Here is a 57671-nt window from a genome sequence, read left to right as displayed (position 1 = left end):
ATAAGCTGGGGAAACCCGTTATCGTGGTGTATATTAACGGCCGCCCCATCGCTGAACCTTGGATTGATGAGAATGTTCATGCCATTGTGGAAGCGTGGTACCCCGGGCAGGAAGGTGGTAACGCAATCGCAGATATTCTGTTTGGCGATGTGAATCCATCTGGCCGCCTTACCGTCTCCATTCCCAAGCATGTTGGGCAACTTCCGGTCTACTATCATGCCAAGCGCACGCGTGGCAAGCGGTATCTGGAGATGGATCTGGCGCCGCAGTATCCGTTTGGACATGGACTGAGCTATACCAAATTCAAATACGAGAATGTAAGAGTAATGCCAGAAATCATCGGCCCGGACGATGAAGCACAGGTGATGGTTGAAGTCACGAATACCGGAGCGGTTGCGGGAAGTGAGGTTGTACAGTTGTATATCACCGATGTATCAGCTTCGGTCACGCGGGCTGAAATGTCACTGAAAGGGTTCCGTAAAATCCATCTGGAGCCAGGACAGACCCAGACCGTTACATTCCCTGTGCAAAAAGAACATCTCGCACTGGTCGACTCTCGTCTCCAGTCTGTTGTGGAACCAGGTGAATTCAGACTCATGGTTGGCCGTAATTCGGCTGACTGGACCGCTTGCAGTCTGCACATCCAGAAGGTGGGGGTGGAGGTATGATTCGAATTCAACGATTTATTGAGGATATGAACCGGTCGCAGTGGCTGGATACGATCGAGCTTCCAGCGTGGGAGATGCAGAAGGCCAGATACATTCGGCCAGGGGAATACGAGTACGAGCAGGCGGACAAGGCAGTGCAAAGCTTGAATCCGCTGAACAGTGTACACGGAACGACGTATTTTCTGAGTAAATGTGTGGAGATTCCGGACAGTTGGCAGGATCAAGCCAGTGGGTTGATTTTTGAGGCCGGAGGAGAAGGGCTGCTGAAGGTGAATGGCTTGCCTTATCATGGACTGGATCGGAATCACGGATTCGTACCCCTGCCGAGAAGTCGAGTAGGGAATAAGCCGCAGTTGGAGATTGAACTCTACGATCCGATCCCGGAGCCACATGATCCACTCAATCGACAAGCTGTGATTCAGCCGCCTATTCAGGGCATCCGTACAGCATTGGTTCATATCAATCAGCCCTTGCAGAGCCTGATGTATAGCGTGACGGTACTCGCCGAGTCGCTCCGGGCATATAACGAGAAGGAGCCCAAGCGGATGGCGCTTGTTCAGGCCATTCACCAGGTGATGGATGAGATGTACAATAATCCGGACCGCTGGACTGATGCAGCATGGATACAGAATTTTGAACATGGACTGGTACAGTCGGTACAGCAGGAAGACCCGGAGGAATATCGAAGTGGCTTCATGCATCTGGTTGGACAATCCCACATTGATATTGCCTGGCTGTGGCCTGTGCGAGAGACGGTTCGCAAGTCCAGTCGCACATTCTCGACCATGTGTACCTTGATGGACACGTACCCGGATTTTGTGTATTCCCAGAGCCAGCCGCAACTGTATGCCTTCGTGAAAGAACATTACCCGGAGCTGTACGAGCGAATTAAAACACGCATTGCTGAAGGCCGCTGGGAGTTGGTCGGAGGCATGTGGGTGGAGCCGGATCTGAACATTCCGAGTGGCGAGTCGTTGGTCCGGCAGATTCTGTACGGACAGAACTTCTACCAGGCGGAGTTTGGCAAACGCTCCAACATCGAGTGGCTGCCAGATACCTTTGGCTACTGTGCTTCCTTGCCGCAGATGCTGAAGCTTGCGAATATTCCTTATTTTATGACCACCAAGCTGAATTGGAATGACACCAACGCGTTTCCTTATGACCTCTTCGACTGGGTAGGCATTGACGGTACTTCAGTGCTGGCCTATCTGAATCATGGGGTGAATGAGCATACGCGGCCCAAAGATGTGGATGAACATTGGCAATCGTACAAACAGAAGGATGTGCATCCCGAGCAGATGTTGCTCTACGGACATGGCGATGGTGGCGGCGGTGTGACGAATGAGATGGTGGAGTTTGCAGAGCGATCCCACTTGATGGTCGGGCAGCCAATCAGCAAATTCAGCACGGCAGCTGCTTTTTTTGAAGACATATCGTCCAATAATCCAACGTTGCCAAAGTGGCACGGGGACTTGTATTTGGAACTGCATCGCGGAACGTACACAACTCATGCGAGGAATAAACGTAGTAACCGAAAGGCAGAGGTATTGTACCGGGAAGCGGAGATCTGGGGGCAATTTGCCGGAGCTTGCGCTGCACACACGAAGAATGACCTGGATGAAGGCTGGAAGCTGATCATGCTCAACCAATTCCATGACATTATTCCGGGGACGTCGATTCCTGAAGTATATGTAACGTCCACCGAGGAGTACACGAAGGTATTTACATTAGGTACATCCGCCTTGCAGCAAACGCTGGATATCCTTGCGGAGAACATTGCAACCGATGAAGTTGATGGTCTTCCCTACATTATATTTAACAGCCTCGGCTGGGAACGTGGAGAAAATATCACCATTACAGGGGATGCAAATCTCACCACGGTGGGTGCATTCGATCGTCAAGGGAACCCTCTGGCCTGTGATCTCGAACAAAAGGGAGACAAGTATACGTTGCTTGTGCATGTTCCATCGATTCCTGCTTTTGGGTATACAACCATATGGCTGCGCGAGGCATCGGATGTTATCCTTCCAGTAAGGGAAGAAGAAACTTTCCCTTCCACATGGGAAACCGAATTTTACACGCTTGAGTTCAATGACTTGGGAGAGATCACCCGATGGTATGACAAAACGGTAGGACGCGACTGGCTGAAGCCCGGTGATCGGGCTAATGAGTGGCAGTTTTTCCATGACAAACCGACGTACTGGGATGCCTGGGATATCGATCCACGGTTTGAATCTCAGCGGGCAGGTGCGGTGCAGTTGATCTCCAGAGAGGTTGTACAGCGCGGAGCTACGCGAGATGTGCTGCGTTATGTGTGGAAGCTGAATCAATCGGAGATCAGCCAGGATATCATTTTGCATCACCACCAGCGGCGTGTTGATTTCCATACGAAAGTGAACTGGAATGAGAGTCATAAGCTGCTCAAGGTGGCATTTCCGGTGGATCTGGTGGCAGCCAAAGCAGCCTATGAAATCCCGTTTGGAGCGTTGGAGCGTCCAACCCATAACAACACCAGTTGGGAGAAGGCACAGTTCGAGGTCTGCGGTCATCGCTGGGCGAATATCTCAGAGGGTAACAGTGGTGTGAGTTTGCTGAATGATTGCAAGTACGGATACGACATCAAGGATCGGACGATCCGCCTGTCCCTGCTTCGTGCACCCAAATGGCCAGATGAACATGCCGATCAGGGCGACCATGAATTCACATATTCGTTCCTGCCACATCAGGGAGATTGGCGACAAGCTGCTGTCGTTCGCCGCGCGATGGAGCTTAATCATCCGGTAGAGCTTGTGACAGCAAGTCCGTCTTCGGGGCACTTGCCATCTGAACATGCTTGGGTTCAGTTCCATAGTGAGCATGTCATTCTGGATGCAATCAAACCCGCAGAAGATGGATCGGGAACGGTGCTGCGTTTCTATGAGTCATCAGGAGGTAGAGAAACGGTACAGGTCGAATGGGTTAAAGGGGGAATTGAGGCGTCTGTCATTAATCTGCTGGAGGATGAGATCCATCCGTTGGCTTGTCCGAACGGCACATTCGAACTGACATTCAAACCGTATGAAATTAAGTCAGTGAAACTTGTTCCAGTGAATCCAAATACGTAATCTTCAGGAGGTATGACATGAAATTAACGAATAAGATCGGTGTCATCGTGGATAGCTTTGGCGTAGGTGTACGGGAAGGGTTAAACAAGGCGAAGGATGTTGGTGCAGAAGGTGTGCAGATATACGCCGTCAAGGGAGAGATGGACCCTGAAAATTTGTCACCTGCGGCACGCAAGGAACTGAAGAGTTACATCGATTCGCTGGGTCTCGAAATTTCAGCACTGGTTGGTGACCTTGGCGGACATGGTTTTCAGGTCAAGGAAGATAATCCGTGGAAAGTGGAGAAATCGAAGCGGATCGTGGATCTGGCCCTCGATCTGGGTACCAACATCGTCACAACACATATCGGCATTGTTCCACATGACCCTTCATCGGAGGTTTATGCCACGCTGCATGCTTCTTGTGAGGAACTGGGCCAATACGCCAAAAGTGTTGGCGCATACTTTGCCATTGAGACAGGGCCGGAAACGGCTGCTGACTTAAAAGGATTCCTGGATACACTGTCGACCAACGGGGTATCGGTGAATTTTGACCCGGCAAATATGGTGATGGTGACTGGAGATGATCCGGCGCAGGGCGTTCGTCTGCTTAAGGATTACATCGTACATACCCATGTGAAGGATGGTGTGCGGTTGAAGGAAGTCGACCCACGAGACGTATACGGAGCGGTCGGTTATGCGCCTATGGATCATGAAAAAATTGCCGAGATGGTCTCATCCGGGACTTTCTTCCGTGAGGTTCCTCTGGGTGAGGGTGGCGTTGATTTTGATGGATACTTTGCAGCGCTTCAGGAGATTGGCTACACCGGTTATCTGACGATTGAGCGCGAGGTAGGCAATCAGCCGGAGCAGGACATTCGTAAGGCGGTTCGATTCATCCAACAATATCGATAGGGAGCTGAGCAGATGAAAGTGGGCCTGAGCACGTACAGTTTGTTGAACAATTTGAATTCCGGTGAGATGACGGTGCTGGATGTGATCGACTGGGTTGCGGCGAACGGTGGAGAGCATATGGAGATGGTACCTTACGGTTATACCGTGGAGGATAATCACGATCTGGCGGATGCGATTCGGGAACGGGCAGCGTCTGCAGGTATTGAACTGTCCAACTATTCGATGCCAGCCAATTTCGTGCAGGAGACGGAAGAGGCGTTTGAAGAAGAGATGGCCCGGGTCAAAAGGCATGTGGATGTGGTACACCGGATGGGTGTAAAACATATGCGTCATGACGTCACGGCGTTTACCCTGCCAAAGGAGAAGATGACCATCGCCTGGTTCGAGGACCATCTGCCGCTGATGGTGCGGGGAAGCCAGATCATTGCGGACTATGCTGCGCAGTTTGGTATCACCACAACCATTGAGAATCACGGCTTCAGCGTGCAGGCGAGTGACCGGGTGCAGCGTGTGCTGCATGCTGTGGACCGTCCGAACTTCAAAACAACACTCGATATTGGCAACTTCATGTGTGTGGATGAGAATCCGATCATCGGTGTCATGAAAAATCTGCCGTACGCTTCTCTGGTCCACTTCAAAGATTTTTACTTCCGTCCTTATGATGAGCATCCGGGTGAGGGTGAATGGTTCACGACAGCCTACGGCAACTTCCTGCGTGGGGCCATCGTTGGACAAGGGGACATTCCGATTCGTAAAATTGTTAAGTTGATCAAAGACTCCGGCTATGATGGCAACATTACGGTGGAGTTCGAAGGTATGGAGGAATGCAAATCCGCATCCAAAATCGCCATGGACAACCTGCGACGCTTCTGGGAAGAGGCGTAACGAAGCATAAAGAGGGAATGGATCAAGGGCCACTTTTCGAAGTGGCTCTTATTGTTGATCATCAGGATTCTGGACTGCCCATCGATCCAGGATCATTTCGATGTAACGCATGGTTTCCGTTGTCATACCATATACACGAGCTGACTGATCATCCTCTGGGGTGATATAATCCCAATATTTTTCTGCCAATTCTGCATTCCCTTGAAAAGTCCTTTCAGCATAATCAGAGATTCGGATGGCCAGTAGTCGTGAGGCTTCGGAATCCGGAGGTTCCATCTTGCATGTATGAATATCTTTAAGAATATCGGCCCATTCCATGGATAGTGAATTGTTCTGATTATTCAGAGGTAACGATTCCATTTCTTCAGGTGTAAAAACATCTTGACGGAACCTGCCCGGAGGCTGATCCAGTTCACGGATGAAACCCAACATCTCATCGAGACTGATTGTACCGGAGGCTCTGATGGCATATATGGTTGAAAAAAGAAGATGCTCGACCTTGCTTAATCTCTCCTGCTGTTCCTTGACGACGGCCAGTTGTTGTTCCAACGTATTATTCCATAAAGTGAGGGTACTCTCTGGTTCGGAGCGAGCAGCATCCTGATCGAGGAATTCTCCAATCTCATTCAATTTAAAATGCATTTTCTTCAGAATGGTAATCTGCTGAAGCCGTAAAATATCCTTTTCACCATATAAACGATACTGATTGATCTCGTTACGGGCCGGTCGCAGTAAACCCAGCTTCTCATAATAATGCAGTGTTCGGATGGATACTCCAGTATGTTTGGATAGTTGTCCAACGGTATACAACAGGCAGAGCCCTCCCTCATGATTTATGTATTCTCCACCAGCGCCATGCATTGAGCACCGCCAGAATGATTCCACCGACGAAGATTATCATCATATACAAAATAAATATTTCGGCCAACCCATTATCTTGCGCAGTATAACTTAACAATGCCGGTCTATCACCTGGCACAACAACGAATCGGGCTACTTCCAGGTAAGCGATATGAAATCCGATGGAGGCCCATAAAGATCCGGTCAAACTGCGCAGAAGCTGTAACGTAATACCATAGGTCAAGAGCAGGATCATATAATCCAGGGTTATCCGGTTTCCGGCATCCATACCGACGAGCTCTTGCAATAGGCTGACACTCATCGGAACCAGCAGAAAGAGTATGATTTGAGTTACATAAGCGAAAAACACAGGAAGTCGCAGTCTGAAGCGTAATCCATCATAGACCATGCCTCGCATGGATAGTTCCTCTGGCAAAGCTTCATACAAGAAAGCAATACAACTATTAAGTACGACTGCAAGCAAGAACTCGGCTGAAAAGTGCCACGCCGTAATCGTAATCCAGTTGTTCATACTAGCTATCGCTAACCCAATGAAGGCCAGAGAAGTGGCAAATAATGCGCCAGAGAGCAAGTGAATTATGCTTTTTCCTGTCAGAGGAAGAAGAACGGACTTCATATGGAAGTGTCTTCGAATGACGAATAGTAAGGGCAAGACGATACTAATAATGACAACAGCTTGGGTGAGATGAACCATCCAATCAGCAGCACCAATAGTGCTGACAAACTCCCCTGCGAGTGTAGCAAAAAACAGACCCAATGTCATCGTCAACCAACTCAATCCGATAATGGCTATTCCACTGCTGCGTCGTTTCTTGGTTACATGTTCAGGTGACATGCTCATGCTAATCCCCTCCTGAAGCCAGTATAAACCCTCGAGTTAGCGTCAGGGTCAAGCAGGAAATATGCCTATCAGAATATGGTTCTGCGCAAGGATTAAGTTACGAGCAGCACAAGTGTGGTATACTGGATATATTCAGCCTGATAATAACTGGCTATGGATAGGAGATGTCACTGATCTATGCAGGTATTCGAGGACTGGAATCAGAAAGTAAAGAGGACGTTTAATGCTACGAACCCCGAGGTAGTGTTGACGGTATCGGAAGCTGGAAGTTTGCTTGGTTTGACCAAAGACCAGATGAAACTGTACGTGGACAAGAACAAACTAACGAAGGTCCCGATCATGAGAAGTGTTCACCGATACCTCTTATTGAAAAGTGAAATAGATAACATCGTTCAAGCTCGATAACTTCATAGGATTGAACACAACCATTTTACCGACAGGATTCGGGAGAGTGGTCTTTTTTTTTATCGGAAAGGGGACGGAACATGCTGAATAAAGTGTCAAATTGGTTCTATCAGCGGGTAAATTGGAAATGGGTTGTAGCTGCGGTTGTTGTATTTGCCTGTTTTATTGCATTTATTCTGCCCTGGCAGGCGGCAAAGTCGGAGAAAGCGACAGGTGGCGGGCAGTCCCCGGACACCTCTTTTTTGTACACCGCGGATGAACTTTATCAGATGGCTGAGCAGTATGGTGAAGCAGGGCGGAGCGCCTATATCTATGCACGGTTCACATTTGACCTCATATGGCCGTTGGCCTATCTGTTGTTATTGGTCGTTCTGTTATCAGTACTCTATCGCGTGCTTCCGGTGAAGAGTCGCTGGCGCTGGGTGAATCTTATTCCAGTCTTAGGTTGGGTTATGGATATGCTTGAAAATATAGGTGCGTCTCTGATCATGTATCGTTATCCTGAACGTACGCCTGTGCTTGCTGAACTCACTCCGATATTTACCTTGTTGAAATGGTGTCTGATCTATGCCAGTTTTGCAGCACTGGTTCCGGGTGTTCTGATCAGTATTCTCTACTATATACGCAAGCGAAAGAACTAGTGGAGAGAGGGATGGATTAAGAATATGTTGGTAACCCTAATCGTGTAAAAGTCCGCAGAGATGAGTGCAGAAATATATGCTTGTCAAAGGACAACCTGTTCATATATACTCATGTCGCAAGTGGCGTGAATCGTATAATTACATGAGCCCAAGGAGATGAAGAACGCATGTCGATCAGCTTGAATGTGTATCTGATAACAGACGGTAATGGACGTGAAGCGGTAGATTTTTATCAAAAGGCATTTGGAGCGAAAGTGCTCGCGCTTCAAACATTTGGTGACGGTCCATCTGACCCGAATCATCCCATCCCGCCAGAAGCGAAAGACCGTATTATGCATGCTTCTTTGCAGATTGGCAGCTCGGTATTAATGTTGTCCGACACATTTCCAGGCATGCCGTACACCATAGGTAATCATGTTAGTATTACTGTGAACACGGATACTGTGGATGAAGCCAAAGCTATTTTCAGCCAACTGGAAGATGGCGGCGTAGTGGAAATGGCGATACAAGAGACGTTCTGGAGTCCAGCCTACGGCACGGTTGTCGACAAATTCGGCGTACATTTTCAGATCAGTGCTAAACCGGGACAAGCTTAAGAGCGTACTCTTCGCTAATATAGCCTACAAACGGCAAAACCTCCGCGATCTGCTTTGAGCAGTTCTGGAGGTTTTTTGTTTTTCCCTATACGGCGTGGGATTACCCTTCCTTCTGAATTTTGGAGGGGTTGTTGATTTTATAAGGAACCGGGTTACGTGTCAGCTTCTTCTTGATGATTTTGGCTTCAAACGTGATAACGTCTCCCACCTCCAGTTCTTGTTTCTTAACAGTAGCACTGTGGCTCGACCAGGCTTCCCCAACGTCGATGACATCTGGCTCCGTGATGGTAACTGCTTCATAGATGATGACTTCATCGTCATTGTCAGAGAAGTGATTCGGTACGGTGGTGAATTCTTTGACAACGGCACTCATCTTCACTTTACCTTCGGGCAGATCAATCTTAACGCTCTTGGCTTTGCTCGCTGTTTTGGCTTTAGGTTTGGCTTCACTGGCTGCCCCGGACTGAGGTCCAACATACGCTTCTACTAGCCCATCCGGATCACCCTTCAGCCCAGAGGAGAATTCATCTGTGTCCGTATCGTCCGAATCATCCAGATCCGCCGGAATTTCATCCGGATTAACCAGGGCATCTGGAGTTGACGTAACATCAACAGAGACTGGTGCGACTGTATCCGAAGTTGTCGATTCTATGCTTCGATCTGACCCGGCATTACTTATGCTTCTGGCGCTGTAACTGGACGCTTGCATTTCCTTCAGATACGACGGGTGAATGCAATGTTTTTGTCCATTATCCAGTTGAATAACGGCCGCCATGTGATCGACATATCCAATGATGGTGCACGGCATGTTTAATCCGTTTCCTTTATAATAGAACGTTTTGAGTTTGGTCGCTTTACCAGAAAGCAGGCCCCACTCCTGACATTTCTCAATCAGCTCATCTTCGTTATCCAGCGCAATAAAATCCTGTGGTTCAATCATAAACGCGTATGTCATATGGAATTTCCGCCCTTCCAATCCATTCTTCATGTTCATCGTTTCCAAATTACAACCAGTGTATCACAAATGAGCATTTTGCATAAATCGAAACGCTGAAATCTGTACTCGGAGATGAAGATTATCAACGCCTGCTCACAGAGGCCTATGCTATAATTTGATCAGAATGTAAGGTGAGAAGTTGTAGCCCTGATATACATATTTCAGGAAGGGAAGATCTGCATGAAGAAAAAAGTAAATCATCAAGCCGTATGGCTTGCCATAGGAACGGCTATGGGAGTCAGCATTGGTACGGCTACACAGCAGCTTGGACTCGGGATTGCTTTTGGCTTGGCACTTGGCATTGTGATTGGTTCGGTGGTTAGCAAACGTGCAGGGTCAGACTCGGAACATATGCTCAGCGAACATGTCCGTGAATTGCATAAACCAGATGACTGGGAAGACGCGCTGCATCGCTCGCAGGATCATCCGGTGCTTATCCTGAAACACAGCACAACTTGTCCGACCAGTGCGAGAGCGTACAGAGAGTTTATGGCGTTTGTAGGCACCAATGCATCAGATCCCAAACAACCTATGGACTACCGCATCGTTAAAGTAATTGAAAATCGCTCATTGTCCCGCCATATTGCGGAAGAGACAGAGGTTCACCATGAGTCACCCCAGGTACTTCTGCTCGATCAGGGACAAGTCGTCAAACATACCTCGCATGGTAAAATTACAAAAAAGAGATTATTGCAGTGGGCACAGAATCCATTTGGATAAATGGTAAACCTTATAAACCCGTTCTTTTTTTCAGCCTATTGCTGAGGAGAGCGGGTCTTTTTTACGCTTTTTTTACACCTGTGGAGGCATTTCTTTACCCCTTTTTTACAGCGTTTCGTATTACGATTTTACATGTAGCAGGTGCAGAGAACGGTAGTGAGAGGGAGGAAGGGCGCATGGTGAATGATGCCATGATGATTGGATTGGTTGTGCTGCTGTTTGCGGTGTTTTGGGGATTTATGAAATTTTGCGAAAAGGCTTGAGGGTAGAGAGGGGGAGCGGAATGATTGTCATCGGCATGATTGTACTCGCACTGGTGATTTATCTCGGTTATGTGCTGGTGAAGCCAGAGAAATTCTGATGCTGACGATGTGCGTAATGCGGAACAAGGGAACGTTGAATAGGGAGGAAATGCGGATATGGGTATCGGTGTAGTGCAAGTAGCAGTGACGCTGCTGATCATCCTGCTGCTGGTGAAACCGGTGGGAAAATATGTAGTGAACGTGTTCGACGGACAGCGAACGGGGCTGGATCGGGTTTTTGGCGGGCCGGAGCGACTGCTCTATCGAGTGATGGGGGTACGGGAGAACGAGTCCATGGGGTGGAAAAAGTACCTCATGGCCCTTCTCCTCTCCAACTTTGTAATGTTGATATTGATGTTTCTGGTGCTGCGACTGCAAAAATATTTACCCCTCAATCCGGATGGGATCGGCAATATGCCAGCGGCGCAAGCATTTAATACGGCCGTTTCGTTCATGACCAACACGAACTGGCAGTCGTATACGGGCGAGAATGCCCTGTCGTACCTGTCACAGATGCTGGCCGTGACGTTCCCGATGTTTACGTCGGCAGCGACGGGTTTCGCGGTAGCCATTGCGTTCATTCGTGGGCTGGTAGGCCGCCGGGATGAACTGGGGAACTTTTACGTCGACCTTGTACGTTCGATTACGAGGATTTTTTTACCGCTGAGCTTCATCGTGGCCTTGTTCCTGGTGTTCCAGGGTGTGCCTCAGACGCTCGCGGGAGCGGTGAACGCAACGACGCTCGAAGGCGCGCAGCAGACCATTACACGTGGATTGGTCGCCTCACTGGAGTCGATCAAACACATTGGCACCAACGGTGGTGGCTGGTTTGGAACCAATGCTGCACATCCATTCGAGAATCCGACGGCCCTGAGCAATCTGGTGCATATCGTCTGCATGATGCTACCTACTGCACTGGTATACGCCTTCGGCTTGATGGTCAATAACCGGAAGCAGGGTTGGGCATTGTTCGCAGCGATGAGTTTTCTTTTCCTTGTGATGTTGACCACCGTATTTGTCTCCGAATATCGGGGTGTACCCGCGTTGGATGCAGCAGGTCTGCAGGGCAATATGGAGGGGAAAGAGGTCAGGTTCGGCATACCCGAATCGGCTTTATTCACGGCAGTCACGACAGCGGCTACTACAGGTTCGGTCAACAATATGCACGAGTCGCTCACTCCACTTGGAGGCATGGTATCACTGGCTCAGATGATGCTCAATAACGTGTTTGGCGGCAAAGGGGTAGGGCTGATCAATGGACTGCTATATGTGATTCTGGCTGTGTTTATCTGTGGATTGATGGTAGGACGCACACCTGAGTTTCTGGGCAAAAAAATCGAGGGCAGAGAAGTGAAGCTCGCATCCATCGCCTTGCTCATTCATCCTTTGATTATTCTTGTGCCAACGGCAATCGCGCTTATGCGGCCTGAAGCTATTGCGTCCATCTCGAACGGGGGCATGCATGGCCTGACCGAAGTTCTCTATGCTTTTGCCTCGGGTGCAGCCAATAATGGATCGGCCTTTGCCGGACTGAATGCCAATACAGACTTTTACAATATCGCCATTGGTATCGTTATGCTGCTCGGAAGGTACGTTTCGATGATCGCCATGCTGGCTATCGCGGGTTCACTTGCTACGAAACGGGTTGTACCTGTAACCACAGGCACATTGCGGACACACACACCTCTCTTTGCTGGCATTCTGGTCATGATGATTGTTGTTGTCGGCGCACTCACATTCTTCCCTTCACTTGCCCTTGGACCGATCGCAGAACACTTGGCAATGATTCAATGAGGGATACGACAGGGGCTCTACAGAGAAATTGGTGTATCGACGTAACGTATGGAGGTGGCAGTGCACGATGAATGCAGTCGAACGAAAGAAGGAGCAGACGATGCAATCAGAAATGTTTAGAACGAAGGGTAATGAGCCGGATAACAACCGCGGTCATATTCAACGTGATCCCGGATCGAAACGGTCGTTAAGCAAGGATATGATAATTCAGGCTTCACTGGATGCGTTCAAGAAGTTTAATCCAGTGGTCATGATCAAAAATCCGGTCATGTTTATTGTCGAGGTGGGTACATTCATTACGCTCTTGTTATGCATCAATCCCGATCTGTTCACCGCATCCGAAGCCGGGCGCGGGTACAATATCGCCGTATTTTTCATTTTGCTGTTCACGCTGCTGTTCGCCAACTTCGCGGAGGCACTAGCTGAAGGTAGAGGTAAAGCCCAGGCGGATACGTTACGCAAGACGAAGTCGGACACCATGGCCAATCTGGTACAGAAGGATGGAACAATCCGACACGTGTCTTCGACCCAATTGAAAAAAGGCGATATGGTACGTGTGGAATCTGGTGAACTAATCTCGACGGACGGTGAGATTATAGAAGGCTTGGCCTCTATTGATGAATCGGCCATTACGGGAGAATCTGCCCCGGTCATCAAGGAAGCGGGAGGCGATTTTTCATCGGTTACCGGAGGTACCCGCGTCGTGTCTGATTACATCGTCATGCGTGTTCAAACCGATCCGGGGGAGTCATTCCTTGACCGGATGATCTCTCTGGTTGAGGGTGCACAGCGCCAGAAAACACCCAATGAAATAGCACTGACAACCCTGCTCGCCGTATTAACGCTGATCTTTCTGATCGTCATACTCACGATGGTTCCGATGGCGAATTACCTGGGTATTCGACTGGATCTGGCGACCCTGATCGCACTGCTCGTCTGCCTGATCCCAACCACCATTGGTGGATTACTGTCTGCCATTGGTATTGCCGGTATGGACCGTGTTACGCAGTTCAATGTGCTCGCCATGTCGGGTAAAGCGGTGGAAGCGGCAGGGGATATTGATACATTGATTCTGGATAAAACAGGAACGATCACATACGGAAACCGCATGGCATCTGAGTTTATTCCCGTTCAGGGCATTACTTCGTCAGAGATGACGCAAGCTGCTTTACAGGCTTCTGTGCGAGATGAGACCCCGGAAGGGCGTTCTGTTGTAGAACTGGCAGGCAAACAAGGCCAGAGCTGGCCTGAGACGGAGTATGCACATGCAGAAAATGTGGAATTCACGGCAGAGACCCGGATGTCCGGTCTCAATCTGAGTAGCGGAATGAAGATCCGCAAAGGTGCGGTGGATGCGATCAAAAGATATATCGCTTCCGAAGGAGGCCGTATACCGGAAGATCTGGATGAGATCGCAAATCGAATTGCAAAGGCCGGAGGTACACCGCTTGCTGTAGCCATCGATGAACGCATTTACGGTGTGATCTATCTGAAAGACACTGTGAAGCCAGGGCTGAAAGAGAAGTTTGCTGAGATGCGCGCTATGGGCATCAAGACCATTATGTGTACAGGCGACAATCCGTTAACCGCAGCGACTATCGCGCTGGAAGCGGGCGTGGATGATTTTATTGCCGAAGCGAAGCCCGAGGATAAGATTGCGGCGATCAAAAAAGAGCAGCAGGAGGGCAAACTCGTCGCCATGACGGGCGACGGTACCAACGATGCTCCTGCTCTGGCCCAGGCTGATGTGGGCCTGGCAATGAATTCGGGCACCATGGCGGCCAAGGAAGCGGCCAATATGATTGACTTGGATTCCGATCCGACCAAGCTATTGTCGGTCGTCTCCATTGGCAAGCAGCTGCTGATTACACGCGGTGCGCTTACAACCTTTTCGATATCCAATGATATCGCGAAATATTTTGCCATCATCCCAGCCATGTTTATTCTCGCCATGCCGCAGCTTCAGGCGCTAAATATTATGAATCTGGCTTCACCGCAGTCTGCGATCCTGTCGGCGCTCATCTTCAACGCCATTATTATTCCGCTACTCATTCCTATCGCAATGAAAGGGGTCAAGTATCGGGCGATGTCAGCCGAACGACTGCTTGGTCGCAATGTGTTCATCTATGGCGTAGGTGGTGTGATTGTACCTTTTATCGGCATTAAGCTCATTGATATGGTTCTGTCAGGGATTCTATGAGAAAACGATGTGATCTCGAAATCTTGAACTAAAGCGTGATAGACTGCAACGTTTATCAAAATTGTCCTTTTATCCTAATGAATTCAGGAAGTGATCTGTATGAACATGTTCTTACCCGCTGTACGGCTATCCGTCGTGCTTATGCTGATCTGCGGTCTAATCTACCCGCTTGTAACGACTGGCGTAGCCCAACTTCTGTTTCCTGCGCAGGCGAATGGCAGTCTGATTACGCAAGATGAGAAAATCATCGGCTCGTCACTGCTGGCGCAGGAAATTCAATCGCCAGGGCTGTTCCAGCCCCGGGCATCAAGTGCTGGTTATGACCCAACGGCTTCAGCCGGTTCGAATCGTGCCGTAGCTTCGGATGAGTATATCAGTGAGATGAAGGAAAAGATTACTCAGTTTAGGCAGGAAAACCCGGGATTGCAGCAGATCCCTGCTGATCTCGTGACGGGTTCAGGTTCGGGACTTGACCCGGATCTCTCTCCTGAAGCCGCTGAGGCACAGATCCCACGCATTAGCGAAGCTACTGGGCTTAGTGAACAGCAGCTTGTGCAACTTGTAAATGAGCATACGGAAGGCCGTCAGATGGGTATATTCGGGGAACCGCGTGTGAATGTAACGGCTCTGAATCTGGAGCTGACAACAGAACTGAACTAACGAGTTAACATATTTGCCTACTCACGACATATCGTGAGGGGCTTTCTCCATTTTTTATTTTATTTTTTAAAGGAAAGGGGGAGAGGACGGATGGAAGACAGCTTCAAACGCAAGTCACCGGAAGAGATGCTGAAGATGATTACGAAGCTGCAGCAGGGTACGCTCAAAATCTACATCGGCTCAGTCAGCGGATCGGGCAAAACGTATCACATGCTGCGGGAAGGGAACACGTTACGCCAGCAGGGCATTGATGTGGTCATCTGTGCCGTGTCCACGATGCGCAGACCGGAAACGGTGGAGCAACTTGGCGCACTCGAAAGGATTCCAAGCATTCACTGGGTGCGCCAGAGTGATGATGTAGAGATGAAGGATCTGAACTTGGATGCACTAATGGCGCGTAATCCGGAAGTTGTGCTGGTGGATGGTTTGGCACATCGCAACAGAGAAGGCGCTCGCTATGCTACCCGACTGGAGGACATTCAGTTTTTGCTCCGAAACAACATCAGTGTCATGACAACGGTGAATGTGTATGAGCTGGAAGGCTATACCGAGCTGGCACGACAACTTACAGGGATTGCAGCAGAACATACGGTACCCGCGGATACACTGGAACTTGCGGATGAAGTCAAGCTGATTGACGTCACGCCGGAAACGATACTGAGCCGTCTGGCAGAAGGTCATCTGAAGGGGCATGAGGGAGAAGCTGTATTTCGTCAAGGTAATCTGGGTATTCTGCGCGAACTGGCCCTGAGATTGGTGGCAGAAGGGGTGAATGAATCCTTGCGTGAGCATCGGGAGGAGATGGGAATTACCGTCACAACAGGCATCATGGAGCGGATTCTGGTGTCCACGCAATATCATTGGAACGGCTCCATCTATATCCGGCGTGGGCAACAGATTGCCAAACGGCTGAATGGTGATTTGTGCGCCGTGGTTTTCCGGAATATGAAGCAGTCATTAACAAAGGAGGCAATCGTATTTCGGCGCAATATGATCAAGCTGGTGGAGAAGTTTGGCGGCCATATGGAGGAGTTATCTATATTACACCGTCGCAACATCCCGTCTACGCTGGCGCGTTACGCAATGGAGCACCAGATTACCCGGATTGTGATGGGACACTCCCGGCGTACGCGCTGGCAGGAACTGTGGCAGGGGTCCGTTGTTAACTCACTGCTGCGCAGATTACATGGTGTTGATCTGTTTCTGGTTGCTGATCGAGCGGCCCGGGAGGGTGAACGTGTGGTTCCGGCTAAAGTTAACGATGTGGAGTCGCTGACATACCGCAGACTAAGCGAGCAGGAAATGAAGGAACAGATTGGCCAGATTCAGCGCGGCACATTCAAAATATATATCGGAGCCGCGCCCGGTGTAGGTAAAACCTACATGATGCTTCGGGAAGGCAATGATTTGCTCCGCAAGGGCATCGATGTGCAGATCGGCTTGCTGGAGACACATGGACGGGCAGAAACCGTGGAGCAGATGGGCAACCTGTCTGTGATCCCTCGCACGAAGCGCGTTTATCAGGAAACTCGTCTGGAAGAGATGGATACGGAGGCCATACTGCGTCTCTGTCCAGAAGTGGTGCTTGTGGATGAACTGGCACATACGAATGTACCCGGGAGTGTCCGGCAAAAGCGTTATGAAGATGTCCTGCTCCTGCTGAATGCAGGCATCTCGGTGATTACCACAATGAACGTACAGCATCTCGAAAGTCTGAATGATGCCGTTGAACATATTACAGGTGTTCGTGTCCGCGAGACCGTACCCGATCGGATCATTCAGATGGCCGATGAGGTGCAGCTGATTGATGTGGCACCCCAGGCCTTGCGGCAGCGCATGAGGGAGGGTAAAATCTATGCAACTGCCAAGGTCGAGCAAGCCCTTGTGAATTTCTTCAAAATCGGTAATTTGATTGCCTTGCGAGAACTTGCCCTGCGCGAACTGGCGGACGATGTCGATGAACGGCTTGAAACACAGCAGGCTAAAATTACACTTCGAGGACCTTGGCGCAGACAGGAAGCGGTCTTTGTATGTGTAAGCAGTGATCGTCATGCCGAGCGGCTGATCCGGCGCGGATTCCGCATGGCTTATCGTCTAAAAGCCATCTGGCATGTACATCATATCCACATCGGCGAGTCCATGAGTGACGAAGTGAAGTGCCATCTGGAAGCGTTGGAGCAGCTGACGATTCGGCTGGGTGGTCAATTTCATATTCATCACAGTCTAAGGCTGCGCAATGTACCTGAGATTTTGGCAATAAAGGCATCGGAGGCGAGAGCAACCCAGTTGGTGGTCGGGCAGGCAAGACGGGTGTGGTGGTTGAATGGCTACCGCGGCTCAGGTTCGGTGGTCAACCGACTTGTGCGTTTGACGCGGCATCTGGATGTATTAATCGTTGCAGATTACGATTATGAACTGAGCGGGATGTGAATGGATATTGTCTGAACGAATAAAAAAAGAAACGCAGGCATCCCATGGGAAACGGGTTCCTGCATATGTATGGGTGACCCTCGCGGTGACGCTGCTAACTTTGCTGCTTCATGCCATCGGTATGAGTGGTGATCTGGTGAATGTAGCGCTTATATACCTGTTTCCCGTACTTGTGAGTGCTGTGTATTGGGGAATGGGGCCAGCTGTATATGCCGCGAGTTTTAGCGTCATTATGTTTGACTTCTTTTTTGTACCGCCATATTTGAGCTTTACGGTTGAAGACTTGAGATATCTCATCTCCTTTGTTGTATATCTTGCGGTGGCGATTCTGACGGCGAGTCTTGCCGGTCGATTGAGACAACAACTGGAGATGGTAAAAGCACGTGAGGCCACGACTAACTCCCTGTACGCATTGAGTCGTCAGATGACAGCTATTACGGATCTGAATACGTTGCTGGTTAACATTGCAACCCAAGTATCGCTTACCCTGGGTAAGCCCGCGGCTGTGTATCTTCCGGATGGGCAGGGGGATCTGCTGGTTACAAGCTCTTCTGCACCCGAATCAGAAGGGGAAAAGGGTGGCTGGGGAGATGGAGAGTCGGAGATTGCCATTGCCAAATGGGTATATCATCACGGACAGCTCGCTGGTAAAGGATCATCTACTCTGCGGGAATCTCCCGGACTTTACGTGCCGCTACGCACAGAGGAGCAGATTCATGGCGTGCTCGCTGTGAGCATGGACGCTGGTGAGGTTCATGAGCAGCAAGAACAGCTTCATTTGTTAGAAGCATGCGGAGGACTGGCCGCAGGTGCCATTGCCCGAGTGAAGCTGGCTGAAGAGGCCCGATTGGCGCAGATCACTGCCGAATCGGAGCGCATACGCACAGCGCTGCTGGACTCTGTCTCCCATGAATTGCGTACGCCCCTAACCGCCATTATCGGCTCGGCTACGGGATTGTTGGAGAATGATATTCTTTTTACACCTGAGGATCGGAGAGAATTAACAGGCAACATTCGGGATGGAGCCTTGCGCATGAATCGTCTCGTCACGAATCTGCTGGGTATGGTTCGGCTGGAGAGCGGCATGTTGCAACTGAATCGGAAATGGTGTGACGTGGGGGACATGATCAGCGTTGTATTGACACAGGTTCGGGAATTCAGTCCGCATCGCAACATTCAAGTTGAACTGTCTGATGATCCGGCCTTCATCTACGGAGATGAAGTATTGCTGGAGCAGGTACTGGTCAATATCGTCAGCAACGCCATCAAATATTCGCCTGATGAGAGCCAAATTGTCATCACTGTGACCAGTAATAAGAGTCCAAGTCAATTGACAATCTGGGTAGCCGATCAAGGTGTCGGTATACCGGAAGCGGAAAGAATACGTATATTTGATAAATTCTATCGCTCAGCTTCTACTCAGCATGTCACAGGAACGGGGCTTGGTTTGGCGATCTGTAAAGGCGTTGTAGAAGTCCACGGAGGTACCATTGTGGCAGAGCCGAATCCGGGCGGGGGAACGAGAATGCGCATAGATATCCCCATGGAGGCCCACGGATCGCGGTTTCCCTATTCAGAACAAGGAGAGGTTGAAGGATAACATGAACGCACCACTAGGGGCTCGTATATTGGTGATCGATGATGAGCCGCAGATTCGCAAATTGCTCAAGGTCACTCTTCAGGCGCACCAATTCGAACTCCACGAGTGTGGGGAGGGCGAAGAGGGTGTTATTCAGGCGAGTATTGTACATCCGGATCTGATCATTCTTGATCTTGGTTTGCCAGGCATGTCCGGCATGGAGGTACTTCACCGGATTCGAGAGTGGTCACAAGTGCCGATTATTGTGCTGACAGCGAAGGATCAGGAGGGAGACAAAATTGCCGCGTTGGATGGTGGTGCAGATGATTATGTGACCAAACCATTCGGAATGGGTGAGTTGGTCGCCCGTATTCGGGTGGCGCTACGTCATGTAGCCAAAACGACGGATGAACCGATACTACGCTTCGGACCACTGACGGTTGATCTGGCCCAAAGGCAGGTTGAACTGGAGGGGACTTTGGTGAAATTAACCCCAACGGAATATGAGATGCTGAAGGTGCTCGCCTCGAATGCGGGGAAGATCATCACCCAGCGTCAGCTTTTGCAGCAAGTATGGGGAGGGCATCATCATGAGTCCGACAGCCATTATCTGCGGGTATATGTGGGACACCTGCGCAAGAAATTAAATGAAGATCCAACCAATCCGCGATATATTCAGACGGAGCCTGGCATTGGTTATCGCTTTTTGCTCCCTGCCGAATGAAGTTTATGGGAGCGAGATATTTATTAACAATGATGTGATGCACTATTATGCAGATGAGTGCTATGGAACGAACAAACACCGTCCCCTTCAGCTGCAAAGGAAACGGTGCTTTTTATTATGACGTGTATTTTGGCAACCAATCGCCGTGAGCCTCAATCAACTCATCACACATCGCTACGATGTCATCGATAGACAGCTCGGCAGCCGTGTGTGGATCAAGCATGGCGGCATGATAGATATGTTCTTTTTTGCCAGTGATTGCCGCTTCAATGGTCAGCAGTTGCGTGTTGATGTTTGTCCGGTTCAATGCCGCGAGTTGTGGAGGCAGATCCCCAATGTACGTAGGGCTGATCCCTGATCCATCGACCAGACAAGGTACCTCGACACATGCCTCACGCGGCAGGTTTGTAATCAGTCCGTTGTTCATGACGTTGCCGCCAATCTTGTAAGGGGTATTCGTCTCCATCGCTTCAATAATATGCGATGCGTATTCACGGCTGCGGGTATGTTCAATATTTTCGCTGGCAAACAGCTTGGTACGCATTTCTTTCCAGCCTTCAATCTGGTTCACACAGCGGCGTGGATACTCATCCAGTGGAATATTGAAGCGTTCAATCAGCTCCGGGTAATTCCGTTTGATGAAGTAAGGATGGTACTCGGCATTGTGCTCGGAGGATTCCGTTACATAATAGCCAAATCGCTGCATCAACTCAAAACGCACCATGTCGTCATGCTGTTCCTGCTGTTTTTCCTTCGCCAGACGTTTAATCTCGGGGTACAGATCCTGCCCGTCTTTTGTAACTTCGAGCAGCCAAGCCATGTGGTTGATCCCTGCAATCTTAGCCACAACACCTGTCTGATCGATCCCCAGTGCATCAAACAGATGTGGTACACATACCTGCACACTATGACACAAACCTACGGTTTTGATCCCACCATGCACATTCATGATGTTGGTAAGCACGGCCATCGGGTTGGTATAGTTCAGGAACCATGCATCCGGACATACTTCCTGCATATCCCGGGCAAAATCCAGCATGACCGGAATCGTACGCAGATTACGGAAAATTCCGCCGATGCCGAGTGTATCTGCAATCGTTTGACGCAATCCGTATTTCTTCGGAATCTCGAAGTCTGTAATGGTACATGGATCATATCCACCGACCTGGATAGCGTTGATGACATATTTGGCCCCGCGCAGCGCTTCTTTGCGGTCATGATATACGTTCACAACGCAACGGCTTCCGAGTGAACGGCCCAGACTGGTCAGCAAACGCTCTGAATCACTCAAACGTTCAGCATCAATATCAAACAATGCCAGCTCAAAATCCTGCAGTGCTTCGGTCATCATGACATCACCCAATACATTTTTGACAAAGACGGTGCTTCCCGCACCGAGAAACGTAATTTTGTTCATCTTAAGTTCAGCCTCCCTGAAAAATGTTGTACCCCAACTATAGGCCGATTCGGCATATATAACTATGGCTCAACCCCTCTCAAACATGGCATAATCCCATTTTTGTTTCCGTTTTCAACTAATAATGTTGTGCTTTAGCTGTTATAATTTAATTAGACATACAGATGGTGAACCTCGGAAGGAAACAAGGAGGGAGGGCATAAAATGAGAAAAATAGAGATGAATGTGGTTCCCGCAGGCTGGACACAGATGGAGCTGATGTTGTTGTTTTTTGGGTGGGAGGCATGTGACCCTGCGCATTATTGGGGACCGGGTGTACGTGATTCTTACATTGTGCACTACATCCATGAAGGACGGGGCGCCGTGTACATGGGGGATCAGGAGTACAAGCTTAGCGAGGGACAGGGTTTTGTCATTCTCCCTGACACGCTTATTCATTATGAGGCAGATCCGCAGGAGCCCTGGACGTATTCGTGGTTTGGTTTTAAAGGCGTACAAGCCAAAGCATTCATGCAACGTGCCCAATTGAGCCCGGAGCGACCGGTGTATGATGCCCAGGATACAAATACGATGGGACAATTGTATACGGAGTTGGTCCAGGCTTCTACGCGTCCGGGAGGCGATGTGATGAATCAGAGTCTCTTGTACCGCTTGATGGCAGAATTAATCTCTTCTTCATCTGTGGAGGAAGAGATAGGGCAGCTCCTTTCGAACAAAGAAACGTACATCCGGCAGGCGGTGCAGTTTATGGAGAACAGGTACAGTCAGCGAACTTCCATTCTGGATATTGCCCAAGCTGTGGGGCTGGATCGCACGTATCTATCAGGATTGTTCAAAGAGCGATATGGCATGTCGCTACAGTCCTTTTTTCTGGAGTACCGTATGAATAGGGCTGCCGAACTTCTTCAGAATCCAGGGCTGTCGGTCAGTGAAGTGGCCCATTCTGTTGGTTATACGGACCCATTATTGTTTTCCAAGATGTTTAAGCGTGTGACGGGCGTATCTCCGAAGGGGTCGAGAATTCGCGATTAGACGCACTTAGTGTTTCAAATTTGAAAGAAAATTTTTGATCATTAAACGTTGTCCCGCTATTCTGATACAGAAGTGTAATTGAATATGTGGAACTTGGTGCTTTGCCCGTCAGGGTGGAAGCTTAATAGGGAAGTCCGGTGTAATACCGGCGCGGTCCCGCCACTGTAACAGAGGAGTCAGGTAGCGATAATCCACTGGTTTAAGCCGGGAAGGAGCTGCAAGTGACGATGAGTCTGGAGCCAGGAGACCTGCCAGGTTTAACAAACACAGTAGTACCCTACGGGAGATAGGAAGGTGTTTAGAGAGCATGATTTTTTCTGAAAATCTGTTTATTTAAGGCATCCTCATCCAGAAACACGGAGAGGGACGCCTTTTTTGATAGAATTTATAAGTTTTCAGCGGAGCTGTGGACGAAGAACATCATGGCACATACATAAAGTTGTGGGGAAGGACGTTAGAGCACTTGAGCAGATATATCGTTAAACGATTAATACAACTGGTATCGTATTGTTCGGTATCACGTTCCTGACGTTCCTGCTAACCTACCTGTCTCCTGGAGAAAGTCTGTCAGGATAATACTGATGTGCGGGTTTTCTTTATAGTCTAAGTAAGGTTATAAAAAGAGAATGATGCAAGAAGGGTTACCCCAGAAGTCCATAGATGACTTTCAGGATAACCCTTTTGTTGTATAACAGGTATGTTGTGTGTAAGTTGGAACGTGATACAGCAATAGCTTGTGAAAGCTTTATTGTATGTGGTTCAGTGCACCTATGTCATTCAGTACACCATAGTTTTGCGCAGGCTGTATAGTACTTAGTCTGGCACTTCATGGCTATTCATCATACAATTATTGATTGCTTCATTGGGTGATTATCACTATAAGGACAGTCAGTCTTATTTTGGAGAGGTACTCCGCATATAGACTCTTCTGCCCATATGTGGTTGGCTACATCTGCTTAGCCAGTCGTACTGACATGAGAGATTCAAACTATTGTGGTACTTGGGATTGGAAGTCGTTCCGGTTGGACTGATCAGCATGGTAAAAGACAATATCGCCATCCTTCAGAGGCCAGGTTCTGCCGTGACTGTCTGTTGGCGTTTTGTTGGAACCTTCCATCTGCCATTGATTCATCAGCGGTGCATGAATGTATTGCAAATGGGGTGATTCTGTATTTCCATTTCGCAGGCTCTCCATGTTGAAGTTGACCACGATATAACCATTTTTCAGAAAAACATTCGATTTCTCATCCAGCTGATTTTGTCGGGCGAGGGGCTCAAGATCCGTACCTTTTGGTACGGCATATACATCGGCCGGCAAGCTGTACTCCCCGTACCAACGCTGGATTGCTGCATTGGCCCGGTCCACGTTGACCCCGGAAGGAATGTCCGTTTTAGGTCCAATGAGTGTCCGAATTGGAGCGGACAGGATCATCCAGTCATAACGACCTACCCATGTTTTTTGATGAGATGTCTGATCGACCATGCGAACCATATGTTCTGCCAACGTACGCTGGCTGCGTTCTTCCGCTGTCAGTTCATAAGTATACTGATAACGCGCTGTATCGCTTAACTCTGTACCGGGTACATTTCGAAGACGTGAGTTAAGGACAACAAAGCGTTTCTCCAGATCCTGAGCCGATCCGATACGGATTAGGCGTTCCTGGCCTCGATGGTAGTACAGATCGACTTCTTGTCGCGAGGACCCGTCTTTACTCACAAAAGCAAAAGTGGGTGTAATTCGAATACCATCCTGATTGCCAAACATATTGCCCTTGGTCTTCAGATCAAACTTGAAATGGTACCCTGTCTTCACAGTTGCGTTAGCAAATCCCTGTACCGGGTGGCTTCCCGGTCGAATGGGCAATACAAATGGAGCCAGGTTACCTCGCGGATCACCATCAATGCTATTCATCCCGGTCCAGTAGCTATAGCCCGTTGGTTCGGGACTACCCAATCGCTTGCGAAATACATTTTCCCAGTTGTAATCAGAGATATCAGTGACGTGAAAATCATATAACCTTCCGATGACATCTACCGGTACGGTGTCTGCTGCAACATGATGTGCCAGATTGGTATTGGCATCCTTTTGCTCGGTAAAGTTTGCAGGTGCATTCTCTGCAATATTGCGGAATGTAATATGGTATTTTCCCTCGTCTACCCATACAGGGAGGTAGAATGTGGTATCCAGTTGATTGACCGGAATATCGACCCATGTCTTGGCAGAGATAAACTGACTCCGGTCTGCGTTGTAGACATCAAACGGGAATTGCACCTGTTTGGTTCGAAAGTATTTGGCATAGTCCCGATTCCCATATCCAGGATAACTTGCTGCGTCCAAGTGCTGTCCCGATGTGGGAATTCTCACAATGAACGGACATTCCAGAATGAGTGCAGCGCTTGTTGGGTCCGGCACGGTTTTCTGATTATGCGGCTGATCATCCGATACCCAGGCGTAATTGACGACAGGGGTATGTACCGTGATGGTGTTGATACCGTTAATCGGTAATATTTTATTGGCGCCGCCGTTCACGTTGCCTGGTAGCAAATCATAATAGATCTCACCAGAGCTTGTGGTGTTTGCTTTATTCAGCAGGGAATTGCTGATCATATTACCCGGTTTGTATAGCACATTGCGACCGATCGTCGTTGGGTTAGGAAAGTTGGATGGCGTTGGGCCATCCTTGGTTGCTTCCACATCATTCATAATGGTTGTGTTGTTGAATTTTACTAGATCATTATTCACTTTACTTTGAGGTGTGTTGGATTCAGCCATCCCTTTTAACCGTGATGTATCATCAGGCACACTGGGAGGTTGGTTCAAACCACCTGTTAATTTGGGTGGAGTATATGAGATTGAAGTGGTTTGCCCTGGTCGTACATGGCTTTCTACGGATTCATCATTTTTAGACTCCAGTGTTGGTGGTGTGTATCCTGATGGATTCATCGTAACGGTCTCTCCGGGCAAAGCGTAATTGTTCATGGTTGCTTTAGCGATCTTATATACTTCCAGGTTATTAATTTTCCAGTAGGAGTAGTCTCTTGTGATTTGGAAGTTGTATGGTTTGGGTACCGTGTCGTTCGCAGGTACAGGTGTCCCTGATGTACAACCATCATCATCACATACCTCCGGTCCAGGTACTGTCCACTCTCTGTCGTACGAGATTGTGACATTACAGTTGTATGTAATTTTACCGCTCATTTTCGCCCAAGCTTGTTTAAACAGGTAATTGTCAGCAAAGGCATTTGTGTAGAGTGACTCGGAAGTAGGGATTCCTTTTAACACATTGAATGTCTCATTATCTCTGTTATCTGACTTAATAACACCGTTGGCATTTGGATCGAGATCACTCATGCTCATGATGGTTCCAGCAGAAGGTGGTCCAACCGTTGGCGTGCAACCTCCACCGCCTCCGTTACCGTCCTCACCACCAGGACCCGGATTTTCTTCAACGCCAATGTTTGTTGTGGTAGTTAGCTCAAAATCATCCTTTTCCCACAGTACTTTGATGGTTGTGGTTCCTCTGCTGACGGCTTGGACCACTCCGGAGTTACTCACGGTAGCGACACCAGGATTGGATGATTCCCAAGTCGTTGTACCCCCGCTGCCAGTGTTTACGTTGGTCTCCGCTCCAAAGTTCCCATCACCATTTTTCGTTTTGACCGTTGCATTCAATTGTTTAGACTGGTTCAGGCTAAGTTGCCCGCCAGCGGTTAGGTTAATCTCTTTGGTTATTTCGGCAACGGCCCGCCAATATAAATCGGTATTAAATATATAGTCGGCAGAGTATTTAGGTGGGTTATAGGGTCTGTGTCCTATTGGTTCAATAGCACCTCCGATTTGAGTTGTAAATTTTACCGTATCGCCATCAAATGATTCCACACTAACCAAAATTGGTTTCCCTGGTAAGTAATATTGTGTGTTATCCATATACATGGGCTTTAACGAGATTGAAGTTAATTCACTTCTAGTATATCTCTGACCTGAACGATCAAAGTATTCAGAGGGTTTGTAGCTTGGTGCATCTAGTGTAAGATTTACGCAAACTAATGATGAGTTTGGTTTGTTGGTATCGGGATTATTGCTTAATGTTTGGCCGTTGCATTCTCCATCTACACTCCATCTTAAATTATCGAGTTGGTAAACATAAACACCGATATTAGACATTCCACTACCCTCAACGGGTACTACTTTTTTCTGAGACTTTGAAGGGGATGAAGGTACTATATGAGAGGCTTCTAAAACTGGCTTTGTTCCAGGTCCCCCTCCAGCAAAAATTACTGAAGGGGTTTGGAATAATATGCATAGTATTATATATGCTATTAATAACCTCTTTAACAATTTATAGAAGTGCAAATTGGAACACCCTTTTCATAGTTTAATTTGGAACTACAGTAAAGTTTGTTCCATCTTTGAGCGTCAGACGTACTCCAGGATTTAGTGACTTGTCAAAATGTAAGAGACCATGTGCCCAGTAAACAGGTTTTTTTTCAATAAAAACGCCTTTGGGTCCGAGTAAATCATTTATATGTTTAAGTCCATACTCGTTAAAGGCTTTAGTGCTTGGAGAAGTTAAAGCATTAATAGTTGGGGAATTGATAAGACTACCGGCTTGCAGTTGGTTCATAGAGTTTTTAATACTAATATCAAACTCTGTAAAGGAATAATAAGCGCCTCTCAGTAATCTATCTTTTTCATCAACGAAAACGGGATAATAGATACTTCTCTCAGTTTCTTTCACATATGGATTGACGATGATCCAGTTCTTGACCCTCAGATCTGCATAATTCGTTACTGTAACTAATTCTTGATTACGAATTTTCGCAAAATCGCCAGTTACTTTGCTGTAATCATACGATTCAGAAAATTTTTCTGGTCCTGCTTTCTGATACTTAGGCGCAATAATACTCAAATTCGTTCCCGTCAAACCCACTGCCCGCAGCTCATTCAGCCCCTGAAAATCAGCAGGTTTTGTCTTGGCAACTGCTGCATAACGGGCGATCAATACAGCTACTTCAGCTCGTGTTGTAGTACGTTCAACGCCAAATGTTTTATCGTTTGCTACACTCATCAGTCCCGTTCCCAGGGCAACAGCGACTGCATTTTTTTGAGCGCTTGCGAGTTTACCTGTGAAATATTCCTTTGCAGGCACAACGGTGTTGGTCACATCAGAGAGTGCTTGTTTGTATTCAGGATCAACCACGGTTAACCCTTGAGTCAGCCAAGTAGCCATTTCTCCTCGTTGAAGAGCGCCTTGTGCATCCAATTTCCCCTTATAATTAGAAGGGCTGATAAAACCTTTTGCTATAGCAATAGAGACACCACTTTTTGCCCACTCGGGTATGTCCGTGAAATTGTTTTGTTCTTGTGTTGATGCATTAGGCTGGTCGGATAAACGTCCCAGAATACTTGCCATTTCAGCTTTGGTGACCGGTGAGCTTGGTTTAAATGTCCCGTCGGCATACCCCTTGAAATAACCTTGTTCCACGGCCGAATTAATTGCTGAAGATGCCCAGTGTGTAGAAGGAACGTCCTTGAATTTAGTTGTAGCTTGTGCGGCTTCTACAGAACTCCCAACGCCTCCAAAACCTACGATACCCCCTGTTAATAAAGCCAATGCCGTTACGCCGGAAATCATCATTTTTCTCATGAATTTTGCTCCTCTCAATTGTGAATTTCTCTCCTTGATATGTACTTTTCAGGCTACTAGATACTAAATTTGTAATAATAATCAATATTCTACCATGCATAACTAGGCTGTTGGTATGATTTATCAACAAAACTCCTCCTCTTCGCTCAACCCTTACTACTTCTCCAGACCTATATTTCCTCCAAAAAACACAAAAAAAGGCCACAAATCCGCAGATTCATAGCCTTATGCTTTAAGGTCTCCAACATATGTAGTTCCATCAATAGTCAATTCAATAATCAATAAATCAAGAATACTCGATTTCCAAACATTTAAAAAGCCCATATTCTTTTTACTCAAAATAAAGTCAGGCTATCGGTGTTCCATTAGGTAATGGGCTATCCGGTGAGAGCAAGACAACATCGCCTTCACCAGGCACGCCGCCAAGCACAAGTACTTCAGAGACAAAACCGGCAATCCGCCGAGGTGGGAAATTAACTACAGCAACGACCTGTTTGCCAATGATCATGTCAGGCGTGTATCGCTGAGTAATCTGAGCACTGGAGCGCTTAAGACCAAGTGGTCCGAAGTCGATCGTCATTTTAATAGCGGGTATGCGAGCCTTGGGGAAGGGTTCGGCTTCCACCACGGTACCAACCCGGATGTCATGCTGCATGAACTCTTCAAAAGTAGCCATAGGGGTAGATCTCCTTTCAACTATTGGGGACTATTATAAATGAAAAATCAACAAAAAATCCAGATTACGCTGTATCGTAATCTGGATTTCTGTTGTGTTGCATTGCAGCAAATTAAGCGCCGTTCCAATTTTCCCCGGTGAGGTATTTCTCAGTGAGGATGGATAACATCTGAATACCTACTTCATTATGTCCGCCTTCTGGAATAATGATATCAGCATACTTTTTGGATGGCTCGATAAAAGCATCGTGCATTGGTTTTACCGTTTCGAGGTATTGTTTGTACACGGATTGGATCGTGCGTCCGCGCTCTTCAATATCCCGCAGGACTCTCCGTAGAATCCGAACATCGGAATCAGTATCAACAAATACTTTGATGTCCATCAGACTGCGAAGATGTTCATCAATCAGCACATGCAATCCTTCTACAATGACAATATGGTTCGGTGCCAGTTCAACCGTCTCATTGGCAGCACGGTTATCTATGGTGAAGTCATATACGGGAGCATACGCCGCTTGGCCTTTTTTCAACAGGGTGAGATGCTCAATCAACAGATCATTATCGAATGCAAACGGGTGATCGTAATTGGTGAGTCGGCGTTGCTCAGGTGTGAGCTGCGACTGGTCTTTGTAATAATTGTCTTGGGATATAAACGTAACTTTAGCTGATCCCAGACGGTCTATGACGGAGCGAGCTACCGTCGTTTTACCGGAGCCGGTTCCTCCGGCGATACCAATAATGAGCATGGTTGTTCCATAAGCCTCCCTAAAATGGCAGCATGATGAATGGATAAAAGCGCATCAGAAATCCTTCGTTCATGGCCTTTATCCACATGTCTGTCTCTGAATACACAATTCTTTCATTGTACCATAGCAGGCGACTTTTTTCATCTTGGTGTATGGACCATGTTTTGCCTTCAAGGGGCGTTTATGCATGCTCATATTCATTTTACTGTATATTTTTGGATGATACTCCCTGTGGTGACTCCCACAGCGTCATGAGGCGCTGTCCGATGGAGCTTTTTGTAAACAGATTCAGGATGACAAAACCAAGTACACTTCCCGTTGTATTGGCTATTATATCGTTCAGATCGGTACTGCGACCGTTGCCCAAGGTTACTCGGAGCAGCAACTGTGTTATTTCAATAAGGATACTTAAAGCCAATCCCGCTAATGCTGCTGTTTGCATCGAATGAATCCAAGGCTTTATGAAAGGAAGCATGAACCCCAGTGGCATAAACAGCACAATGTTTAGGAGAAAGCTTGGTGCATCCGCGGTCAGGAGCGGAATCCATTGAATGCTTTGATACCATGGAGTTTGATTGGCATAGATTCCGATGTTCACGTCGATAGGGAAGAATACAAAATGCATAACGCCCAACATATATATGGCAAATGCGAGCATCAACACATACTGTCTGACCGTATACCTGGTTTTACTCACCCTGGCGTGGATCATCAGGGCGAGCAGGACCAGAACGAATAATGGGCCAAGTACGATGGGAGATGAGATTGAATATTGGATGGACATGGAATGGCTCCTTCATAAGGAAATGAGATCAGGCTATTGAAGCTGAATCTTCATTTCCATTCCCTTGATGAATTGTGTGTCTTTAACCTCTTCAGCGAAGTCATCCTTGATCTCGAAAGGTTTCACTATCAGGTATTTCACATCTTTGGAAGTCGTAGCATACATGCGTTCGGATGTTATTTGGTTTCCCTCATAGATGCCCTCGCCGCTAAGTGAGGTCAGTTGCCGCCCTTGATCATCATAGACGGCAAATCCGATGTGACTCAGCTGTTCCTGCTCTTTTGCCGTAAGAGTACTCTTATCGTTCAAACTGATAACAGTAGTTAGACGAGTAGTGACAGGGGTAACCACAGCTTCCGTAACAGCGGCAGTATACAGATCATTGGTCATGGCTGTGTTGGGCAGAACCTGATGAATGTTTTCTGTTGATTTGGCAAATGGAACCGTCAGCTCGAACTCATGATCGATGCCCTGCAACGTCAATTGAACCTTGGCCTCGAACTGATCCGGCAATTGTGCCGTTCCCTGATCGGAGGAAATGACCTGCTCAAAGAGCAGTGTATTTGGCTGCGTTTCTCCTACCGAACTATAGAACAGTCCGCTATCCGCAAGGGACCCGTCGACTTTGAAAAAGACATTCTCAATACCGCTGCTCAGTTTCACGATGTCCTTGCCATTGTCATATTCACCCTGATTCAGATTCGACGCAGTGAAATGAACCAGAAATGCAGCACGGGTACCATCATAAACTGTTTCAAGGACTTCCAGCTTCACATCCTGGTAAGCGACCTTGCTGTTAACAGGGGTAGTCAAGCCGTCGTTGCCCGCCGTTCGCAGACCCATATCGGCTTCGATTGAGCTGAAAAGGCTACCTACGAGTGGGATATTGCGCAAGGAGGCGGCCATGGCCGGTGATACAAAGCCGGATGCAAATACGGTCACGCCCAATACTCCGGCAGCAATTGTCGCAGCTGTAGCCTTGTGCCATCGCTTGTTCCGGCGACTGGAGCGCAAAGTTTGTTCGGTTTTCAATGTGTTTGGGGACGCCGGCAGAGAATCCAGTGTGGCATCAATCCGGTTACGCACAAGTTCAGACATCAGAGGACGCTCCTTCGCTTGGTTCTTTAATTCCTGATCGATATTAAACGGGTTTGACATGTAAGTTTACCTCCCGAAAATTTTTGAATTTCTGATATAACTCCTGCCTTGCCCGAGTAAGTCTCATTTTCACTGCACTTTCGGAAATATTCAGCGTATCGGCGACTTGGCGTAGGGACAGGTCCTCAAAATAATGCAAAACGACTACAATTCGTTTCGATTCCTCCAGACGGTCTACCGCTTCTCGCATATCGACCTCATCGTAGGGACTGGAATGCTCCCGCTTTTCTGAAGGTACCTCCGCATAAGCAGTGGATAGAGAGCGGCGGGACAGCATCGTGTTACATTCATTGATGAGGATGCGAAACAGCCAGGTTTTGAAATACCGGGGTTCCCGGAGTGTATGCACCGATTTGTATGCGTTCAGGATTGTCTCCTGAATGGCATCGGCCACGTCCTCCTCTTTTCTCAGCATAGATTTTGCCGTATTGTACAAAGAGTTTTCAATGTCTCGAATAAGCCGGATAAAGGCTTCACGATCTCCTTGGATGGCCTGGTTAACGAGATCGGTTGAACCCATGGATAACAGCTCCTTTCGTATTGGAGGGATGAAGCCAGCACTTGGCTGGTTTTTATATGAATTAGACTGGCGAGTAGGGCATATGGTCACATTTTCTTTTTGTAGTTTTAAAAAAGGGCGTTATTATATATGACGTATCGGGTCTCTGCGTTCCCTTCAATGATAAGAGAGGCTGATTTTTCCCTAAGATTGGATGATTGACTTTTTCTAAAACAGCACTATAATAAACTTATATTCATAACACGGACTGTTACTGGGGAAACCAGGCATGACCGAATTCGATTGCTTTACTGTAATCGCTTTCGGTCTTTTTTTATTTTCGTCGGGGGGTGAGGACATTGAAGGTTATTAAGAAAGTGAATAATAATGTGGCGATTGCCATTAATGATAACAACGAAGAAGTATTCGTCGTAGGTAAAGGGGTCGGATTTCTGAAAACGCCTTACGAGCTGACAGAGACGGACTTGGTGGAGAAAATTTTCGTAGCACCGAAGAATATCCGTATGTATGACCTGCTGAACAGCATTCCAATTGAGGATATTTATCTCGCTGAGGAAGTCATTAAGCTGGGAAGTCAGATTCTGAATAAACAATTTAACCCGAACCTGCTTCTCACCCTGTCTGACCATATCAGTTTTGCATTAACCCGAACCAGAGAAGGCATCAGTATCAAAAATCCGCTGGAATGGGAAGTGCGGACACTCTATCCGGACGAGACCCGGGTGGGGGAGGCTGCGCTGAAGCTGATTCAGGAAAAAATGGATATTGCTCTGCCGACAGCCGAAACAACACTGATTGCTCTGCATTTTGTTAATGCGCAGGTTGGCTCGGGAGAGATGACGGATACCACTAAGGTAACCACAGTTACGGGCGAGATCCTATCCGTGATCAAATATGCTCTCAAAATTGATTTTCAGGAAGACTCCATTCACTTTATGCGATTTGCGACACATATCAGATATTTCATCATGCGACAGATGAGCGGTACATCGCTCAAGGATGAGAATGAATCGCTTTTCCTGATGGTCAAAGAGAAGTTTCCAAAGGAACTGGCTTGTGTGGAGAAGATTGCTGATTTTCTGAAAAATAATTACGGCTGGACCTGTTCTGATGATGAAAAGTTATATCTGATTCTGCATATCCAACGATTAATCTCGAACTAACCAATTGCATAACCATTATGGACTGTTACTGATTCGATCAGGCATGACCAAGCGTAGGGAATGACGATTCCCCGGCTTGGTCATTTTTTATATAACCATTTCAGTTGATGTAGAGGAGAAGAGTCATGAACAACAAAGACTTGGCTAAAAACGTACTTGAGCTTGTTGGCGGCGAGCAAAATATATCGGGTCTGACACACTGTGCAACCCGTTTGAGATTCGTATTGAAGGATGATAACAAAGCAGACCTCAAGGCACTGGATCAGCTCGAAGGCGTGCTTAAGGCACAAAATTCCGGAGGACAGATTCAAGTTGTTATCGGTGCCAAAGTGGACGCGGTATACAGTGAAGTGAAGAATCTAACTTCTGACAAGATTGGCGAACTTGCGGAGTCCACAGATCGTGGACCGAAAAAGAGACGCAACCCTGTCAATGTAGTACTTGAAACCATTGCAGGTATATTTACGCCTGTTCTGCCAGCACTTGTTGGTTGCGGGATGATCAAATGTTTGGCTACCGTTATAGCTGCCATGGGCTATCTGGAGGGTTCAGGCTTTCTGACGATCATTAACATGATCGGGGACTGTATTTTCTACTTCATGCCATTCTTCCTGGCTGTTAGTGCAGCAAACCGTTTCAAAACCAATCCCTATTTGGCGGTAGCTCTTGCTGCGGGGCTGATGCACCCCATCATTCTGAACGCTGCGTCACAGATTGCCGAGACGGGTGTGAACAGCATTGATTTCCTTGGCATGCCGATCCTGTTGATGAAATATTCATCTTCCGTCATTCCCATCATTCTGGCGGTATGGATCATGAGTTATGTGTATCCAATCGTCAATCGAGTGATTCCCAAGTTTCTGCAGGTTCTGCTTACCCCAATGATTGTTTTGTTTATTATGATTCCAGTGGAACTAATCGTGCTTGGCCCAGTGGGATCATATATTGGTGACTGGTTGACCAATGGTATTAACTCATTGTTCTCCACCGCAGGTGTTCTTGCTGGTGCAATTCTTGGATTTTTCAAACCGATCATGGTTATGTTCGGTATGCACTATGCCATCATGCCTATTCAGGTTCAACAAGTGGCTACACTGGGCGCAACCGTGTTGTTACCAACGGCACTGGCGGCGAATTTGGCTCAGGCTGGAGCAGCCTTCGGTGTGTTTGTCCTGACGAAGAGTAAAACGATGAAATCGGCGGCTGCTTCGAGTGGATTCACCGCGTTGTTCGGGATTACCGAGCCGGCGATCTATGGTGTAACGCTCAAATATAAACGTCCCTTTTTCGCAGGTTGTCTTGCAGGGGGATTAGTCGGTGGATTCTACAGCTTGGTGCACACAACAGCGAACGCAATTTCACTTCCAGGTGTATTGGCAATTGGTACATATACATCTGATCGTTACATGTATGTCGTTATTGGTTGTATTGCTGCCGTTGTACTTGGCTTTGTGTTTACGTTGATGGCAGGCATCAAGGAAGGTACAGAAGGAGCCAAACAGCAACAAGCTACGGATAAGGTAAATGACAATTCAACAGCCGTTGTCACAGAGGCATCTCCAGAGTCAGTATCATCACTGACATCCACTTCTTCGGACATGCTTATCGTTAGTCCAATGACAGGGGAGATCAAACCGATCTCTGAAGTGGAAGATCAAGCATTTGCCCAAGAGTTAATGGGTAAAGGTATTGCGATTGTTCCGACAGATGGCAAGGTATACGCTCCATTTGACGGAGTAGTCGAAGCACTTTATCGCACCAAACACGCCATTGGACTAAAGGCAGCGAATGGTGTCGAGATCCTGATCCATATCGGGGTGGATACCGTTAGTCTGAAAGGAAAATATTTTAACGCTCATATCGAACAGGGACAGATAATCAAGGCTGGCGATTTATTGGTGGAATTTGATCCAGAAGGCATTACGTCAGCAGGCTATAACACGATTACATCCATTGTGGTAACCAACATGCAACAGTATGGAGACGTACTGACTACAGCGACCAGCGGACCGATCCGGGAGAGTGAAGCGCTAATGAAGCTGATCCCATAAAACCTGAAATAAGACCATAACACGTAATAACAGGAGGAAACTAAAATGACGAATTCCAATTTTCCAAAAGATTTTTTGTGGGGCGGTGCATTGTCTGCCTGTCAGGCAGAGGGAGCTTATAATGTGGACGGCAAGAGTCTGACCATCCCAGAAGTGATGAAGTTCAACGAGAAGAACGACCGCAAAGTGACCAAGCAGATCAGGGTTAATTGGGAGATGATTGAAGAGGCCAGGAATGACCCGGATACGGTTAAATATCCAAAGCGCCGGGGGATCGACTTCTATCATAACTTCCGTGAGGATATTGCATTATTCGCCGAGATGGGCTTCAAAGTATTCCGTTATTCCATTTCATGGGCCAGAGTATTTCCGGGTGGCGACGATGTCGCTCCGAATGAAAAGGCACTAGAGTTCTATGATCAGGTTATTGATGAATGTCTAAAACATGGTATGGAGCCTCTGATTACCATCAGCCACTTTGATACGCCTATCGTATTAATGGACAAGTTCGGAGGATGGTATAACCGCAAGCTGATCGATCTGTATGTGAACTATTGTGATGTGCTGTTTAATCGCTACAAGGGCAAAGTGAAATATTGGGTGACGTTCAACGAGATCAACATGAGCGTGAAAGCATCGGCCAAGACGCTGGGAATCATTGATTATGATGCTCCGAATTATGAGGAAATGCTGTTCCAAGGGCTGCATCATCAATTTGTAGCTGCGTCCAGAGCAACCAAGATGGCACATGAGATCGATGCAAATAACCAGATCGGAAGTATGGTCGCATATTTCACAACGTATCCTTACACTTGCAAGCCGGAGGATGCACTTCAGATGCAGCAGGATGATCAGATGAAAAATCAGTTCTATCTGGATGTGCTTAATAAAGGCGAATACCCTTACTATAGTAAAACGTATTTCAAAAACAAGGAGATCCAGCTGAATATCGAGGATGGTGATCTGGATAGCATTCGCGCACACACGGCTGATTTCGTGGGTATGTCGTATTACAACTCGATGATTTCCAGCAGTGATACGGAGCAGCTCGAACTAACGGCAGGCAATGTACACAGTGTATATAAAAACCCGCATCTGCCCGCTAACGAGTGGGGTTGGCAGATTGATCCGATTGGCCTGCGTTATACGCTTAATCTTGTCTATGATCGGTATCAAAAACCAGTCTTCATTCTGGAGAACAGCTCAGGCTTCTACGATAAGCTGAATGAAGATGGAACGATCAACGATCCATACCGGATTGATTTCTTGAGCAAACATATCGAACAGATGGGACTCGCCATTGCCGATGGGGTCGAAGTGTTGGGATATACGATGTGGGGACCAATCGACATGATCAGTTCAGGGACTTCCGAGATGAGCAAACGGTACGGATTTATCTATGTGGATCAGGATGACTATGGCAATGGTACGCTCGAAAGATATCGTAAGGATTCGTTCTTCTGGTATCAGAATGTGATCCGTACCAACGGAGCAGAACTGTAACAGAGCATGAATATTTTGGGTCGTATCAAAAAAATACCCGGCGGCTTGCTGATTGTTCCTATGCTGGCTGCCGCGGTCATCAACACGGTGTTTCCATCGTTCTTTCAGATCGGGGATCCAACGACAGCACTCTTCACTTCCAAGGGTACCATGGTGTTGATTGGCATGATTTTGCTGGTGTCAGGCACACAACTTAACTTGTCACAGCTTCTGGTGACATTGAAGAGAGCAGGAGTGCTCTGTATCTCCCGTATCCTCATCAGCTGCCTGTTCGGTTGGGCATTTGTGCACTTTTTTGGCATAAGTGGGGTGGGGGGAGTTTCCGCGGTAGCTTTCATTGCCGTTCTGACCAGTTGTAATCCTGGATTATACCTGGCCTTGATGAACACGTACGGAGATGATGTGGACCGTGCTGCGTTTGGCATTCTGAATCTGATCGCCGTACCGGTTATTCCGGTCATGATATTGAATTCGGCAAGCGGCGTCGGTATCGATTATCTCAGTGTAATTGCTACGCTGGTGCCTTTCTTCATCGGTATACTGCTTGGTAATCTGGACAGTAATATACAGAAGATGTTCGCTCCGGGAACACTGATTCTGCTGCCTTTTCTGGGCACAAGCTTTGGGTCCAATATTGATCTGCGTATAGCATTTCAGTCCAGTCTGTCCGGCTTGCTGGTCACGGTATTATTTTTGCTGATCTGCATGCTGCCGCTCATTGGAATCGATCGCACGATACTAAGACGTCCCGGTTACGCGGCGGCTGCGACATGCTCGGTTGCTGGATTGTCCATGGTGGTGCCATCGATGGCTGCCGAATTCAATCCGGCGTATGCGCCATATGTGGATACAGCTATCGCTCAGATTGCATTTGCTGTGATCTTGACGTCGGTGACCGTACCTTATATCGTGAAGCGTTTGGCTGGAACAACGGCGACGGAAGCTCTTATACGGGAAAATCACTAGCAAAAACAGCACGTGCTCTGTCAGGTCATGACGGATCACGTGCTGTTTTGATATGTTCATCTATATGATCTCCTGGGGGAGGAGAGGGATCAATCGGTTTATTTTACAGACCAAGCAATTGTTTAACACTTTCCGCTACAGCTTTACTGGATTGCGGATTCTGTCCTGTGACCACTCGGCCATCTGTTGTGACATAGGAGCTGAATGCAGCAGCTTTATCATATTGTGCAGCGCGTTCTCTCAATGCATCTTCCAGCAGGAAAGGAACATACTCTGTTTGTTGAACCAATGCTTCTTCTTCATTCGTGAAGCCGGAAACGGTTTTGTCTTTGATCAAGAGCAGGCCATTGGACAGCTTCACATTCAGCAGTGCTGTAACACCGTGGCACACACCGGATACAACGCCACCTTTTTCATAGATATCACGAGAAAGCTCTTGAAGTTCGGCATTGTCCGGGAAATCCCACATCGTACCGTGACCCCCTGTGAAGTAGATTGCATCGTAGTCACTCGCGTTTACTTCGCTAGGTTTCAACGTATTTTTCAATTGGTTCATGAACGTTTCATTCTCGAAATAAGCTTTGGTGCTCTCATCGAGGGAGTCGCCCAGACTTTTCGGATCAAGAGGTACGTTACCACCTTTAGGGCTAACCAGATCGATCTGAACATTATCATTATGGTCAAACTCTTCAATAAAGTGAGTTGCTTCGCTCAACCACAAGCCAGTAGGCTCGTCCTTCGTTGCGTACTTATCTACATTTGTGAGAACAACCAGTATTTTTTTCATATAAAAACCTCCCGTAAAATAAATAACATCAATTTATATTAAATATGACAAAATTAAATTGTGTAAAATATATTAGTGAATATAACATAATCATTTTCTAAAGTAAAATCATGAACGTATCGTCGATCTCCAATGCGACTTTCAAGCGTAGGAGTAAAGAACAATCCAGTAGTAGTAAATATGCCCGTAAGAATGCACTTTTACTTATTATGACCTGCTTATTTTACTCAAATTGTAAGCGGAGGTAGGCGTGTGTAAGGGATATCAAAATTATTTCAAATTTGATGTTAATTTGATTGAACAACTAGTTCTTTTGATTTAGAATGGCGGAAGATGCCAACAAAAAACTGGTACATATTACATAGGGACTCGGAGGAACACAAATGAAACGTTCAGGTAAATTTTTCGCTTCAACAGCAGTGGCTGCTGTCGCTGCAGTATCCATCGTCTCTTCAGCCTCAGCAAGCCCAATCTCCAACATCTCTAGCGTAACACCTATCGACATTAGCAGTATGGATATCGAAACGGCTTTGATGATGGTTCAGAGCGAACGTACCAAATTGTTGGATGCTCAACTGCAAACGCAAATTCAAGAGGTACAGAACCGCAATCAGCAGATCGCGGATCTGAACTCTCAATTGCAGGTAGCCCAGCAAAACGGAGATGAAGCAGCTGTTCAGAAGCTGAAAAGCCAAATTGATGCTGCAAGCAATTCCCAACAGATGGACATGCTTCGTCTGCAATCCATGTCCAACAAGCGCAATGAAGCGTTTGATGTCATGACGAACTTTATCAAAAAAATGCAGGATTCAAGATCATCCATCATCGGTAACATGCGTTAAGAACGGATGATTAACTGCAACAATACAAAAAGAGCGAAGCCGGAACTCAAATTCCGATACTTCGCTCTTTTTGTATTTCTCATTTCAATTCAAGTCACCCAGACCAGTCACGACGCCGAGTGAACAGATCCTTCAACTCGTCTGTCGACAATTCGGTAATCCAGTTCTCGGAGCTTGTGATGATGTTATCACTAAGCTGCTGTTTGCTCTCCAACATCTCGTCGATCCGCTCCTCCAATGTGCCAAGAGAGATGAATTTATGCACCTGAACATCTTTGGTTTGGCCCATTCGGTAAGCCCGGTCGGTGGCTTGATTCTCAACAGCAGGGTTCCACCAGCGGTCAAAATGGAAGACATGATTGGCTGCGGTCAGATTCAATCCCACACCGCCTGCCTTGATGGACAGAATGAAGACGGACGGTTGCTTGTCCTCAGGCAGTGTACGGGATTGGAATTCCTCAATCATGCGATCCCTTGCCGTCTTGGATGTGCCCCCGTGCAGGTATAGCACAGGCTCTTGCAACTCCTGACGCAGTACCTGTTGCAGCATCTGTCCCATACCGATGTACTGGGTGAAAATCAGGCATCGCTCGCCCTCGTCCCTTAATTCCCGGACAAGCTCCATCAGTCGTTCCAGCTTCGCAGAGCGGCTGATCAACATCGCCATATCCTGCGGGCTATACACGTCATAAGAGGATGTCAGTGCGCCGTCTTCGGGTAGTTCCTCCGGCAAAGCCTCTTTCGTCAGCAGAAGTGGGTGATCACACAACTGTTTAAGCTGGGTTAACGCCGATAGAATAGCACCTTTGCGCTTGATGCCTTCCAGCTCTTTCATTTTATCCATCAGGGCCTGCACGGACTGGTCATACAATGCACTTTGTTCGCCCGTAAGGTGAATATAGGTCTTCATCTCGTTTTTGTCCGGCAGATCGAGTTGGATATTGGGATCTTTTTTCTTGCGGCGCAGCATGAACGGCTTCACTAATTGCTGCAGATCCTGCATCCGCTGCTCATCTTTGTCTTTTTCGATAGCACTGATGAAGCGAGTCTGGAATGCCCGGGCGTTGCCCAGATATCCTGGATTGATAAAATCATAGATTGACCACAGCTCGGACAGCCGATTTTCAATCGGCGTACCCGTCATGGCGATGCGGTGTTTCGCCGGGAAACTGCGGACGGCCAGCGACTGTTTGGTCTGGGCGTTTTTGATATTCTGAGCCTCATCGAGACAGATGCATGCCCAGGTATAGGTTTGTAACATCTCCTGATCCAGTGTAGCCGTAGCAAAGGACGTGATAATAATATCCACCTGCTCGGTCTGCTCCCGGAATTCTTCTCCACCTAATCGGCGTGCGCCATAATGAAGACTGACATTAATGGAGGGTGCAAAGCGGCTAATTTCCTTTTGCCAGTTGCCCAGTACGGAGGTTGGGCAGATCAGAAGTACCGGGGCTTGTCCCGGCTTACGTGGTTCATGATCCTTGATGTGTAACAGATATGTGATGAACTGAATGGTTTTCCCGAGACCCATATCATCGGCAAGACATGCCCCAAGTCCGAATCTGCGCAGGAAACCAAGCCATGCAAAACCTTCCTTCTGATACGATCGCAGCTCGGCATGAAGTCCTGTAGGAATGGGCAGAGAAGGCGCGCCACCTTGTCCACCCCCCAGTTGTGCGATAACCCGATTCAGGTGCTCATTCAGTTCTACTTCCAGCCGAATGTTCTGATCATCCTGTGGTTGCTGCTCTTCCTCGGTTTGTTGTCCTTCCTTCCATTTCTGATTGCGATATTCCCGTTGCTCATTATGCAGCAGATGCAGGTGCAGAATATCCTGAAATGAGAGTCCCTGTTCCCGATCTACACCGCCCATGGCACGACGTATCTGTTCCAGCAGGTCAGGGTCAAGAGGAACCCATTCTCCACGGAAGCGAACCAATCGTTCATTACGGGCCACAAGATCGGCGAACTCATCTTCGCTGAGATCCGTGTCACCAATCGCAATGCGCCAGTCAAAATGAATAATCGAGTCCAGTCCAAAGAATGACTGTCCCCGCTCACTGCCTTCCTCCGGTTGCACCTTAGCACGCAGCTTTGGTTTCTTCTTACGGGCTGCTTCCCACCAACCAGGCAGCAGAACTTGCCAGCCCGCTGCGAGCAACCGCCCGCTATCCTGCGTCAGGAACTGCCAGGCTTCCTGATCTCCCAAAGGGTCACTCAGCACATCCCGCCTGCCGCTAATGGAGCTTCCGAGACGCGGCAGATGTGCACGCAGTTGATCCAGCCATCCGGGGGAGCGGTCCAGAATGAACGGTGTCCATACCTCTGGCCATTCGCCTTCAAGCCGGCCCCGTGAATCCAGCATGACGGGCACCAATACAGCGGCATCCAGCTTGTTCTGCAATACCAGTCGCAGCCGCCAAGATGGCTCATCCTCGTCCGGTTCCTGCAACTGCAGCATGGGTCTGAATGGTGCGGCATCCGCTTTCCAGCCAATGGATACGAGCCAGGACTGAGCATCCATCCCGGCTGTCTTGGGTAGAATCCCACGTTCTGGGAATAACTGCGGGAATTCACGTCGCAGATCGGTTGCCGCTTCCTCCGAACTGTACCAGCGCTGGAACACAAAGGCGGAGTAGGCCGCCCCAAGTCCTTCGGCATAACTCTCGTCGGTCTGTTGAATCGCCTTGGTAAGCGATGCCCGCTCCTGCTTTTTCAAGCTATCCGGGTCCCAGGTCCACTGAAGCTGTCCTGCACGGTAGGCCTCGAAGCTAGGTACGTATTTGCGTTTTTCGATAGATGCTGCGAGCGCGGGAGCTAGTCGAATCAGATATTCCGCTTGCTCGTCCCACTTCCATTCAATATGAAGCAGGGTATGCATTTCGGCAAAGAAGGGAATCACTTCTTCCGCAGGCAGAACAACCAGCTCAATCTCCTCAATCTGCCGAACTTCCAGTTCGGTACCGTAGAAGGAAGGCGCATGCCAAGCGAACAATCGCTGCTTAAGCGACTGTCCCGGTACAAAGTGGTGTGTGTTGAGTGCTCCGTAAAACAAAGCATCGCCATATCCGGTTAAAGCGACGTGAACCTCAATCGTTTCAGTGTAAGGATGAATTAAGGTCATGAGATCAGTTTACCTTTCCGAAGCTCTTCCTGTAGGGCGCGCAGCCGACTGTTACGAACGGCAAGTGTGGTGATGAATTGCTCCCAGTGCGCTTCTTGCTTCATTTTTTTATAGATTTTGGACAGACGTTTTAGCAGCTTCACCGCTGCTTTGTATCCGTCCCTGTTTTTGTGTCCGATATAACGCTCCACTGCCTGATGATAGAAGGGAAGCAGCAGCTCAGGTGCATCTTTTTCGATTGGTTGCAGCATCGCTACGCGGAATTCGAGAGGTTCCGTTCCCGTACTCAGCTGAAAATCAATCCATCTGCGCCACTGTCCACGCGAATGCATGGCATCCTCGTAGGCGGGGCGGGAGTGGGGAAGCATACTGACAAGCGTGTCCCACATACGGTTCTCTGCATCGGGCAGATGTTGAATGGCCGTATCCCACAGATGCATGTAATCATTCAAAGGTGTATTACGCCGATTCGCCAGAAGGGGGCCAAGTTGTACCAACCAATCCCCAAGCCTTTTCCATTCAGCCGAATCTGCGAGTACATGGAGAAAATGCAACAGATGTTCTGGCGGGAAACCGTAGGCCGAGCTTCCATGGATGAGTCGCTGCCATGCCTGATCATCTTGCCCTACATGGAAGTACATCCAGCTCTGCGCGAGTACCAGTGGTAAAGGCAGTGTCACTGCTTTGCTTGGTCTATCAATACTACTTCCATTACTTTGAACGCTACCCAAGACACTTCCACCTGACTGGGAAGGTGGCGAAGCGGCGGTTATATTGCGTTCTATATCATCTAAGATGGCCTGTTCCGACACTAACATGTCCCGCGACCCTTGCAGCTCAGGTACGATCCAGTTCAACCACAGTTGTCGATAGATCGGAGTGAAGAACATCATGCTGGCTGTCTCAGGCATCATCTGTTTGCGTAAATAAGCTGAGGTTTCGGCCAGTCTGTTCCAAAGTTGTTCAAGCTTGTTTCCCGCTAGACCTGACAGGTCTAGCGGATGGTTAAAGATCCGTTCAATGTCTTTCTGAAGTGCATCCACCGCGAGCTGGGCAGGGTAGCTCAAGTACACGGGGGTATGCGTGATGGAGTTACGAGCCGGAGGCACGCAGAATCGGATGAGGTGCAGCTGCACATGTAGTTCAAAAAGCTGGTCCATTGCAGCGGTCAGCCTTGGTTTAATGGCATATAACTCGTCCGTTGCTTCCTGCACGTAGGATGTGCTTGGTGTGCCTGTACCCAGCCGTCTCAAACAGGAGTGGAATAGCTCATGCCATTCCGAGATTTCGAGATCAGCAAGCTCTGTTGCACGTTCCTTGATCTGGCTGTATTGGTTGTCCGGAATGTCTGTATCCTGCTGTTCATCGGCATCTGTATAGCTGGATCGTCCTGCGGACATGGCACCGACGGGTTTCGTCGTTTGTTTGAGCGCAGTACTGGAGTGTGCATTAACAATGGCATGCACAGGTCGCTCCAGTTGCTCGGCATAACTCATCAAGACAGCCGTCATATGTTTGCATACGGAGTTCACCGGGCAGGTACAATGACTTGTAGACAAGGATTGCATGCTCAGGGTGACCTCATATTCTTCCGATCCCTGTACAACGGCCGAAATCCCTTGTTGTTCTGAATAGGTTAATGGTCCGACACGTTTCTGTTTATAATATTGGAATCCGCGCATGATCGTCAGGTTGTTAAAATGCTCTGCAACTTCCCGAATTAATTGTTGCCACTGCGCATCATCCATCCTCATGTTAATTGGTATGTTCATCATTCCATCTCCTGGGGTAAACATAGGTTCAGTAATCACCACGTCTGTGATGTGATGTTGTAAATTTGTTGTATCCATCATATCAGTTATGAGCCAATCCGTGCATGGGTTATGAAGAATTTGAAGTTATTTTATACCAACTGGAATCAGGATGAACACGTCGGTTCTGCTGGCGGCCGACATGCAAGAATGCACCATATTGTGTATGCTTATGGTATGTATTCCTATCAGGAACGATGCAGGCCGGGGAAACGGCCATACTACACACAACAGGAGAGAGCATATGAAAATACTTACGTTAAACACACACGCTTGGGCGGAAGAGGATCAACTGAACAAGATCAGTCAACTGGCTGATTTTATTAATACACATCAATTTGATGTGATCTCCATGCAGGAGGTCAACCAATCCATGCAGGAAGCGGCGCTTTCTGAAGAAGAATTGAAGATGTATTATGATACTGAATCCGACGCTGTGATTAAAAAAGACAACTATGCCTACGTCCTGCTTCAGCAGCTGACAGAGCAATATTACTGGACGTGGATTCCCGCTCATGTCGGGTTTCAAAAATACGACGAAGGACTGGCGATCCTTAGCCGGACGCCGATCACACAGGCTTTTGGAGAATATGTGTCCCACATGCGGGATTATAACAACTATCGTACACGCAAGATTGTGGGAATCCAGACGGTCGTTCAAGGTGAAGCAATCTGGTTTGTGAACGGACACTATAACTGGTGGGATGATGCGCAGGAACCGTTCAAGGGACAGTGGGATTTGACGGAGAGCAAGCTTGCCCCTTACATGGATCAGCCGTTATATATAATGGGTGATTTCAACAATGTCGCGGAAGTGCGTGGAGAAGGCTATGATTATATGATGAGCAAAGGCTGGAATGACCTGTACACCACCGCATTGCAAAAGGATGAAGGAGCAACCGTGGTGAAGGCCATTGCTGGCTGGGCAGATAACAAACGCGATCTTCGGATCGACTATATTTTCTCCAATCGTCCGATTCAGGCCAAGTCTTCCACTGTGGTCTTGAACGGTAAAAATGGACCGGTCGTGTCCGACCATTTTGGCGTAGCTGTAGAGATATAACAGCCATTTGACCATAAACCATAAAGGTGATATCACCGCAAACACGAAACAAAGCCTCCGCTGACTTCCTGCAAAGGGAAGTCAGCGGAGGCTTTTCACATTCTAAATCATTTTCTATGTACATTTCATATCATTCTTTATTTCTGCTGTGGAACTGGCCTACTATTCGAGCGCCAGCATCTGATGTACGAACTTTTTCAGATTCGCGCTTGTCTCGCTAAGCTGTTCGATACTTTCCATGAACTCGGATACAAGCTTGGCCTGATCCACCGTTGCGGTTGTAATCTGACCGATCTCCTGCTCCATATGTTTCATGGAATCCTGTACACTACCGAGGGAGGTTTCGATATCAGCCGCTGCTTGTTTCGTATGGTCGGACAGCTTGCGTACTTCACTGGCAACGACACCGAATCCGGCTCCCTGATCGCCCACACGGGCTGCCTCTATCATGGCGTTTAGTCCAAGCAGATTGGTTTGTTCCGATACTTCACGAATGACGTTTGTTACTTTACTTACACTGACCGAGTTCTCTGAAGCTTTTTTGGAGTTGCGTAGAATCTCTTCCGAGGTCGCAGAGAGTTCTTCGGAATGTGCCGCAATCTGCTGAATGCCACCGACGAGAGCATTAATGGTTGTTTCATTTTCACGGATCAGCGTTTCCAGTGTCATGTGACTATCCAGTGCGTAGTTCACACCCAATATACCCACGACCTGATCGTTTTCCTTAATGGGAATAAGGATGGAGTCGAAAGGTCTGCCTTGCAGATCACCAGGCATACGTGCAACAGTACGCGTCTCCTTGTTGGTGAGCATTTTGAAATTTTTATAATCGTCATGCAGTTCATCTCCAACCTTCACGCCAATCTCCAGACTTTTTGCTTCGGAAAAATACAATACTTTCTCATGATCATTAATGGATATGGATATGTCGTCACGGAACATTTGGCTAACAAAAGGCATAGCATTTACCAGAGATTCAAGAGTATTCAATGTGCATCTTTCCTTCCCGATACAAAAAGTGGAATTCTCAATCTATATAAGTTGAACTAAAGATATATTCACACGTACACTCCGATGACAGAATGACCTTCCAATCGCTGTTATCCCCAGATTTTTTGATTCCCTTTTCTCAAGGGAAAAATCCGGTGATAGCGTATGCTTACGATGCAGCTTTCTTTCGGAAAGCTTTTAGGCGAACGCTTCGCTTTTTCAGGTTTTTTCTGTCCTCTACGTTTCTGTGTAAATGATTAGTTCAACTTATATAGTCTCTATATCGGTAACTTTTTCCGTTTTTTTGAATTAATGTCCCAATGAAGGTGTAATTTGCGAAGGGAAAACCGAATTTCCTGATTTTTTGTAAGCGTAATCAAAAATCTGTAGCCACCACAGAACATGTCAGTTATACTGGGATTATTATTCGGCTATTCAGAAGATAACCAAGGGACATACCTATTTCCCGGTAAGGGGATTACCCACCTAGGTTAAGCGCTATACTTTTTTTGCTAAATATTAGTTTGGTGCTCCAGTGTGGATGGTATGAATGCTATAATATAAGACTTTATTTCAACGGGAGAAGGATGTGTGCCATCGATGACGACCTATTTCAGTGAACCGCAGAGCATATTTTACCGATTTGGAGAAGATCAGGATCAGGTGCTGAAGGTGCTGGCCGAGAGATATATTGGAGCCAATGCGCAGGCTGATTTTGTATATCGGGTATTCCAGAAGTCTGGTATTTTGCAAAATGAAAAAGGGCTTTATGATCTGAATTTAGGTAAACGCTTTCCTGATGCACCTAAAGACCACATATCTTACGCAGCTGCACTGGTTTGGGGGGACGAGGACCGAAACCTGGATGTACTGGTCCGCTGTTATGGGCCTGTTCGTTTCTATTTCAATGAGCAGATGGTCTATCGCTCAACCGTAATGGATGAGATTAGTCCCGACGCAACGGTGAAGCTCAGCATCGATATCAAGCCTGGTTGGAACACCATTTGGCTGGAAATGAAAAACACTCCTGCCGGCTTTGGCTGCCAGTTTGGATCAGATGAAGGTAAAGTGCGCATTTTGAACGTATTTGCGCCATTCCAGGAGAGACAGGGGCAAGCGGGGTGGGTATTCTCTCAACCGAACCCGGCCGCGAGTAAGCAACCAGACCTGCTTGGTAAAGAAGCTGACTACAGCTTAAACTGGTTGCCTGAGACAGGCTGGTCTGATGAAGATAAAACCAAGCCAGCCTTCGAACGAATATTCGGAAATCTTCCTGGAAAACATGCTTATGCTTGGACCCATCTGAACAATAACGATTCAACCGGGAATACGGTGCGATTGTCAGGCCAATCCTCCGGTTCTCTGAGTATTTGGATTGGCGGCAAGCCTGTGGCGCAAGTGAAGGAAGCGGGTCCGTTCGAGGTGGATGTACCAGCCTCTTTTGGGCGGAGTGACCTGCTTGTGCGAATTGAATGCACCGAAACGGCAAAACCTTGGCATTTTAATTTGAATGCAACCGTTTCGGGTAAGCCACTTTCATTGGAACTTCCTCAGTGTGTGCACGGTGCTTCCGGAGAGTCTTGGTTATATGTCGGACCTTTTGAGTCGGAGGTTGAACCGGATTTGCAGGATCTGACTCGAACGGACCGAGTGTACCAGACGGGTCTAGAACAGACGTATTGGCGCTTAGATCGACCGGATGCTTGGATCAGACCTTATTATGAAAATGCCATGTTAAGCAACAAATGGACCGTGGGCAGTGTGACCAATTATGGCCGCTGGGATTATCCATTGGGTGTCACTGTATATGGTCTATTACGGACGGGGCGTTATTTGCAGAGACCGGACATTACACGTTATGCGGCTGAGCATGTGCAGGCATGTACCCAGATGTATGAGTACTCATTATGGGATCGGGAGCAGTATGGTTTCCCGGCAGTTAATCAACAATTGGTCATGCTGAAAATGCTGGATAACTGCGGTTCTTTTGGATCGGCCATGCTGGAAGCGTATTCAGAATGTCATGAACCAACGTTTCTTCCGATTGCTGAACGGATTGCAGATTTCATGCTTTCCCGCTTGGAACGGCAGGAGGATGGTGCATTTTATCGCACGTGTGTAGGGGAGTATGCCGAGAATACCATGTGGGCAGATGACCTCTATATGAGCACGCCGTTTCTCGTTCGTTATGCCCGGGTGACAGGCAACTCAACCGCATTGGATGAAGCCGCCAGACAATTTTCACTGTATCGGAAGTATCTGTTTATGCCTGAGTTCAAGATCATGTCCCATGTGTATGATTTCAAATACGGACAGGCAACGCAGATTCCATGGGGACGGGGAAATGGTTGGACACTGTTTTCCCTGACGGAGGTACTGGAAGCTTTGCCGGCAGAGCATCCCGAGCGCCCAGCCTTAATAGATTTCTTTAATGAGCTGTGTGAAGGGTACGCAGCGCTTCAAGGGGAAAGCGGGTTGTGGCATCAGGTATTGAATGTTCCCCAGACGTATGAAGAAGCCTCCTGCACGGCGATGTTTGCCTATGGTTTTGCGAGAGGTGTACGTTTTGGCTGGTTCAAAGACCCTGAAGTTTACGTCACAGCTGCCGAACGGGCTTGGAAGGGACTCATCTGCAAAGCGATTGATCGTCAAGGGAATGTCCATGGCGTGTGCAGTGGATCACGATATGCATTTACAGCAGAGTATTATGATCAGGACTTGCGTACCGTCACCAATGACAATCACGGAATAGGCATTATGATGCTGGCAGGAACCGAAGTGGCAAAAATGAAGAAACATCTGGCTGAGCACAGGGTGTCTTCACCTGCAGTCACATTCCTGACAGATTCGCAGGAAACACATTTTTATAGCTGAACATCGAGCTCGGACATTCCAGTGGCTCGTAGAAAGAAATGCCATGATTAGATGTTCATACTTTTGTTCCATATCAGCCCGCTATCTTCTTCTCAATGTATCATGCATGTATACCCGTAATCATACCGATACGGGAACGGAACCGCCGGGAATATCATTCCTGGTGGTTTTTGATTCCTGTAACTCCTTACTTTTTTGACAGGAAAGCTTACTTTTGTTTATGTCATGTGCAGCAATGGACCGATACAATATATTTTGTAAGCGATTCCATTAATGCAAGAAGGGGAGGAAATTCATTTATGATGATTACAAAAAAGTGGGTAACCCTGTTCTGCCTGTCCCTGTTATTGTTCGCTACAGCCTGTTCGGGAGGAGCCACGGATAAGCCAGCTTCTTCTGGCGAAGCAAGTGGAAGTGAAGGAGACTCTTCAGGCAAGATTGAACTGCGCATGACCTGGTGGGGATCACAGACCAGACATGATCTGACGACCAAAGTCATCCAACTATTTGAAGAGAAACATCCGGGAATCACCATTAAACCTGAATACTCTGGTTGGGATGGTTATTTTGACAAATTAACTACACAGGTAGCCGGTTCAAATGCACCAGATATCATCCAGATGGATTACGCATTTCTGACTGACTTTGCCCGGCGTGGGGCCTTGCTTGACCTGACCCCGTTTGCAGAGAGCAAAGAGCTGCGGACAGAGGAACATGATCAGAGCATGATTACAGCCGGATCCATTGACGATAAATTATACGCAATTACCCTCGGAGTAAACGCGCCAGGTGTCATCTATGACGCCACCGTATTTCAGGAATTAGGTATTGAAGAACCGCAAGAGAGCTGGACATGGAAGGATTTTGGGGATATGGCGACCAAGATTGCCGCAGCCAAAGGTGAGGGGTTCTATGGATCTGCAGACATTTCCGGTACAACCAACATGTTCGAAGTGTTTATCCGACAATCCGGGAAAGGTTTGTTTGACGGTGGCACAATGACCGCTACCAGCGAAGAGCTTCAGCAATGGTTCGATATGTGGAGCGCACTACGCGAGAATGGTGGAGTAACCACAGCAGAGATCACAGCATCCACAACCAATGCGCTGGAGACACGTCCGATCTCACTGGGTACAGCTGCTATGGATTTTGCATGGTCCAATCAATTGCTGACATTCCAGCAGGTGAACAAAAACCAGGATCATAAGCTTGGCATACAGGTGCTCCCGCATGGTGTTAACGAGCAACAAATTGGCGAATACCTGAAGCCAGGCCAGTTCCTCTCTGGTTATGGCAAAACCAAATATCCAAAGGAAGTTGCCATGTTCATTGATTTCATGGTCAATGATCCAGAAGCGACCGCTATTCTTGGTTCTGAACGTGGTGTGCCGGTTAACTCAAGCATTCGCGAGCAGATGCAGCCAACGCTACCGGAAGCGGAGCAAGTCATTTTCCAATTTATCGACACCGTATCGAAGCATTCCAGTGAGATAGACCCACCGTACCCGCAAGGATTTGCTGAAGTGGACACAAGTTTCAAGAGCGCAAGCGAGCAGATCGCCTTCGGTCAAGGCGATACGCCAGATGTCATTGCCCAGTTTATTGAAGGAGCCAAGGCTACGCTTGGATCGAGTCAATAAAGCATTGAAACCGTTCCAGACTTCTAATTCTGCGGGGAGGTTGCGAAGATGACGACATCACAGGTCAGTCAAGCCCGAAACGAGCGTGTAGCTACCCGGCGGGTCAAACGGAGATATGCCCATAATGGAGCAGCGCTTCTGTTCCTCGCCCCATGGCTTGTCGGATTGTTATTTCTAACCCTTGGTCCCATGTTGGTATCCTTGTACATTTCGTTCACCGATTATAGTATCCTGGCCGCCCCTTCCTGGGTCGGTCTGGATAACTACACGACGATGTTTACATCGGATAAACTGTTCACCCAGTCGCTCAAAGTCACCTTCACGTATGTCGCTGTATCCGTACCGGTCAAGTTGATTTTTGCGCTGCTGGTAGCCATGTTGCTAAATAAGGGGATTCGAGGGCTCGGTATTTACCGGACGGTGTATTACATTCCGACATTGCTTGGAGGTAGCGTTGCGATTGCAATGTTGTGGCGTAAAATGCTGGGTGGGGACGGGCTGCTCAATAGTGTGCTTGCCATGGTGGGCATTAAGGCGCCCGATTGGGTCGCTAATCCGAAGTATGCCCTGTACTCCATCGTGCTGTTATCCGTATGGCAGTTTGGATCATCCATGATTATTTTCCTGGCAGGTTTGAAACAGATTCCACCCGAATATGATGAAGCCTCAGCGGTAGATGGTGCAGGCCCCCTGCGGAGATTCTTCTATATAACGTTGCCGATTCTGTCACCCGTTATCTTCTTCAATCTCGTCATGCAGCTGATTACGTCCTTTCAATCGTTCACGCAGGCTTTTGTTATCAGTAATGGTAGCGGAGGGCCAGTGAACTCAACCTTAATGTATTCGCTGTATCTGTACAAAAAAGGATTTTCATTCTTTCAGATGGGCTATGCTTCTGCGATGGCCTGGGTGCTGGTCATCCTGATTGGCGTATTTACATTGCTCGTATTCCGCAGCAGCAAGCTGTGGGTGCACTATGAGGATGGTGGGAAATCATGATTGGACAACGAAACTCTACAGCATGGGTCGTCAGCAAACATGTGTTGATCTCAGGCATCGCCTTTGTCATGCTCTACCCGATCCTCTGGATGCTGGGCAGCTCGTTCAAACCGGGACATATGATCTTTACAGAGACCTGGTTTTGGCCGCAGGAATGGAATTGGCAAAATTACATGAATGGCTGGTCCGGTATTCAGGGGAATCCGTTCTCCCGCTTCCTGACCAACTCTGTCATCCTGTCGCTTGGCGCCGTGCTGGGCAATGTCATCTCCTGTTCTATGGCGGCGTATGCCTTCGCCCGACTGAATTTTCGTTTCAAAGCCATCTGCTTTGGCCTGATGCTTATGACGATCATGCTGCCCCATCATGTGACGCTGATCCCGCAGTATATCCTTTTCAACCACCTGGAGTGGGTGAATACGTATCTTCCGCTTGTGGTGCCAAAATGGCTGGCGACCGACGCCTTCTTCATTTTTCTCATGGTACAGTTTTTCCGGGGGTTGCCCAAAGAGCTGGATGAGGCAGCCACTATTGATGGATGCGGTCCTGTGAAAATTTACACCAAAATCATCATTCCACTTGCGTTTCCAGCACTGGTTACCACGATGATCTTTACGTTCTTGTGGACATGGGACGACTTCTTCAGTCAGTTGATCTACTTGAGTGACGTTAGCAAATACACCGTGCCGCTGGGTCTGCGTTTGTTCCTTGATTCCAGTTCTCAATCTGATTGGGGTCCGATGTTTGCCATGTCGGTGTTATCGCTGGTGCCATGTTTTATCGTATTTATCGTGTGTCAAAAGTACTTCGTGGAAGGAATCGCGACCTCTGGGCTCAAAGGGTAATTCCAAGACGAAACGAGTTGATTTTTCCATGAGGAAAGGCAGATGGTCTTCATTCATTAATCAAAAGCTGCAACAAAGCAAGCTCTCCACGTTGATGGTGACTTGCTTTATTGCGTTTAACCTGTTGCTTGTCTCGGTTGTTGTCTGGCTGGCATATCAGTCTTTCTCTGCGGTCACATTTGCCGAGATTAGCAAAGCACGTCTGGCTCTTCTGAACGAAAGTACACGTCGGGGATTTGATTTCATCACAGGGGTAACAGGAACCGCATATGGTTTGGCAAGCAATCGGGAACTGTCCAATCTGCTCGAAAAGGCCGATACGGGCAGGCTTGCACAGATTCACCAGCGGAGAGAGGTCTCTCGAATCCTGGATCATACCATGGTCGTGAGTGAAGGTATCACTTCCATCGAACTGTATACGGATGTCTTCAATGAAGTGACAGTGACTATGGCTGATCGCATATTTCCGGTGGACACCATCGCACACGACTCTTGGTTTGCTACGCTGGAAAAGGCCGATGCGGCTTGGGTTCCGCTGCGTGAGAACGAATCGGGCCAATCCCTGGTCGGATACGCCCAACGGATTTTCGACAGTCATGGCGGAACGGTTGCCTATGTGCTCATTCGACTGAGTAGAGCGGACATTGTACGCAGGTTTGCCGATGTGCCCATGGTGCTTGATGGAAAAGTCCTGTTGGTAGATACGGCTGGTAATGTCGTAATGGAGATGGGGAAAGCTGATCCAGCAGGGGAAAATGAACGAGCGGATAGAAGGAATGAAGCGAGTGCCATTCAAGAAACGGGTGGAGCTGTAAATGCATCTTCTTCTATTATAGATAGTGCATGGATTCAGGAACATGTCCATCCTGGTGCAGACGGATACGAAGTAGTTTCCGGCCAACCCGGAGGTGCTCAATTGGTGCTGTACTCCAGGCCAGCCATGCTTCAGTGGCGACTCGTACAGACTATTCCGGTGTACACACTGTTATCTCCGGTCAGGCATGCGGGCTGGCAGATTCTCGGCATCGCCATACTGGGACTATTATGCTCCGCTGTGCTTGCGTACCTGTTCGTAAGGCAGATCATCCGCCCACTGAGACAATTGATCAAGCGAATGAGACAACTGGAGAAAGGGGACTTCGATACCCGGGTCCAACTTTCGTTTACGGAGGAATATGCCCATTTGGCTTATGGCTTCAATCACATGGCTTCACAGCTCACGACGCTGATGGAACAGGTGAAGGATGAGAGCCGGGCTAAGCGTGAAGCCCAGACGGGCTTGCTTGAGGCCCAGATCAAACCCCATTTTCTATACAATACCCTCGACATGATCCACTGGCGCGCGCTTGATTATGAAGCCAAGGATATCAGTCGTATGATTGTGCAGCTCAGTAAGCTGTTACGGATCGGACTGAGTGGAGGGAGATTGTTTATACGGGTTCGTGATGAGTTGGAACATGCCCGTTGCTACGTTAACATCCAGTCAGAGCGGCTACCGTTCTCCATTCAATATCAGGAGCAGATCGATCCGCATATTCGTGGTTGTTACATTCCCAAGATCATTTTGCAGCCCTTTATCGAAAATGCCGTTATGCACGGGCACCCTGAAGAAGGTACACTTCGAATTCAGGTGCATATGCACGAAGAGGTTGGCCCGCATGAGGATATCGTAATTCGTATCACGGATAATGGGCGGGGTTTGCCGGAGGGGTGGAAACTCGAAGAGACGTGTGGCATCGGTGTACGGAATGTACATCAGCGCATTCAGCTTTATTGTGGGAAGAGGTATGGCGTTCAACTGAGCGATAGAGAGTCAGGTGGCGTGGAAGTGACCATTACGCTGCCGCGTATTGAGACCGACGAGCAATTAAATCTATGGCTGGACGGTGAAAAATGATGAAGACCATTATGCTTGTTGATGACGATCCTCATATTGTAAAGGCATTAACAGATCATATCGATTGGCCTTCTCTGGGCCTCAGCATTGCAGGCACTGCATCCAATGGCTTGGATGCGCTGGAGCTGTTTCAACGCATGCATCCAGATGTGGTTATGACTGACGTCTATCTACCGGGGATGACCGGGCTTGAGATCACACAGACGTTGCGACGTGATCATCCCCACTTGCCGATCATCATTCTTAGTGGATATGACGAATTCGAGAACGCCCGGGCAGCCATGCGCTGGGGGGTGAATCACTTTTTGCTGAAGCCGGCAGAGGTTGAGGAGATTGAGTCTGTGCTGCGGGAGGTGTTACTGGAACAAGATGTGCGAGAGCGGCATGAGCGGCTGGAGCAGACGTACAAGCAGGAGGTCGGACGGGTACTTCCGTATTTGCGCAAACAATTTCTTCACGAACTGCTGACTACGCGATATCGGGCAGACGAGCTGCCCAAAGAACGCATGGACTATATAGGCATTCATATGTCCTCACAGACACGCGCCATTAGTCTGCAGCTGAATCGCCCCGTATTTTTGACACGAATGAAAGAACGGGATTGGCAGCTTCTCCGCTATGGGGCGGCCGATATTATTCAGGAGACGGTGAAGGAGCAAGCAGCGCGCATGAATGGTCAGGTAGAGATTGTTGATTATTCGGATCAGGTATTTGTGTTGCTTCTATTAGGAGATAAAGATCATCTGGAGGAATGCCTGCCACTCGTGGAGAGGATGATCGATCAGATCTTTACGTATCTGAAAATAGAAGTGAGTGCTGGAATCGGAAGATCCAAGAGTCACCCATGTGAGGTGATAGATTCCTATCTCGAGAGCAGGGAAGCGGTGGAAACAGCAGAGTTTCAAGGTGGAAGTCGTATCTACCACTATGAAGCATCGAAGGAAACAGAACCAAGTGTGACCGATTATTCATTATTGCTTCATCAATGGAATGAGGCATGGGCGGATATTCGACCTGACCTGGCGGAAGAGGTATGGCATCATATTTACCTTTTGCTGAAAGAGGGGAAATGTGTTGGGATACAGGATGTACAGGTTGTAGCCGTCAGTTTGTTTGACACGTTGATTCATAGCTGGAACCGACTTCATCCTATGTTAACGCCGCCTCTGGCGATGAGTGATTTTCTGCGTGAAATTCAATCGAAATATGCGTTGCATGATCTGGTAAATTGGATGGATCGTATTATCTGCGACTGGCTGGAACAGATACGCAAAGAGATGGGTGAGAAGAAAAGCAATAAACTGATAGAGCAGGTGAAACAGTATGTAGAGCTTCATTACGCCGAAGAGATTAGTTTTGAAGCGATAGCCAAGGGGCTGTTCGTACATCCGAAGTATCTGAGTCAACTTTTCAAAAGGGTGACCGGTGAGAATTTCGTGAGTTATTTGAACGGGTACCGGATTCAGAGGGCGTTGGAACTGTTGCAGTCGGGACATTACATGGTATATGAGGTGAGCGAGATGACGGGGTTCCGTAATGCGACGTATTTCAGCCAAGTGTTCAAAATGCTTACGGGCAAGAGTCCGTCTGAGGTGGGGTAGAGCGATACAGGTATAGTAATTATACAAAGCGGAAGAGGAGGTATGGTTCTTATGATGATCGATCAGCAGGAATATTACATTAAAGGCTTATCTTACTCCATTAGATCGGCAGAGGAAAAGGATGCTGAGGCCTTGTCTTCACTACGTGTACAAATCGATGGGGAAACCGAGAACATGGATCGTGAAGAGGGCGAGGCGTATATCGACGCAGCCGGGTTTAGGAGGATCATCCATTTGGACGGTGAGAAGTCACGGAACCTGTTCCTTGTTGCTGTAGTAGCGGGTGAGATTGTGGGATACTCCCGATGTGAAGGTACAGTGCTGAAGCGCTTTTGCCATAAGATTGAGTTCGGCGTGTGTGTAGCCCGAGAGTTCTGGGGACATGGGATTGGTAAGAACTTGCTGGAGAAGTCGATAGAATGGGCAGACCAGACTGGTGTAGAGAAGATGACGTTGAACGTGCTGGCATCTAATGAAAAGGCAATCGAGTTATACCAAAAGAGTGGCTTCGAGATCGAAGGTATTTTGAAAAAGGATCGGCGACACACGGAAGGACAGTATCACGACACGATAGTGATGGGCAGGTTCAGAGAGTAATAGTATAAAAAGTGAAAACACAATCAATCTAGCCCACAGCCTATGGAGTTCAATTATTAGATTCGATACCCACATAACAAATAGCAGTGCTATTGAGTAGAAGTATTATGTTTCTTGTTTTAAAGAGCGAATGTAATAATGCTGAATGAGTCTGTTCACAACCTGTATTGAGATAGATTAGACCGGTGAGTGTATTTAGGTTATAGTAAGAGGATATTGCCATTGGAAAAAGAGATTATGAAGATATTGAATCAAATATATAATTAGTTTACCTATGGGATATTTTACAAGTGGTAATTGTGTTGTGTATATGATATATTCTATTTCCGGCCAAAAAAACACGAGAAACAAAGTGCTGCAGGCAAAACAAATAAGCTTCGAAAGAAACTTAAAAAAAGAGCTTGCTAAGTTGGATCGGAAGTGTTATGATATAAAAGTTGCTGAGGAGAACAAAGCTCGGTAACAAGACAAGTTTGATCTTTGAAAACTGAACAACGAGTGAGTGAACATTCTGCTTGCAGAATGAACGCGAAAGTTGAGACAAGCCTTGGCTTGGATCAACTGGAGCACAAATGAGATTTTTAATCTCGTCAGATTCAAAATGAGCTTATCGCTCTTTTCAATACTTTATTGGAGAG

45 protein-coding genes and 1 riboswitch (1 of these 46 running past the window's edge) are annotated in these 57671 nt (G+C 47.8%); of the genes, 30 read left to right on the top strand and 15 right to left on the bottom strand.

Features of this window, described 5'->3' with window-relative positions:
- The 4 genes in view from J2X75_RS26480 to J2X75_RS26465 are tightly spaced (at most 17 nt apart) and all read left to right on the top strand, a layout consistent with a single transcriptional unit that may run on beyond the window.
- Positions 1-668, top strand: the final stretch of a protein-coding gene (locus J2X75_RS26480; RefSeq protein ID WP_310341934.1) for a glycoside hydrolase family 3 N-terminal domain-containing protein. The gene continues 1645 nt to the left of window position 1, outside the view; the window shows 668 of its 2313 coding nt (coding positions 1646-2313); its start codon lies off the left edge, out of view; its stop codon occupies positions 666-668.
- Positions 665-3772, top strand: a complete 3108-nt coding sequence (locus J2X75_RS26475) for an alpha-mannosidase (RefSeq protein WP_310341932.1) — start codon at positions 665-667, stop codon at positions 3770-3772. The genes J2X75_RS26480 and J2X75_RS26475 overlap by 4 nt, the downstream gene beginning before the upstream one ends.
- Before the next feature lie 17 nt (positions 3773-3789).
- Entirely contained in the window at positions 3790-4665 is an 876-nt protein-coding gene (locus J2X75_RS26470) for a sugar phosphate isomerase/epimerase family protein (protein WP_091012110.1), read from the top strand.
- 12 nt (positions 4666-4677) lie between these two features.
- Positions 4678-5550 (top strand): sugar phosphate isomerase/epimerase family protein, encoded by an 873-nt coding sequence (locus J2X75_RS26465; protein WP_310341929.1) that lies wholly within the window; start codon positions 4678-4680, stop codon positions 5548-5550.
- Positions 5551-5598: 48 nt separating this feature from the next.
- Here the strand turns inward: J2X75_RS26465 and J2X75_RS26460 are convergent, their stop codons facing one another.
- Together J2X75_RS26460 and J2X75_RS26455 are read right to left on the bottom strand one after the other, a co-directional pair.
- Positions 5599-6360, bottom strand: a complete 762-nt coding sequence (locus J2X75_RS26460) for a MerR family transcriptional regulator (RefSeq protein ID WP_310341926.1) — start codon at positions 6358-6360, stop codon at positions 5599-5601.
- 16 nt (positions 6361-6376) lie between these two features.
- A complete protein-coding gene (locus J2X75_RS26455) occupies positions 6377-7252 on the bottom strand; it encodes a CPBP family glutamic-type intramembrane protease (RefSeq protein ID WP_307540645.1) in 876 nt (291 codons plus the stop codon).
- A gap of 177 nt (positions 7253-7429) precedes the next feature.
- Here J2X75_RS26455 and J2X75_RS26450 point away from each other — a divergent pair, with 177 nt between their 5' ends.
- The 3 genes from J2X75_RS26450 to J2X75_RS26440 all read left to right on the top strand — a co-directional run bounded on the left by J2X75_RS26450 (position 7430) and on the right by J2X75_RS26440 (position 8894).
- Positions 7430-7657, top strand: a complete 228-nt coding sequence (locus J2X75_RS26450) for a hypothetical protein (RefSeq protein ID WP_017691180.1) — start codon at positions 7430-7432, stop codon at positions 7655-7657.
- 80 nt (positions 7658-7737) lie between these two features.
- Positions 7738-8298 carry a hypothetical protein gene (locus J2X75_RS26445; protein ID WP_310341920.1) on the top strand — a complete coding sequence of 187 codons (561 nt, stop codon included), beginning with the start codon at positions 7738-7740 and terminating at the stop codon, positions 8296-8298.
- A 167-nt stretch (positions 8299-8465) separates the two neighbouring features.
- On the top strand, positions 8466-8894 hold the full coding sequence (locus J2X75_RS26440) for a VOC family protein (protein WP_310341917.1): 429 nt from the start codon (positions 8466-8468) through the stop codon (positions 8892-8894).
- Between the two features lie 100 nt (positions 8895-8994).
- Here the strand turns inward: J2X75_RS26440 and J2X75_RS26435 are convergent, their stop codons facing one another.
- The gene (locus J2X75_RS26435) at positions 8995-9849 is read right to left on the bottom strand and encodes a hypothetical protein (RefSeq protein WP_310341914.1); all 855 of its coding nucleotides are present in this window, start codon (positions 9847-9849) and stop codon (positions 8995-8997) included.
- A gap of 222 nt (positions 9850-10071) precedes the next feature.
- On the opposite strand from J2X75_RS26435, the gene ytxJ reads away from it, so the two are divergent.
- The 9 genes from ytxJ (at position 10072) to J2X75_RS26390 (ending at position 20300) form a co-directional block, all read left to right on the top strand.
- Positions 10072-10611: a bacillithiol system redox-active protein YtxJ gene (ytxJ, locus tag J2X75_RS26430; protein ID WP_310341912.1), complete on the top strand. Its 540-nt coding sequence runs from the start codon at positions 10072-10074 to the stop codon at positions 10609-10611.
- Positions 10587-10874, top strand: a complete 288-nt coding sequence (locus J2X75_RS26425; protein ID WP_310341909.1) for a hypothetical protein — start codon at positions 10587-10589, stop codon at positions 10872-10874. The genes ytxJ and J2X75_RS26425 overlap by 25 nt, the downstream gene beginning before the upstream one ends.
- A complete protein-coding gene (locus J2X75_RS26420; protein ID WP_083677573.1) occupies positions 10859-10972 on the top strand; it encodes a potassium-transporting ATPase subunit F in 114 nt (37 codons plus the stop codon). Before J2X75_RS26425 ends, J2X75_RS26420 begins: the two co-directional genes overlap by 16 nt.
- A 58-nt stretch (positions 10973-11030) precedes the next feature.
- Positions 11031-12707 (top strand): potassium-transporting ATPase subunit KdpA, encoded by a 1677-nt coding sequence (kdpA, locus tag J2X75_RS26415; protein ID WP_397384331.1) that lies wholly within the window; start codon positions 11031-11033, stop codon positions 12705-12707.
- A gap of 199 nt (positions 12708-12906) precedes the next feature.
- Entirely contained in the window at positions 12907-14907 is a 2001-nt protein-coding gene (kdpB, locus tag J2X75_RS26410) for a potassium-transporting ATPase subunit KdpB (protein ID WP_310342160.1), read from the top strand.
- A 99-nt stretch (positions 14908-15006) separates the two neighbouring features.
- Entirely contained in the window at positions 15007-15567 is a 561-nt protein-coding gene (gene kdpC / locus J2X75_RS26405) for a potassium-transporting ATPase subunit KdpC (protein ID WP_310341904.1), read from the top strand.
- Positions 15568-15657: 90 nt separating this feature from the next.
- Complete coding sequence (locus tag J2X75_RS26400; RefSeq protein ID WP_310341901.1) at positions 15658-17997, top strand: histidine kinase; 2340 nt, start codon at positions 15658-15660, stop codon at positions 17995-17997.
- A gap of 7 nt (positions 17998-18004) precedes the next feature.
- On the top strand, positions 18005-19597 hold the full coding sequence (locus tag J2X75_RS26395) for an ATP-binding protein (protein WP_310341898.1): 1593 nt from the start codon (positions 18005-18007) through the stop codon (positions 19595-19597).
- Between the two features lies 1 nt (position 19598).
- Positions 19599-20300: a response regulator gene (locus J2X75_RS26390; protein ID WP_310341895.1), complete on the top strand. Its 702-nt coding sequence runs from the start codon at positions 19599-19601 to the stop codon at positions 20298-20300.
- 115 nt (positions 20301-20415) lie between these two features.
- On the opposite strand, the gene melA is transcribed toward J2X75_RS26390, so the two are convergent.
- Positions 20416-21717, bottom strand: coding sequence for an alpha-glucosidase/alpha-galactosidase (gene melA, locus J2X75_RS26385; protein WP_310341892.1), 1302 nt, complete (start codon positions 21715-21717; stop codon positions 20416-20418).
- A 204-nt stretch (positions 21718-21921) separates the two neighbouring features.
- Here melA and J2X75_RS26380 point away from each other — a divergent pair, with 204 nt between their 5' ends.
- Positions 21922-22749, top strand: a complete 828-nt coding sequence (locus J2X75_RS26380; protein WP_310341889.1) for an AraC family transcriptional regulator — start codon at positions 21922-21924, stop codon at positions 22747-22749.
- 77 nt (positions 22750-22826) lie between these two features.
- Positions 22827-23019, top strand: a riboswitch (cobalamin riboswitch).
- 718 nt (positions 23020-23737) lie between these two features.
- On the opposite strand, the gene J2X75_RS26375 is transcribed toward J2X75_RS26380, so the two are convergent.
- From J2X75_RS26375 to J2X75_RS26345, 7 genes are all read right to left on the bottom strand, one after another.
- Entirely contained in the window at positions 23738-26629 is a 2892-nt protein-coding gene (locus tag J2X75_RS26375; protein ID WP_310342157.1) for a DUF5704 domain-containing protein, read from the bottom strand.
- A 496-nt stretch (positions 26630-27125) separates the two neighbouring features.
- Positions 27126-28397, bottom strand: coding sequence for an S-layer homology domain-containing protein (locus J2X75_RS26370; RefSeq protein WP_310341886.1), 1272 nt, complete (start codon positions 28395-28397; stop codon positions 27126-27128).
- Between the two features lie 346 nt (positions 28398-28743).
- On the bottom strand, positions 28744-29073 hold the full coding sequence (gene csaA / locus J2X75_RS26365) for a chaperone CsaA (RefSeq protein ID WP_047841512.1): 330 nt from the start codon (positions 29071-29073) through the stop codon (positions 28744-28746).
- A 112-nt stretch (positions 29074-29185) separates the two neighbouring features.
- Positions 29186-29818, bottom strand: a complete 633-nt coding sequence (gene udk, locus J2X75_RS26360) for a uridine kinase (protein ID WP_036616377.1) — start codon at positions 29816-29818, stop codon at positions 29186-29188.
- Between the two features lie 202 nt (positions 29819-30020).
- Positions 30021-30602, bottom strand: coding sequence for a VanZ family protein (locus tag J2X75_RS26355; RefSeq protein ID WP_310341881.1), 582 nt, complete (start codon positions 30600-30602; stop codon positions 30021-30023).
- A gap of 33 nt (positions 30603-30635) precedes the next feature.
- The gene (locus J2X75_RS26350; protein ID WP_310341878.1) at positions 30636-31760 is read right to left on the bottom strand and encodes a DUF4179 domain-containing protein; all 1125 of its coding nucleotides are present in this window, start codon (positions 31758-31760) and stop codon (positions 30636-30638) included.
- Positions 31744-32280, bottom strand: a complete 537-nt coding sequence (locus tag J2X75_RS26345; protein ID WP_310341874.1) for a sigma-70 family RNA polymerase sigma factor — start codon at positions 32278-32280, stop codon at positions 31744-31746. The genes J2X75_RS26350 and J2X75_RS26345 overlap by 17 nt, the downstream gene beginning before the upstream one ends.
- Positions 32281-32609: 329 nt before the next feature.
- On the opposite strand from J2X75_RS26345, the gene J2X75_RS26340 reads away from it, so the two are divergent.
- The 4 genes from J2X75_RS26340 (at position 32610) to J2X75_RS26325 (ending at position 37963) form a co-directional block, all read left to right on the top strand.
- On the top strand, positions 32610-33443 hold the full coding sequence (locus tag J2X75_RS26340) for a PRD domain-containing protein (RefSeq protein WP_310341871.1): 834 nt from the start codon (positions 32610-32612) through the stop codon (positions 33441-33443).
- 125 nt (positions 33444-33568) lie between these two features.
- Entirely contained in the window at positions 33569-35494 is a 1926-nt protein-coding gene (locus tag J2X75_RS26335; RefSeq protein WP_310341868.1) for a beta-glucoside-specific PTS transporter subunit IIABC, read from the top strand.
- Between the two features lie 45 nt (positions 35495-35539).
- Positions 35540-36997, top strand: coding sequence for a glycoside hydrolase family 1 protein (locus J2X75_RS26330; protein ID WP_310341865.1), 1458 nt, complete (start codon positions 35540-35542; stop codon positions 36995-36997).
- 6 nt (positions 36998-37003) lie between these two features.
- Positions 37004-37963: a 2-keto-3-deoxygluconate permease gene (locus J2X75_RS26325; RefSeq protein WP_310341862.1), complete on the top strand. Its 960-nt coding sequence runs from the start codon at positions 37004-37006 to the stop codon at positions 37961-37963.
- 103 nt (positions 37964-38066) lie between these two features.
- On the opposite strand, the gene J2X75_RS26320 is transcribed toward J2X75_RS26325, so the two are convergent.
- Positions 38067-38750 carry a type 1 glutamine amidotransferase domain-containing protein gene (locus J2X75_RS26320; protein WP_310341859.1) on the bottom strand — a complete coding sequence of 228 codons (684 nt, stop codon included), beginning with the start codon at positions 38748-38750 and terminating at the stop codon, positions 38067-38069.
- Positions 38751-39133: 383 nt separating this feature from the next.
- On the opposite strand from J2X75_RS26320, the gene J2X75_RS26315 reads away from it, so the two are divergent.
- Positions 39134-39592, top strand: coding sequence for a hypothetical protein (locus J2X75_RS26315; protein WP_310341856.1), 459 nt, complete (start codon positions 39134-39136; stop codon positions 39590-39592).
- A gap of 94 nt (positions 39593-39686) precedes the next feature.
- On the opposite strand, the gene J2X75_RS26310 is transcribed toward J2X75_RS26315, so the two are convergent.
- Together J2X75_RS26310 and J2X75_RS26305 are read right to left on the bottom strand one after the other, a co-directional pair.
- Positions 39687-42707 carry a DEAD/DEAH box helicase gene (locus J2X75_RS26310; protein WP_310342153.1) on the bottom strand — a complete coding sequence of 1007 codons (3021 nt, stop codon included), beginning with the start codon at positions 42705-42707 and terminating at the stop codon, positions 39687-39689.
- 5 nt (positions 42708-42712) lie between these two features.
- Positions 42713-44491 carry an SWIM zinc finger family protein gene (locus J2X75_RS26305; RefSeq protein ID WP_310341852.1) on the bottom strand — a complete coding sequence of 593 codons (1779 nt, stop codon included), beginning with the start codon at positions 44489-44491 and terminating at the stop codon, positions 42713-42715.
- A gap of 280 nt (positions 44492-44771) precedes the next feature.
- On the opposite strand from J2X75_RS26305, the gene J2X75_RS26300 reads away from it, so the two are divergent.
- Positions 44772-45590, top strand: a complete 819-nt coding sequence (locus J2X75_RS26300) for an endonuclease/exonuclease/phosphatase family protein (RefSeq protein ID WP_310341848.1) — start codon at positions 44772-44774, stop codon at positions 45588-45590.
- Positions 45591-45752: 162 nt separating this feature from the next.
- On the opposite strand, the gene J2X75_RS26295 is transcribed toward J2X75_RS26300, so the two are convergent.
- A complete protein-coding gene (locus J2X75_RS26295; RefSeq protein ID WP_091012155.1) occupies positions 45753-46580 on the bottom strand; it encodes a methyl-accepting chemotaxis protein in 828 nt (275 codons plus the stop codon).
- Positions 46581-47180: 600 nt separating this feature from the next.
- On the opposite strand from J2X75_RS26295, the gene J2X75_RS26290 reads away from it, so the two are divergent.
- The 7 genes from J2X75_RS26290 (at position 47181) to J2X75_RS26260 (ending at position 57033) form a co-directional block, all read left to right on the top strand.
- Positions 47181-49454 carry a glycoside hydrolase family 88/105 protein gene (locus J2X75_RS26290; RefSeq protein ID WP_310342151.1) on the top strand — a complete coding sequence of 758 codons (2274 nt, stop codon included), beginning with the start codon at positions 47181-47183 and terminating at the stop codon, positions 49452-49454.
- A 299-nt stretch (positions 49455-49753) separates the two neighbouring features.
- Positions 49754-51094 (top strand): ABC transporter substrate-binding protein, encoded by a 1341-nt coding sequence (locus J2X75_RS26285; RefSeq protein WP_310341843.1) that lies wholly within the window; start codon positions 49754-49756, stop codon positions 51092-51094.
- A gap of 48 nt (positions 51095-51142) precedes the next feature.
- Entirely contained in the window at positions 51143-52093 is a 951-nt protein-coding gene (locus J2X75_RS26280) for a carbohydrate ABC transporter permease (protein ID WP_310341839.1), read from the top strand.
- Positions 52090-52938, top strand: a complete 849-nt coding sequence (locus J2X75_RS26275; protein ID WP_036616400.1) for a carbohydrate ABC transporter permease — start codon at positions 52090-52092, stop codon at positions 52936-52938. The genes J2X75_RS26280 and J2X75_RS26275 overlap by 4 nt, the downstream gene beginning before the upstream one ends.
- A 28-nt stretch (positions 52939-52966) precedes the next feature.
- Complete coding sequence (locus J2X75_RS26270; protein WP_310341835.1) at positions 52967-54835, top strand: cache domain-containing sensor histidine kinase; 1869 nt, start codon at positions 52967-52969, stop codon at positions 54833-54835.
- The gene (locus J2X75_RS26265) at positions 54832-56436 is read left to right on the top strand and encodes a response regulator (protein ID WP_310341833.1); all 1605 of its coding nucleotides are present in this window, start codon (positions 54832-54834) and stop codon (positions 56434-56436) included. Before J2X75_RS26270 ends, J2X75_RS26265 begins: the two co-directional genes overlap by 4 nt.
- Positions 56437-56487: 51 nt before the next feature.
- Entirely contained in the window at positions 56488-57033 is a 546-nt protein-coding gene (locus J2X75_RS26260) for a GNAT family N-acetyltransferase (protein WP_310341830.1), read from the top strand.
- Positions 57034-57671: the final 638 nt, after the last annotated feature.

The sequence above is a fragment of the Paenibacillus sp. 2003 genome (assembly GCF_031455635.1).
In the GTDB taxonomy this organism is placed as follows: domain Bacteria; phylum Bacillota; class Bacilli; order Paenibacillales; family Paenibacillaceae; genus Paenibacillus; species Paenibacillus amylolyticus_B.
This window is presented reverse-complemented; position numbering and strand designations above follow the sequence as displayed.

Bases quoted from the DNA above. Each gene is read 5' to 3' on its own strand.
- J2X75_RS26400 (WP_310341901.1), top strand. From the start codon at position 15,658: ATGGAAGACAGCTTCAAACGCAAGTCACCGGAAGAGATGCTGAAGATG.
- J2X75_RS26455 (WP_307540645.1), bottom strand. From the start codon at position 7,252: ATGAGCATGTCACCTGAACATGTAACCAAGAAACGACGCAGCAGTGGA.
- melA (WP_310341892.1), bottom strand. From the start codon at position 21,717: ATGAACAAAATTACGTTTCTCGGTGCGGGAAGCACCGTCTTTGTCAAA.
- J2X75_RS26380 (WP_310341889.1), top strand. From the start codon at position 21,922: ATGAGAAAAATAGAGATGAATGTGGTTCCCGCAGGCTGGACACAGATG.
- J2X75_RS26335 (WP_310341868.1), top strand. From the start codon at position 33,569: ATGAACAACAAAGACTTGGCTAAAAACGTACTTGAGCTTGTTGGCGGC.
- J2X75_RS26435 (WP_310341914.1), bottom strand. From the start codon at position 9,849: ATGACATACGCGTTTATGATTGAACCACAGGATTTTATTGCGCTGGAT.
- kdpC (WP_310341904.1), top strand. From the start codon at position 15,007: ATGAACATGTTCTTACCCGCTGTACGGCTATCCGTCGTGCTTATGCTG.
- J2X75_RS26350 (WP_310341878.1), bottom strand. From the start codon at position 31,760: ATGTCAAACCCGTTTAATATCGATCAGGAATTAAAGAACCAAGCGAAG.
- kdpA (WP_397384331.1), top strand. From the start codon at position 11,031: ATGGGTATCGGTGTAGTGCAAGTAGCAGTGACGCTGCTGATCATCCTG.
- J2X75_RS26330 (WP_310341865.1), top strand. From the start codon at position 35,540: ATGACGAATTCCAATTTTCCAAAAGATTTTTTGTGGGGCGGTGCATTG.
- J2X75_RS26305 (WP_310341852.1), bottom strand. From the start codon at position 44,491: ATGATGAACATACCAATTAACATGAGGATGGATGATGCGCAGTGGCAA.
- J2X75_RS26470 (WP_091012110.1), top strand. From the start codon at position 3,790: ATGAAATTAACGAATAAGATCGGTGTCATCGTGGATAGCTTTGGCGTA.
- J2X75_RS26475 (WP_310341932.1), top strand. From the start codon at position 665: ATGATTCGAATTCAACGATTTATTGAGGATATGAACCGGTCGCAGTGG.
- J2X75_RS26260 (WP_310341830.1), top strand. From the start codon at position 56,488: ATGATGATCGATCAGCAGGAATATTACATTAAAGGCTTATCTTACTCC.
- J2X75_RS26440 (WP_310341917.1), top strand. From the start codon at position 8,466: ATGTCGATCAGCTTGAATGTGTATCTGATAACAGACGGTAATGGACGT.
- J2X75_RS26450 (WP_017691180.1), top strand. From the start codon at position 7,430: ATGCAGGTATTCGAGGACTGGAATCAGAAAGTAAAGAGGACGTTTAAT.
- J2X75_RS26465 (WP_310341929.1), top strand. From the start codon at position 4,678: ATGAAAGTGGGCCTGAGCACGTACAGTTTGTTGAACAATTTGAATTCC.
- J2X75_RS26270 (WP_310341835.1), top strand. From the start codon at position 52,967: ATGAGGAAAGGCAGATGGTCTTCATTCATTAATCAAAAGCTGCAACAA.
- udk (WP_036616377.1), bottom strand. From the start codon at position 29,818: ATGCTCATTATTGGTATCGCCGGAGGAACCGGCTCCGGTAAAACGACG.
- J2X75_RS26280 (WP_310341839.1), top strand. From the start codon at position 51,143: ATGACGACATCACAGGTCAGTCAAGCCCGAAACGAGCGTGTAGCTACC.
- J2X75_RS26370 (WP_310341886.1), bottom strand. From the start codon at position 28,397: ATGAGAAAAATGATGATTTCCGGCGTAACGGCATTGGCTTTATTAACA.
- kdpB (WP_310342160.1), top strand. From the start codon at position 12,907: ATGATAATTCAGGCTTCACTGGATGCGTTCAAGAAGTTTAATCCAGTG.
- J2X75_RS26315 (WP_310341856.1), top strand. From the start codon at position 39,134: ATGAAACGTTCAGGTAAATTTTTCGCTTCAACAGCAGTGGCTGCTGTC.
- csaA (WP_047841512.1), bottom strand. From the start codon at position 29,073: ATGGCTACTTTTGAAGAGTTCATGCAGCATGACATCCGGGTTGGTACC.
- J2X75_RS26275 (WP_036616400.1), top strand. From the start codon at position 52,090: ATGATTGGACAACGAAACTCTACAGCATGGGTCGTCAGCAAACATGTG.
- J2X75_RS26265 (WP_310341833.1), top strand. From the start codon at position 54,832: ATGATGAAGACCATTATGCTTGTTGATGACGATCCTCATATTGTAAAG.
- J2X75_RS26345 (WP_310341874.1), bottom strand. From the start codon at position 32,280: ATGGGTTCAACCGATCTCGTTAACCAGGCCATCCAAGGAGATCGTGAA.
- J2X75_RS26290 (WP_310342151.1), top strand. From the start codon at position 47,181: ATGACGACCTATTTCAGTGAACCGCAGAGCATATTTTACCGATTTGGA.
- J2X75_RS26355 (WP_310341881.1), bottom strand. From the start codon at position 30,602: ATGTCCATCCAATATTCAATCTCATCTCCCATCGTACTTGGCCCATTA.
- ytxJ (WP_310341912.1), top strand. From the start codon at position 10,072: ATGAAGAAAAAAGTAAATCATCAAGCCGTATGGCTTGCCATAGGAACG.
- J2X75_RS26390 (WP_310341895.1), top strand. From the start codon at position 19,599: ATGAACGCACCACTAGGGGCTCGTATATTGGTGATCGATGATGAGCCG.
- J2X75_RS26445 (WP_310341920.1), top strand. From the start codon at position 7,738: ATGCTGAATAAAGTGTCAAATTGGTTCTATCAGCGGGTAAATTGGAAA.
- J2X75_RS26320 (WP_310341859.1), bottom strand. From the start codon at position 38,750: ATGAAAAAAATACTGGTTGTTCTCACAAATGTAGATAAGTACGCAACG.
- J2X75_RS26285 (WP_310341843.1), top strand. From the start codon at position 49,754: ATGATGATTACAAAAAAGTGGGTAACCCTGTTCTGCCTGTCCCTGTTA.
- J2X75_RS26325 (WP_310341862.1), top strand. From the start codon at position 37,004: ATGAATATTTTGGGTCGTATCAAAAAAATACCCGGCGGCTTGCTGATT.
- J2X75_RS26300 (WP_310341848.1), top strand. From the start codon at position 44,772: ATGAAAATACTTACGTTAAACACACACGCTTGGGCGGAAGAGGATCAA.